This is a genomic window from Flavobacterium fontis (assembly GCF_900129405.1).
Classification (GTDB): domain Bacteria; phylum Bacteroidota; class Bacteroidia; order Flavobacteriales; family Flavobacteriaceae; genus Flavobacterium; species Flavobacterium fontis.
Window position 1 is genome coordinate 57,672 of record NZ_FQVQ01000012.1, and the last position, 52,240, is coordinate 109,911.

Here is a 52,240-nt window from a genome sequence, read left to right on the forward strand (position 1 = left end):
GGAAAAAGTCCTTTCACATACATCGGAATCGCACCTTGAAAGCGTAACGCATTGAATCCGAAATCGAATGCTGCCATTACGGGATTGGTGTACGTAGCATCGAATCCTTGCAGTGTGTCCCAAACCGACTTTCGCACTACGAAGGCATCGGGATTGATGCGCCAACTTACACATTGGTCCAAACCGTCAAAATCATTAACAAACCAAAAAAACACAACGGTTTGGTAGACAATTTCGGGAAAAGCATTTTTAAATCCTTGATCAAAAGACGCATGCCATATATCGCCATAGCCTGCTGCCAATGCCTCCAACATAGCGGTATCGGGTTGCCCCACATAGTAAAGCGTTTCTCCCTTTGAGGTAGTATAGGTTTGAAAATTCATACTGCAAAAATCATTCAAATTCCCGCAAATGTAAGCAATTCTAACGGGTTAGTCTGTACGATTTTACACCAAAAAAACAAGAGGATAGCAACCTAAAACGAGTTATTTTTTAGCTTGAATTTGCGCTTGGTAATACGCCTCATGTTGGGCGGCAATGGCATCCAATTCAAACGTTTTTTGCACCTTCAATTGGGCGGCTTTACCCATGTTTAGAGCCTTTTCTGGATTTTGAAGTAGCGATAAAATACGTTGCGCAAAAGCCGAATGATCGCGCGGATCAGCCAAAAAGCCATCTTCGCCATCGGTAATAATTTCGGGCGCCCAACCAATGTTGGAGGCTACCACGGCTTTCCCCATTGCCATGGCTTCAATCCAAGATACAGGAAGGGCTTCGGCAAAAGAGGGAAATACACACACCGCTGCCTCATCCAAGTAGCCTTGTACGGCTTCGTAAGGGACAGCTCCTACATAGTGCACATTTTGAAACGCATCGGGGTGAAAAAGCGGCTGCATTAAATCCCAAGTAGGTTGCCATTGGGTACTGATGTCTAAGGCATTGGTTCCCACCAACACCAACTTTACCTCGGGGTCATTTTGGAATAGCGTATTAAAAATATGGGGCAATTCCATCATCCCTTTTTTACGAATTAAAGTCCCAATATACACAATGGTTTTGGTGGTTGCCACTTGGGGAACACGGCTAAACTGTTGGGTATCCAAGCCGTTATGAAGCACGGTATACGACCGTTGTAATCCAAATAAAGCATTGGTCGTGCGGCCGGTAAAATCACTTACCGCAAGAATGCCATCGGCTTTTCGTAGGGCGCGACCTTCTAAAAAGCGGTTCTTAAATTTCACCTTACGGTTTTCCAAATGGCAAAAGTAGGTGTCGCTGCCGTGCAACTTGACAATGACGGGACATTTTTTGGGTTGCACAAAAGCCGAAAAACCTGTCCATTCGGGGACTTCTACAATATCCATTTTCCCTTCGGCATGCAACCGGTTGAGAAGGGCTTCTACCTTTTTTTGAGAAAAATAAAGTGAAAAACCGCGCACAACTACATTTTTAACCATGTACACCGTTATGCCTTCGGTTTCAAAAACAGCATCCTCTTTTTGCGCATACAAAATAACAGTAGCCTTATGCCCCCTTGCGATAAGTCCTTTGGCAAGGTTATAAATACTGGTTCCAATGCCGCCAGAAGACCCAACACGGGGGTGCGGAAATTCCATAGAAATAAAACCAATATGCATCATGCGTGGGTTGCCATTTGAAAAGGATTCGCGCCAAATATAACCATTATTTTTGGAAGCATCCTTCGTTAATCGCCTTGACGACCGCATCGGTTGCCGCTTGACGTCCGCGATAATTCACGTGAATAGCATCGTAAAAATACTTCGCCTCAGTAAAGTATTGTGAATGGTTAAGGATACGATAATCTGGATGCTCCATGAGGACTTGGGTGTGGTACTGCGGCGCTTGATAGACGATCAAACGGGTTTGATGTGCTGCGCATAAATCGGCAATACGCTGTATAAACGGATTCTTCCACGAGACGGTAACCGTTTTAAAAGGGACATTTTTGGAAATCCCTTCGCCCGGATAGGCATAATCTCCATGGGCATCAAAACGATTCTTTCGTTGGGGTTGCACCATCCCTAAAAGCGATGGAACAATTAATTCGGTATTGTAATAGGCCACCCCAATAGCTGGAATATACTGCGAAAACGTGAGGGGTTTGAAATATCCAGACTCCATTTCGGCATAATAGTCATGGACATAGGATGCATTGACAAAAGGTAAAAACCGATAATCATTGTTGTTCAACGTGGGCTGCGCATTATCGGCATCCCAATAACTTAGGGCCAAGATACAATTCTTCGCTGTTTTTCCTTGGGCAAAAAAATGCTGCAACATCAAATAGTTGGAACTTAACGAGGTGTCGTCGATGCTTAAATTAAACCCTTGCAGGCCTGTGAGACTGTCGATGCGTTGGGTGTTTAAAGTCGTCAACCCAATACTGGAGCCAATGACCACATAATCTAAATTTTTTGGGGCGTAATGTGAAGCGACATACGAGGGTTTGTAAAACGAGGATTTTCGCAAACCATACAATACGGCAATCGCCAAAACGTTGACCAGCAAAAATGCTCCAAGACCATACAGCGCTATTTTCTTTAAAAACTTTTGCATCAGAATTGAAAATAGATGAAACTCATTTGATTGCGATACGTACCCATAGCAAACAACATGACAATAACCCAAAGGGTCCATCGCGGTGAAAATACAGGTTGACTTTGTTTGGTAAACACCCAATACCCTTCTTGAACTAGCAGGTAAAGTAGCGCCAAAACAGTGATTCCGGTGAGTAAGGTATACTTGGCATTTTTATAGAAAAAGTCAAAATCAAAAGGATACAAATGGGTCATTCGCGTGAGATAATGCAAGGCATCGGTAAGGGAATCGGCCCGAAAGAAAACCCAAGCGATACTCACCAACACAAAAGTGGTTAGCATTCGAAATCCATCCGACCAGCGATAGCCCGTTTGGTGTACCGAATTTCGGTTTCGTTTTAGAAGCAAAAGCGGAATAAACAACAAAGCATGGAGCAAGCCCCAAACGATAAACGTCCAATTGGCGCCATGCCAAAAACCGCTTAGCAAAAAAATCACCATCACATTACGCAGCTGACGCATTCGGGAACCTTGACTACCGCCCAACGGAATGTAGACATAATCCCGAAACCAAGACGAAAGTGAAATATGCCATTTGCGCCAAAAATCGGCAATATCGGTCGCGAAATAAGGAAAGTTAAAATTTTTAAGCAATTGAATTCCAAACAATTTAGAGGTTCCCAACGCAATATCCGAGTAGCCGCTGAAGTCCCCATAAATCTGAAAGGAGAACAAAAACATGCCCCCAAGGAGCTCCCCTCCGGAAAGTGAACCGCTATTTTTAAAAATTTCATCCACAAAAAAAGCGCAGTTATCGGCCACCACCACTTTTTTAAACAAACCCCAAACGATTTGTTGTATCCCTTCAACTGCCAGGGGATAGGAGAATTGGCGTTTGACCTTGATTTGAGGCAGCAAATGGGTTGCACGTTCTATTGGACCTGCCACTAAAAGCGGGAAATAAGTCACAAAAAGGGCGTACGTAATAGGATTTCGTTCGGGTTCGATACGATTTTTATAAATATCAATCACATACGAGAGTCCGTGAAAAGTATAAAAGGAAATCCCCACTGGAAGCACCAGCGAAAGGGTTACCACATCGACCTTAAGTCCCATTTGGCCCATCAACGATTGAAACGATGTAGCAAAAAAATCGTAGTACTTAAAGGCGCCTAAAAAACTGAGGTTGACGCCGATACTCAACCAAAACCAAAAGGTCTTTGCCTTTGGTGTTCGGGCTTGGTGCATGCGCAATCCGGTATAGTAATCGAGTACGGTAGAAAATAGAAGTAAGAACAAAAACCGCCAATCCCAACACGCATAAAAAAAGTAGCTGGCCGCCAATAAAAAGGCGTTTTGTATCCACAATGCCTTTCGAGACAAGCTCCAATACACCCCAAACACGAGGGGTAAAAAAAGTAAAAAGCCTATGGAGTTGAAGAGCATTCGCGCACGATATTTAAATAATTTTCAACCATTTGACCCAACGTATACTGGCGTACTTCGGGACAACGATGCCAACCATTTTGGAGCATTGTCGGATTCAAAAGTAGCGTTTTTAGATGATGCGACAATTCATCAACACCCCCTTCTTCAAATAAAAGTCCGTTGACTCCATGCTGCACCAATCCCAATACATTGCCTTGGTGACGCGTAGTGATTACGGGCAGGTTGGCCATCAAAGCCTCAACCACCGCATAGCAAAAGGTTTCGCCGTGAGAGGGATGCAGGAGCGCGTCAAACTCGTGGTACCGCTGATGTAACGTAGGCACACTTCCTTCAAAATGAATGATGGATTCCAACTGATGGGCGGCGACTTGCTGCTGTAAGGCTCCTGCGGCAGGTCCTTCTCCAAAAATTGAGATTTGAAAATGGGGCAAAGCGGTTCGATCCAACTGTGCTACAGCCGCAACAAGATCGTGTAGCCCTTTTTCGGGGCGCAAATGCGAAGCGGTTAAAAAATGATAGCGCGGTGTAAAATCGGTTTTTTGAATTAAGCGGGTATCGTCAATTCCGTTGGGAATGACGCGAATTTTTGAAGGAGGAATCGAACCGAAATCGGCAATGAGGTCGCGCTTCATCGCCTCGGATACCGCAATAAATAAATCGATTGATGCTTGGTAACGCCATCCTTTGATTCGTTTTTCAAGGCGCTTTTTCCACGAATACCCTCCGGCAGGACGTGGATTATGATCTACGGCAACGATACGGGCTTGCGACAATTGACGAACTTGTGCATAAAAAGGCGTGCAGAGTTCGAGAAAATGGGTAAAAATAACCCGATAGTTTTTTTGGGGCAATTGTGCTAAAAAAACGGTTTCCAAAGCCTCGGGTTCGGCCGCTATCAATGAAAAAGAGGCATAGTCTAAATGGGTTGCCGTGTTGGGAAAATACCAATCGACAGTGATGCCCGCAGCCAAACATTGTTGGTTGAATTGCACAAAAAAATGGTCCATCCCTCCTACCCGTTCGGGCATCAAACGGTAGTTACACACGACAGCAATATGCATGGGCGTTACGACCATTGGTAAAGGGTTTCAGCAATTCGAGCACTGGTTCCGTGTAAGGGCAATCCGATTTCGAGGTCGATGAGTTTTTGCCGTTGGGTAGTGTGTAGTTCAGGCTGTGCCAGATATTGTGCTATGGCAGTTATCAGAGAGGCTTCATCCAAAGCAACTTGAGTAGCACCGGATTGGATAACATGTTCGATATGGGCATACTTTAAAAACCGTTGGTCATCATACAATCCATTATTTTTATTCCCAAAAACTGGATTCACAACGGGTTTATTGAATTGCATAAAATCAAGACTCATGGTTGACAACATATTCACATTAAGTGTTGAATACATCAAAATAGCTCTCAAATCCTTTACATCTTCAATGGAAGGAATTCGTTGTGACCACGATTCTTGGTGTGAGCTTCTCGACAATTCCCATTTCGGAAAGTTCCACTGAATCCAAGGGAATTGGGCAACTAAATTTTTGAATCGAACGGGGTCTTCGGCGGGCGAAGTTCGAACCAAAAGATTGGCATTTGGTAATTTTTGTGCTTCAATTGCTTTGGCAATACATTGAATGTAAAGCTCGTCATTTTTACTGGTAGAGCTATCACCACAGCTAAAACAAATGGTAGGAAGTTCTCTTTTTAATTGAAATTTTGCATAAAACGCATCCTCTGAAGTTTCATAACGCGGGAGAACGTAGGATTCAAATTGGGGCGTTCCAACAACAGCGATTTGATGCGCTTGAACTTTCTCATAAAATGTCATCAAATCTTCTTTCATGAGTTTACTCCACACCAAGTAATAATCGAAGTTGGCCGCCATTCGTCCTTTGGAAGCCAAGTTATCCCAACTAAAAATAAACGTAGAGGTAATTATTTTTTGTTTTTGGGCTAGATATGCTAAAGGCGCGATAAAAGGAGGCCGCTGGTGTGTAAAAAACAAATGGCTAAATCTTTCATGTTTTAGAATGGTTTCGTAATTTTTGGTAATTCGATGATTTTTAAAACATAATTGTTGCCAGCGAGTATATCGTTGAATCCATCTTTCAGAATGAAAAAAATGGGTAAATCGAAAAATCCAACGTGTTGCAATGCCGCGAGTGGTCATCGCTTTGGTTGTATTGGTTTGTAAATTATCTTGAATACCGAAGTTTCCCTTTTGATGTTTTTTCAAATGAGCTACCTCTTTCGCTTTCCTAAAAAACCATTGAAAGAAATTTTCCTCAAGCGCTTCCAATTCGATAACCCTTACTGGGATTTTCAAATCAATATAGGCCGTTTGAGGAATGTAGGAAAGAATGACCACTTCATCAAATTGTTGTACAGCCTCTTGCATAAAATCACTCAACAAGTAATTTCGGAAACCAACCCCATCTGTGATGACCACACCTAATTTTTTCATGGGTCAAATTTAGAGATAAAAAAACGCTGAACCAAAGCCCAGCGTTTTAATGTTAGTTTCTTTTTGTATTAGTTAAAAATAATCTTTTGGGTATCGGCTTTTTTTCCATTGATCCATAAACTCACGCCATACACCCCTGCACCAAAATTGTCCTTTAGTAAGGATTTTTGGATAGAGTTACCTCTTTCATCGATGGTAAAAAAGGCGCGAAGACGACCGTTGGCATCGAATATTTGTAAAGAAGCTTGTTCTACATTGCTTGGGATCGTTAAATATACCTGAATATCACGATTGGATGGATTGGGTGAAACCGAAACAATTTTTGAGGTTGATAACTGATCTACAGCTCTAAACTCCTCTTTTAAGTCAGTCGTGATTTTGTTGGTAAGTTCCTCTATCATTAACTTTTGCTCGCGAATTTGAGCTTGCTGTTCTTTGATAGCTTCTACTAAGTATGGAATTACTTCAATGTAATTTACCGCTTTTTCACCATTGGGTTGCGTAGCTACTACATGAGGAAGTACTTTTTCTAACTCTTGAGCGATAAAACCACTATGCCCTCCACCATCAAAATTTCTGTCTTTAAATGCTTCTTGGTTCCACAAATAGGTTTTTCCTTCAATTTTCTCCACCAAACTTAACGCATTTTCTATTGGTTTTATATCCTTTTTGAACTTTTGGTCAGAGGTAGTAAAAACACCTGTTGCACGAGCATTTCCATTCACGTGAAATACAACTTTACCTTGATTATGTACAATAGCTCCTTCGTAATTTGTGTAAAAACTTGAATTAAAGTTATAATTAAAAAAATTGGGGTCTGTGGGGATGGAACTAAAACCAACTCCAACTCCAACACCATTATCAAAAACTTGACTACAAGCCAATTGATTCGCTGTATTTGAGTTTACAGTTAAGAAACCTGCCGTGGCACAACTTTGATTTACACCACCTCCAATATCATCAACTAAAATAACATCACCATCATTATTCACAGACAACACTCTTCGATTGGAAGTTGCCGGTAAGGGGTTAAAATTTGTATTGATTATGCCGCTAAAACGTAGCCCCATAGTATTGGCTACAGAGCCATTTCCAGTAGCATTAATAACCAAACGATTGGCAGGAATTACATTATTACCTAGACTCAAACCGACATTTCCATTAGGACTTGAATAAAACCTTTGGTCACCTCCACCATTTGCTATTACTACAGTATTACTTAGGTTGGGGGTTGTGGTAGGAATTTGAACTCTTCCTAAAAATGTATTAAATGAACCCGCTGTCAAATTTTCTCCACTATTTAAACCAATTATGGTATTACCCGCTCCATTGTTCAAATTTTGTGCTGCTGTCGTTCCAATAAAAATATTATTCGTACCCAATATAGCCATTTGATTAGCTCCATTGCCAATACAGATGTTATTTGTGGTTGATTGTGCACCTGATCCTGCAAGAGTTCCAAGAAAAACATTATCGTTTCCAGATTGTAGATTTCTTCCAGCACCCTGTCCAAATAAAGAATTATTAGAACCACTAGTCAATCGGTCTCCAGTGAGAAATCCAACCATAGTGTTATTGTTTCCCGTCATTACATTTGGACTTGAATTGAGATCTCGAACACTTTTTATAGACACATTATTACTACCTGTCGTATTCAAATACCCAGCTCTATTTCCTAAAAATACATTATCACTACCTGTTGTATTATTAAATCCAGAAAATGCACCTAGAAATGTATTCCTTGAATTTTCAGTATTAGAACCTAAAGTTGCATTAGCATTAAAACCAGATTGAAATCCAACAAAAACATTTAATCCATTGATTGTAGAGGCAACGTTACTTACATTATTTCCAGAACCAAAGCCAACAAAAACATTACCAAAACTTGGTGCAGGATCGCTAGTTCTTAAAACAGTGTTGTTTTGCGCAAAAGATGTACCACCTAACAAGAGTACACCCAACATTGAGTAGAGGGTTGATTTCATAAAAAAAAAGAATTATGGTTAATAAAAAAAATTAATTTACATGGCCTAAACGCACAAAAAATGGGGCTTATAAATTCTAGGCGTTTAATGATGCATAAATTTAACCATAATTTTTTTCAAAACCTACCCCGCAAACGTTAAAATTTCTTGGCGGGTAAACGACAGGGTTTGGTGCGGGTACGATAGCTTTGTAAAATAGGTTTCTACCCATGCATACGTGGGCGCTCCGTTGACGATATGGTACGTGGCTATCGCCATTTTGGGCCGTAACGTTTGCAATGTGGTCGTGGCGCCTTCCAAGGCTTCAATCTCTGCCCCTTCAATGTCCATTTTTATAAAATCCAAACGCGTCAATCCCAACGATTGCACCCAAGCATCTATGGTAAGGGCCTGCTTTTTGACAATCGATTCGGTACCCGAAAACCAAACGGCCGAAGAACCCACCGTTCCCGATTCTTGAAAATCAACCCACGTATTGGCGTTCCACAACAACTCAGACTGCACCACAATTCGGTCATGTAACTCGGGATTAATTGCTACATTCCGCTGTATATCGCGAAGGTTGTGCGTATCGGGTTCAAAACAATACACCTTTCCCATAGGTCCTACGAGTTGGGCAAAATACAAGGCCATCATGCCTACATTGCCGCCTGCATCCATGACCACATCGCCGGGTTGGGGTTTGTAAAATTTTTGATAGTAAAAAAAATCATTAGCCACCGTATACACCGGATCGACCGTGCGAATAGAAACCCCCTCAATCGTAGTGCAGTAAATCCAACCGGAAGCGGTGGGCTCCAAAGCAAACCGAATACCGCGTGGCGCACGCCATTGGTAATACCGTAACTTTATTTGCTCCCGAAACCTACCTTGAGGCAATAAGCGACTGAGGATTGATTTGATTCTTTTTTTCACAACAACTCAAAAAATTAACGGTCTTTAAACTGCTTTTGATGGTTGATGTCCCATAACCCTGGACGTTGCAAAGCCGCTAGAAAAAGGGCTGCACTATTACCCGCCCCAAAATCAGATGCCGAAGGTTGTACCGCATGGGCATCGATTCCTTTTAAGGCCTCGCGAATGGCTTCAAAAGAATAATCGGTATTGATGATATCGGCATGCAAGGCGCGATTTTGCTGACGGGTGCCAATATTAACAATAGGCACTCCATAATAGGGCGCTTCGCGGATGCCCGCACTACTATTCCCGATGATGAACTGGGCATTTTTTAATAGCGTTAAAAAGTACTCAAACCGCAAGGAAGGAAACACCCGAAAGCGCGAGTGTCCTTGAAAAGCAGCGTAAGCATCTAGTATTTTTTGACTGCCTAAATCGTTATTCGGATAAATCACGACATAGTTATGCGTATCGTCGAGTAAGGCCTGAACCAATTGCTGGGCATAGCCTTGCATGGCTGCCGCTTCGGTAGTCACGGGATGGAACATCAGAATTCCATAGGCGTCAAACGGGATTTCATAATAGGTTTTGGCAGTATCAAGGGAAGGCAACTGATCGGAAAACATGATATCGACGTCGGGCGACCCGATGGTTACAATAGAGGGTTCCATTTCACCCATTTGGATCAACCGGTTGGCCGCCTCTTCATGGGAAACAAAATGCACATGACTTAATTTGGAAACACTGTGGCGAATTAGTTCATCAACCGTTCCCGACAATTCGCCCCCTTCAATATGCGCAACCAAAATATTGTTGAGCGAACCTACAATGGCGCCCGCAAGGGTTTCGACCCGATCGCCATGCACCACAATCATATCCGGCTGTATTGTTTTGACATAGGCCGAAAATCCTTCAATCGTTTTGGCCAACGTCAAGTCCATTGTTGTTTCATGGGTATGATTCTCAAACGTATGTACCTGTGAAAACTGACACCGTTGAATTTCTATGAGTGTATAGCCATAGGTTTGTTGCAAATGCATGCCCGTCACAAAAACATAGGGTTCAAAATCGGGATGTTCCTCTAGTATTTGTATCAAGGATTTGATTTTACCGAAATCGGCACGGGTACCGGTTAAAAAAACAATTTTTTTCATGGGTTGGGATAACGTAAAAAGAATAGTTTTTTGAACACCTCTTTTTGAATTTTGTACCAAAACGTTTTGTAGTCGATCATTTTCCCTTGTTGAAAAACGGGGGGCGTGTACGGGGTTTGAGGGGCGGCTAGATTGTCTTTTTGAATGTCATGCATCCAGGCATCAGGAGCATTCCCCATGTGGTATGCCCAATTGGCATAGGTAGAAACCCGCATTTTTCCAGCCAAATCTACAGGCAAATCGATGTAATTATACACCGAATGTTTTCCGATCAAAATCAACGTGGGATCTTTGGGTACAAAATCCCGTACAATTGAACGGCGAATCGTCACAACACTATGCCCGGATCCCATCAAAACTTTATGAGCGCCCAAATCAATGACAGGCCATTTTACCTGAACATCTTCAATGGGTTTCCAATTGATACTGAGAAGAAAACGATTGTAATCTTCCATATTTTGGGGTAATGATTCGTAATAAAAACGGTATTTCCCACGAAGTAATTTACGCATCGTAGCCACGGTGACATAACTGTGTGTGTTGCGTACCGATATAGGGGAAACCGAACCGATATCGGGATACGAATCTAAAAGCAGTTCCACCGCATCTTGCCAGCCGTTTTTGAATAAAATATCGGTATCCGAGAAGGTAATGTATTCCTCTCGAACCCCACGAGCGGCGTGCATCATGGCATCTATTTTACCCATATTTTCTTGATGGTGAATTACACTATCGATCTGTCCTGACTCAAACAATGTATTGAAATAAGCTCGCACTGCGGCGCAACTTCCGTTGTTGACCAAGGTAATTTTTCCATGCGCATTAAAAGTCTTTATCGCCGATTCGACACAGAGTTGTAACACCTCAAAGGAGGCTTGGTAATAATCACTAAAATCAGGAATATAACAAACCATGATCATCCGGTGTTTGGATGTCAACGAAATAAAGCCTTCGCTTTTTTGGGGGTTCATTCCTACGCGCATAGTATTTATTTAAAATCAGAAAAATCCAATTGTTCATCGGCCGCAATGGCACGGGTTGCTTTTTTTCCGAGCAATGAATCAAAATGTTCGGCTAAAATCTTTCCCGTTCCGGGTCGTTTCACCCAAATATTATCCTTGGTTAGCGTTTCCCCTTCAGCAATCGGAGCAATAGAACAAACGGTGGCAAACGCAAAATCGATGGTCACTTGTTCTTCGGCCGCGGGACGTTTTTCACCGCCACGCATTTGCCAAATTTCATGTGCACCCACAATCAATTCACGGCAGGCTTGTTCATCCATACTGCACACAATATCGGGTCCCGTACGCTGCATGTGGTCGGTAAAATGGCGTTCCAAGATACTGGCCCCTAGTGCGACTGCTCCAAGGCATGCATGGTTGTTTAACGTATGATCGGACAATCCAAAAACCTTATCGGGGAATGCTTCATGCAACTGCGTCATAGCTCCCAATCGAACGAGCGGTATAGGGGTTGGATACAAATTGGTGGTGTGTAAAAGGGCGACAGGAACCTGATAGCGGTCAAAAATAGCTACCGCTTTTTGTACACTTTCGATGGTATTCATTCCGGTACTCAAAATCACCGGTTTTCCGAAAGCAGCAATATGTTCGAGTAAAGGATAGTTATTGCATTCGCCCGAACCGATTTTATAGGCAGGAATATCAAATTTCTTCAAACGTTCGGCGGCGGCACGGGAAAAAGGGGTGGAAATAAAAATCATTCCTTTGCTTTCCACATAGGTTTTTAAGGCCCATTCGTCGGCTTCATTTAAAGCACATCGCTCCATAATTTCATAGATTGAAACCGTGGCATTTCCGGGAATAACCTTTTTGGCCGCACCACTCATTTCGTCGGCAACAATATGGGTTTGGTGTTTCACGACCTCAGCGCCCGCTCGCTGTGCGGCATCAACCATCGCCTTGGCCACTTCCAAGTCGCCTTCATGATTAATTCCAATTTCGGCGATTACCAAGGGAGGATAATCCGGTCCTATTTTTCGACCAGCGATTTCAAAGTATGGATTCATGGGTGGTTTGATTTATGTTTAGTTTGATAATAATTAAGACAAAAAGTGGCATAGGCAAAGTCGGCTTCAGTATCGATATCGACTGCAGCATAAGGATGCGTAACGACCAACGGATAGCAGGTTTCATCCATGACAGCACCCTGGGTAATGAGCGAGGGTTTACAAACATAGAGCAACCCATTTTCGTAAAACAACGGCTCCATATCTTGACTGCGTTGGCCAAAATGGTAATTAAAGGGCACAAAACGTTGCGCTTGGATACGTCCTAATTTGTGGGGATTGGGCGAAACGGTAAACAATCCCGACACGTTATGTTGCTCAAAATAATCTAAAGCCTCGTCCAAAAGTCCCACAGGCCGCAAGGGATTGGTGGGTTGTAGTACGACCACAGCCTCAGGCCATTCGGTGAGTTGCGCTAACACATGTTGCAATGCCGAAACGGTAGGGGCTTCATCACCCGATAATTCATGGGGACGTTGAATGACTTCGGCGCCATAGTCCGAGGCTATTGCTGCAATCGCTGGATCATCGGTAGTAACGATTACCCGTTGTATACGCGAAGAAGCTTGAGCATACCGAATGCTGTGTGCGAGTAACGGCAAGTCCCCCAGTATACGAATGTTTTTACCGGGTAAGCGTTTTGACCCGCCACGGGCTGGAATAATGGCGATATTCGGGTTTGTCATGGGTTAGGTTTCCAGAATATAGGGTTCAAAGGTAACTTTTTCATCCGAATATACTGCATTTTGGTCAAACGGTATCGGCTTTGAAACAAGACCCCTAAGGTGCCCAATATACTAAAAATTGCACGAAATGTAGCCCAAAAAGCGACATAATCCCGTGCTTTTAGTTTATTTAAAAACTGTACGACCGTGCAATAGGCCAGGGTATACGGAAGGCGAAAATAGGGGTAAAAGGTCATGTAATTTCGTATACCATTGGCAAACGCTTTTCGCTGACGAAAAGCATAATCGGCATCATTTTTTCGCTGGCGAACTTCTACCCTGTGGTGAACGAGTAGATCGGGAACATAATGCATTTCCCAACGTTTTTGGAGGAGCGCCATCGACGCAAATTCTTCTTCGCCATAAAATCCGTAATGCTCTGGATAATCAGGAATAGACTCCCACGCAGTTTTGCGCCACACATGTCCACACCCTACAAATCCAAATCCATTGTGGGGTAAAGCATCTGTTTGGAGTGAAGCAGGCAACGTTTTTCCCCAAAAAACACGGCAAGCTATGAGTCCGCAACGGGCATACTTTTCAAAGTGATGCTGAATGATTTCAAGGGGTTGCGGCAACACAAAATGTGCATCGTCATCCAAACTAATCAAATAGGGCGCTTTGGCAGTATGCAACAAAAAGTTACGGTTATAGATATACCCCTGGGGCTCAGGGTTGGTAAAAATTTGAACCTGAGGAAATTGCGCCTTGACAAAAGCAGTGGTTCCATCGGTAGAGCCGTCGTCAACAACCAAACATTCTACATCCTCTCGCTGGAGTAACGGTAAAAGCTGTTGCAAAGTAAATTGCAAGTCCGACCAACGGTTGCGTGTAGTGATTAAAAAACTAAATACGGGATTGGTTACCATGAGTCTATCACCGATTTTGGAAGCCCTTTACGAAGGATACACCAGCGGAAAAGCAGTGGCGTGTTCATCATAATTCTACGCCAAAACCGATACCGCCAATAGTAGGCGACACGATTAATCTTGGGCGCTGAGGGAGACAATGCAATATGCGTTCGCGTCGAGGTTTTGGGCATCGTAGACGGAACTTCCATCCATGATTCGCTCACATTACCCATGTGAAAGGCAAAATTTGACGCTGTCGTTACTTTATGGTAATGAAACTGATAGGGTTTTTCCTCGAGGTACCATTCCGAATCTCCGCCTAGTTGATGCGGAACGGACTGTTGTATTTCGCGAAAAACATCGCGTCTAAACGTAGTCACTACATGTCCTGAACCTACCCACATGGATTTGCCATTTTCAGTATATTGCAAATTGTACAACAAATGGTTTGGATTATAGTTGCGATTCCAACCAATACTGTCATAAAAACGTTCGGCAGCAGCAACATCGGGTATTTTGGCAAAACGCAGGCGGGATGAAAACAAATATTCCCATACCAACGAAAATCCATCGATCCGAAACAAATTCATTTGCGGAATGAGTCCGACTGCCCCAATACGCTCTACTTTTTCAAACAAATCAATCGTTTCCTCTTGCCAACCCGGCTTAAACAGCACATCGGCATCGGTAAGCGTTACCAAAGGGGTTTGATGCCCCACCAATCCTTTCAGTAAAGCATTGACTTTACCTATTGCAGTCGTATGGATGATTTCATGAATTGTACCTTCATGATGACGGCGGTTTAATTCTTGGACCACCGCCTCGCAAGATCCGTTATTGACTACGGTAATCAAGGTAAACGGCTGCACTGTAGCGGTTAGGGAATCTAAACAAAACTGTAAAATGGAAAGACTTTCCTTAAAGTAGTCGGTTTGATGAGGGATATGCACCGGTACTACCACTTGATGGAGGTACTTGGAAGGAGGAACCAACTGATCTTTGTTGGGATTAAAACCAGAGCGCATATTACAAACGGTTGTCGATATAGAAGGTATTGCCGAGGTTTCCTTTGGTGACCACTTTACCGATGATGGTGTATCCTACCGAAACGAGATAATCGTGCATTTCCGAAACCAAGTCTTCTTTTAGGGGTAAATCAGATTCTACCACCAAAAACCGTGGACGAAATCGCTCCCAATCATTGGTTTTCAACACTTCCAAATCATAGCCTTCCACATCTACATCAAAGAAATCCAACCGATCGCCTGGCTGCAAATGGCGTTCCAAAATAGTGGCCAAAGGAATGGTCGGAACGTCGAGTACTTGCTGAATTTGCGATTGCAATTCCCGTTTTTCGATAAACCCATAATCCAAGGTGTTCATCGAACTATCGGGAAGCATATAATATTTTAAATTGAGGTCTTGGGAACCTAAGGCACAATTTTCAAAAATATCGGTGGGACGAAACTTTTGGTACAAAGGACGCAGTTCGGGATTGGGATCGATGCAAATGCCTTTCCATCCGTGAATATAAAACAAATACGTATTGGAGGCTTTAACAGGATGCCAACAACCGATGTCGACATAAACGCCGGGCGTACGATGAATGATTAATTTCATCAATTGCATGTCCTCGCCTGCCTTAGAAAAGCTTATGTTATAACGGCGATAGATGAATTCTCGAATTTTGTTCGCTATCATTTCAACGTCCAATTTTGATTTAACAAAAAGGCACCGTGCTTGCGCGCAATGGGCATTTGACCGGTATGGTAAAAGTTGGAAGCCAACACGTCTACTTCAAACGCATCGGTAATTTCGTCACAAAACCCACCTTTGAAAGCCATCCAGGTTTTGGCCGTATATTTTCCTTCCGCCAAGGCCATAGCGGGCACAAGGCATTCTATAGATTGCACCTGACCCGAATCGGAGACTTGGGCGTGGGCATCGTACCGATTGGAAACGGTAAATACGGGATAATTGAGTTCGTTACGAAAGACCACATAAAATGCTAAAGACGAAGCTTCTTGTGCGGTAATGGGTTTGTTCAAAAAAAACTGCATGCGCAGCGGGTCGCCAGAAGGGATTTGCGTATAATTGACCTCATCGCTATTGATCAAAAAGCGTTCGACGTATAAATCGCCATCCGATTTACGAATAAGCTTGCCACTACTTTGCGACAAATTAGACGCCAAATACTGTTGAATTCCTTCGTCGGTGGGCATCCGATCGGAGCATTCGCCATTTTTCAAAATGATAACCGAATCCGTTAAGGCATGAATGGCGGTCATATCGTGACTGACAAACAAAACGGTGCGGCCTTCGCCTTTGGAAATGTCTTGCATTTTACCAATGGCTTTTTTTTGAAATTCGGCATCTCCGACAGCCAAAACTTCATCTACCACCAAAATTTCAGGTTCGAGATGCGCTGCTACGGCAAAAGCCAAGCGAACGGTCATACCGCTACTGTAGCGCTTTACGGGAGTATCGATATAACGTTCACAACCCGAGAAAGCAATAATTTCATCGATTTTACGGTCGATTTCTTTTTTGCGCATCCCCAAAATCGCGCCGTTTAAATAAATATTTTCGCGGCCCGTCAATTCGGGATGAAATCCGGTACCCACTTCGAGTAAACTAGCGATTCGGCCTTTGATTCGAATTTCGCCTGTGGTAGGTGCGGTAACACGGGACAAGAGTTTGAGCAAGGTACTTTTTCCAGCGCCATTTTTACCTATAATCCCCACGGCATTGCCTTCTTGTACATCAAAATTGATATCGCGCAAAGACCAAACGATATCTGAATCGGACTTTACCGTTCGATCATTTACCTCACCCACTTTCAAAAAGGGGTCGTCACGACGTAAAATTTTTGTCACCACAAATCGCTCCAGGTCACGGGAAATGGTACCAGTACCGATTTGTCCGATTTGATAAGCTTTGGAAAGCTGGTGAACTTCTATAACAGTGCGTGGCATCAGATGGTATCGACGAACGTGCGTTCGGTTTTGTTAAAAATCAAAATTCCCAAAAACAACACGACAAAAGTGACGCCCGTGGTATACAATAAACTGTAGGTGGTAAATTCTCCTTTTCCTAAAAAGGCATAGCGAAACGCCTCGATGATGGTCGTCATCGGATTCCACGCAATCCACTTTTTATATTCGGGTTGGATATAACTCAACGGATAAATCACCGAAGTAGCATACATCATAAGTTGCACCCCAAACGTCACCAAAAAAGTAAGATCCTTGTATTTGGTGGTAATTGCGGTGATAATTAGCCCTAATCCGAGTCCCAAAAGCGCCATCAATACCACCAAAAAAGGAAATAGAAAGATACCTTCCGTGAGTTGAAACGAAGTGTTGGGCATGGGATATAACGAAAAATAACCCATCATGGCAATGAGCAATAATAATTGCACTCCAAACCGTACCAGATTACTCACAACGATACTCAAGGGCATAATCAACCGCGGGAAGTAGACTTTGCCAAAAATATTGGTATTGTCTTTAAACACGGTACTGGTTTTGGTCAAGCAATCGGCAAAATAATTCCAAGCTGTGATCCCGCACAAGTAAAAGAGCTGATGCGGTAACCCGTCGGCACTGATTCCCGCCAGATTCCCAAATACGAAAGTAAAAACAAGGGTCGTAAAAAGAGGTTGGATAAAAAACCACAACGGCCCCAAGATGGTTTGTTTGTAAAAACTTACGAAATCGCGTTTTACAAACATGAAAAGCAAATCACGGTACCGCCATAAATCCTTGAGGTGGAGCGCAAAGATGCCTTGTTTCCCTTTGATGATGAGATCCCAGGCTTCGTTATCGTTATGTGGACGTGTATTTTGACTCACAAGGGTTGGGTTATTTGTCGGGCAAATATAAAACTAAATCACGAATTAGTTACCTTTACCCCGCTTTTAAAACGGATAATTTCATGTGGTTCTTTACGAAACAAAAACCTATACTAAGCCGCTTAATTCCTGAAGGTTATGTCGACATCCATTCGCATTTACTTCCCGGAATTGACGACGGGTGTGCTTCGTGGGAAGAGACGCAAATGCGATGTGCCGAATTGAAAGCACTGGGAATTCATCATTTTACGGCCACCCCCCATATCATGGCAGGAGTTTGGCATAATAATCGCGCTACCATCGAACCCTTAGCGCAGTCGTTTTCAGACCATATCGCATTGGAATCGAGTTCGTTACATTGGGCAGCCGAGTACATGCTTGATGCCGAATTTACCCAAAAATTACAGGAAGGTCCTCTTTGTACCCTGAAAGAAAATTTGGTATTGGTGGAAATGTCCTACCAACAACCCCCACTGGCGTTATACGATTGGCTGTTTGAACTTCAAGTCGAAGGCTATCGTCCGGTTTTAGCACATCCCGAACGCTATAATTTTTATCATGGAAAAATGGAGGAGTACCGACGTCTTAAAAAAGCAGGATGTTTGTTTCAATTGAATCTTCCCGCACTTACGGGATATTACGGCTGGCCTGTGCTCAAAACGGCAGCATTGTTATTGAACGAAGGACTTTACGACTACTCAGGAACTGATGTACACCATGAAAAGCATGTGCAAGCCTTAAGCCAACCTTTGGCCGTAAAAAACGAAAAAGCAGTCGTGGAATTACTCCAAAAAAACGTGGATTTTTATACGAAATAAGCTAAAATTACTTCTTAAAAAAACGAAGAATCCTATCGGTAAGGGTGAGTTTCTTTTCTTCTACCCCATAGCCATAACCGTAACCATAACCGTAGCCGTAACCATAGCCGTAACCGTAGCCATAACCATAGCCGTAGGAACGTTGAATATCGGTATCATTCAACACTAGAGCCATATTGGGCAATTTGCGGTCTTTGTATATAGTTTCCACAAAACGCAACATGCGTTTGTCTAAGTAATTGGCACGCATTACATAGATAAAGGCATCGGCATTGTGTGAAATCAAGAAGGTATCGGTAACCACACTCACTGGAGCGGTATCGACAATGATATAATCAAACTCCGTTTTCAACTCATCAAAAAGGCGATTGATTTTGTCATTCATCAAAAGCTCCACAGGATTGGGCGGAATAACCCCAGAAGGAAGGGCATAGAAATTTTCGTAGCCTTTGACTTTGATAATATAATCGTGAATGGATTCACCCGTTTTGGACAAGAAATTGGTAAGTCCTTTAGCGGGAAGATTGATATACACATCCAATTTTGGATTTCGAATATCCAATCCAATCACCAATACTTTTTTCCCAGAGAGGGCAATGGTTGTAGCCAAGTTTATCGCTATAAACGTCTTCCCTTCTTTGGGTATCGAGGAAGTCACAAAAATCGTTTTACAACGTCCAGGCTGCACTTCGGAGAGCACAAACTCCAAATTGGTCCGAATCATTCGAACTGCTTCTGCCGAACTAGAGCGGCTGTTGGAGTCGATAAGTTCTTCACTATTATCCGAACGTGGTATATCGCCCAAGTAGGGCACAGATACTTTTCCTTCCACGTCCATACGGCTTTTGATTTTGGTGTCTAAAGCAAAAAGTAAGGTCAAAAATCCGATGGGCAGTGCCAAACCTAATACAAAAGCGATGAAATAAACTAAGGAAGATTTGATAGAAATCGGCCCAGTTAGATAGGCGGCATCAATAATTTTGGCTTTGGGAGAGGTAACCGCTAAAGAGATTTCAGTTTCCTCACGTTTTTGGAGTAAATATAAATAGAGTGTTTCCTTAATTTTTTGCTGACGGGCTATTTCATTGTAAAAACGCTCATTAGTGGGAACATTGTATACCTTTCCTTCGTAAAGCGCGCGTTGATTTAATAAATCGTTCTTTTTTATGCGTAAATCGCGTTGGTGGCTGATAATACTACTGATTACACTTTGCTTAATATCCTCTAATTCGCGCTCAATTTGCTTAACACGTGGGTTATTTTCAGTCCCACTGATCAAAAACGTTTTACGGTTGAGCTCCGATTCATTGTACTTGGTAATAAACGAAACAATCGAGGGGGAAGCAGTCACCACATTGGTTGGAATTAACATCCCCTTTTTAATTTTTCGAACTTCTTCCAGCAAGAAGTCACTGACTTTTAGTTCCGTTTCAATCGCTAATACAGATTTATTATATTCTGTTTTTGAGGTTAAACTCAATCCGGCATCAGCTTCTAAGGTAGTTAGTCCCCGTTGTTTTTTAAAGACCTCTGCATCGCCCTCAACGCCCCCCAATTCTTTAGTAATGATTTCTAATCGTCTATTGATGAATTCTTTTGTAAATTCGGCCACTTGATTTCGGTCACGAACGGCATCTTCATTGTATTGCTCAATGAGTCCATTGAGATAGTCCAACCCACGCTCTTGGGTTAGATCGGTGAAACTCAAATTTACGATATTCGTTTTCTCCTGACTCATGACACCAAGACTAGCGCGTAATGCATTGGCTTTGGCCTCTACCGAACTTTTAACAATAAGAATATCAGACATCGGCTTGTTGACAGGAAACGATTTAATTTGAATGAAAAAAGTGCCAATTGGAGAAGGAATCAACTGTCCGAAGCGGTACCGTTGGGACTGGGATAAGTCGGGTTGCGATAGTTCAAAAGTCTTGGAATCCAAAACGCGAACACGCCACGATTGTGAACGAGCATCATAGGATTCATTCTTCTTGACAAAAACCATTTTAATGGGGGAATCCCGGTACAATTCTTTAGCGACCACCCGGCCTTCGCTGAAATAACTGATATCCAGATCAAGTTTTTTGACAACATTTTGAGAAATTCCACGCGACTTTAAAATTGCAATCTCATTTTCAATATTGTTTTTACCCGCAAAAATGTTTAAATCGCTAAACGCTGAAAATTCGCTAGTTCCCCCTTTCTTCTCATCCTTTATCAAAATGGCAGCATTAACACCATAGTAAACCTCTTTATACCTCAAAAAAAGATATGCCAAAGCAGAACATATAATCACCGATAATACAAACCATTTCCAATAAATGAGGTAACGAAAGAGTAAGTCTTTGATATTAAAATCGTCTGATTTAGTGTCGCTTGGAGTTGTCGTATTTTGTAAAAGGGGTTGTTGCATAGTTTAATTATCGGGTAAGTAACAAAATCATCGTAGTTAAAAAACTAATGGAGGAAACAATGATAGGTAAATTCGGCAAGGCTGTGGCGTCAATTTTGGCCTTCCGCTCTCGCACATAAACCACATCGTTTTGATCCATATAGAAAAAAGGAGAGTTCACCAAGTCTGCTTTGGTCAAATCAATGGTATTAAATGATTTTACCCCTTGATAGTCACGAATGATTAGCACCTCTTGACGGCGTCCAAAAGGAGATACATCCCCGGATTCGGCCAAGACATCTAATATCGTCACTCGATTGGTATTAAATGATTTCACTCCAGGATTTAGGACGGCTCCCAAAACGGTAACTTTAAAGTTGAGAATACGAATGTTGATGATGGGATCGACCAAATAGGCTTTCAACTTATCGGTCAACATTAACCGCAATTGCTCAATTGTATACCCCGCTACGGATAATTTACCTAATGTAGGAAAATCGATGGTCCCTTCACTATCTACCAAATACCCAGCATTGGGATTGTTCATGATATTTCCTCCGCCTACATTACCATTTCCTCCCATACTTAAATTGAAAGGTTCAGAAAGTTCGCGCTGATAGGTCATCACCACGATGGAAATCCGATCATCTTTTTGAATGATAGGCTCATAGTTTGCTGCTGCATTACCCATATTGTAATCGCCTTGCAGATAATAATACTTTTTCTTGGAGACACAAGACACTTGAGTAAGGGCCAAAAGCAACAAAAAAAGTAAGGAAATTTTCTTCATAGTATTCGTAATGAGTTGCAAATATAGTGTTTATTCCCAAAGCTACTTAGTGAGAGGTACTATCCAATTTTTCGTAAACCGAATTTAAGCTTTTAAAATCTGGTACCAACGCTTTCATTTGAGAAACGGTAGCTTCATAGGCTCCTGTTCGGGCAGTGGTAATTAAAACATCCACTTGGTGACTTACTTCTTCAAAATCGGCGCTATTCTCCACAGCAATCATAATTTTTTCATGGTGGGTAGGTAAATTTTTGGCCGAATCATTCAGTAACTCTTCATACAATTTCTCTCCAGGACGAAGGCCTACGATCTTGATGGCAATATCTTTTTCGGGCACAAATCCTGCCAAACGAATCATTTTTCGGGCCAAATCAATAATCTTGACCGGTTTGCCCATATCAAAGATGAAAATCTCCCCTCCTTTCCCCATGGAACCCGCCTCCAAGACCAACTGACACGCTTCGGGTATGGTCATAAAATAGCGAATAATTTCCGGATGGGTTATGGTAATAGGACCTCCCTCTTGGATTTGTTTTGTAAAAAGAGGTACTACCGAGCCGTTGGATCCCAATACATTTCCAAAGCGAGTGGTAATAAATCGGGTAAATCGTGTACTGTTTTGCCGTTGGTGTTTAAAATGCTTGGCTTGAACATACATTTCGGCTATGCGCTTACTGGCTCCCATTACACTACTGGGATTTACCGCTTTGTCGGTTGAAACCATCACAAAACGATCCACATGATACTGGTTGGATAAATCGGCTACATTTCGCGTGCCCAACACATTGGTAAAGACCGCTTGGGCGGGATTGATTTCCATTAAGGGCACATGTTTATAGGCAGCTGCGTGATACACCACATCGGGGAGATACGATTTGAAAACCGTTTCCATAAAGGCATAATCCCGCACATCACCCACTACATCAATCAATTCAACATCCGAATCTCTTCCCGATATTTCCAAGGAAAGGGAATGCAACGGAGTCTCGGCTTGATCCAACAAAATAATGCGTTTGGGCTGGAATAAAAGGACTTGACGAACGATCTCGCTTCCAATTGAACCGGCAGCGCCCGTTACCAATATCGTTTTTTCCTGCAAATATTCCGAAATCAGTTGGGTATCCAACGTAATTGGCTTACGCTCCAATAAATCGTGAATTTCAAAATTCTTAATCTTCTTTGAAATTTCTTTTTGATCGTCCCAATCCGCAACAACGGGCAACGTATACACTTTAAATCCGTACTCAATACATTCGTCCACAATAATCGAACGCTCCTCTTTGGTCAGCGATCGATCGGCAATGATCAACGCTTCTACCCCTTTGGAACGGAGCAATACAGGAACACTTTTACGGATTTGAAAAATAGGAAGATTTAAAATTCGTTTTGTAAAATTTTGATTGTCTTTGTCGATAAATCCATACAACTTAAAGCGACCCGGGCGTTCCGAAAGTAAGGCATTAGCTACAGCAATAGCATTGGCATCCGACCCGTAAATGATAGCAGAGATGCGATGCTCATCGTTTGTAGACGTAAACATTCGATCAAAAATTTGCTTCACGACCAAACGGTAAAAAAACAAAAAACTAAAGGATAACACCGCGTTGATAAAGGCGCCGGTCGTTAGATACACTTTGGCGTTAGAGAATACAATCACAATAAAATTGAAAACCAAAATCGCAATAAAGGTTGACAACTGTGAAAAGAATAATTTTAACGCATCAATTAACGAAGAATGGCGAATAATCCCTGAATAGGTGCGGTATAACCAAAAGAAAAATACATTGATCAGTACATAAAATACGAAGGCAAAGGAAAGGGAATTGTCGGGAACATACGACAAACGAAGCCCTTTGAATAAAAAATAGGTAATGATACTGGAGAGTGAAACAATACACACATCCAACAATAAAATGAGCCAACGTGGCAAATACCCTAGGTTCCGAAAAGAAAACGACGTATTAATATCCGTAAACGTTCTTCGAAATAGGGCAAAATAATTATGTCTATCCTTATCCTCCAATTCAACCTAATTATTGAGGTAAAGTTAGGGAAATTTAATTCTTAAAAAAAACTAAAAAGAATTTATTACTCGAGTAATGCGTTCGCAATCGTTGTCGGTGAGATTAGACCCTGAAGGCAAACACAGTCCATCGTCAAACAATTGTTCCGCAACTTTCCCCCCATAATACGGAGCCGAAGCAAATACGGGTTGCAAATGCATGGGTTTCCACAAAGGACGACTTTCTATATTCGCCGCCTCAAGGGCCAAACGCAAATCTTCGCGGTTTTTTCCTTGACATTGCGCAGAATCAACCACTATAGCCGTTAACCAAAAGTTACAAAAATAATCCGCACTCGGCTCTTGAAAAACGCGAACACCCGCTTTGGACTCAAACAAATTCGTATAAAATTCATTCATCTTACGGCGTAAGGCAATATGGCTATTCAAAACCTCCATTTGTCCCCGACCAATTCCCGCACAAATGTTACTCAAACGGTAATTATACCCAATATGACTGTGCTGATAATGCGGTGCGGCGTCGCGGGCCTGTGTCGCCAAAAAAACGGCATGGTCTTTTTGGGCTGTGGTGCGGCAAACCAACGCCCCGCCACCAGAAGTAGTGATGATTTTGTTCCCATTAAAAGATAATACACCAAAATCACCAAACGTTCCACAAAACTGCCCCTTGTAGTGACTGCCCAACGCCTCAGCACTATCCTCAATCAATGGGATATCGTAGGCGCGCGCCAAGGCTACAACCGCTTCTACTTGAAAGGGCATTCCGTATAAGTGTACCGCGATGATGGCTTTGGGTTTTTTCCCTTTCGCCATTCGATCTTTAATCGCCTCTTCCAAAGCTTGGGGACAAATATTCCATGTTACTGGTTCTGAATCCACAAAAATCGGAGTAGCACCTAAATACACAATAGGATTGGCTGAAGCCGAAAACGTCATCGATTGGCAAATCACCTCATCACCTGTAGTAACCCCAGCCATAATCAATGCCAAATGTAACGCCGCTGTACCCGAACTCAGTGCCGCCACGGGATAGTGACCACCCAAATACTGCTCTAAATCCGATTCAAAACCGCTTACATTCGGACCTAAGGGGGCGACCCAATTGGTATCAAAAGCTTCTTGGACATATTTTTGCTCGTTGCCACCCATGTGGGGCGAGGACAACCATATTTTTGTATTATTCATGTGCCTTAGTGTATTTTATTATTTTACCTGGATTCCCTACGACCACAGCACCATCAGGTACATCGCGAATGATGACCGCACCAGCACCAATGGTACATCCTTTACCAATAGTCACTCCTTGAATTACACAAGCCCCTATTCCGACATGTGTGCCCGAACCAATAGTCACGTTACCCGCCAAAGCTACCCCCGGCGAAATATGTACAAAGTCGCCCACCACACAATCATGGTCTAAGGTCGCCCCCGTATTGATAATGCTATGTACTCCCACACGCGCATCGGTATTGATCACCACGCCAGCCATGACCACCGTCCCCTCTCCTAGAGTAGCACGTGGGGAAATAACCGCTTGGGGATGAACAGCCGTTATGTAGGGTCCCGCAAACCGTTGGGCCAAAGCAGCTCGAATAGCATTGTTCCCGATCGAAAAAAGCATCACATAGTTTTGTTTCCAATCAACTTCCTCCGTAGACACCACGGAAACACCATGAATGTGTGGAAATTTAGGACGATCATCACAAATACAATTGACCACGATGCCTTGGGCTTGGAGAATATCCAACACCACTTTGCCATGCCCGCTGGCCCCATATAAAAGTACTTTAGTTTCCATGAAACGGTTCTATTGAAGCGGAATCTGCCGCATTGATTCCCTCACGAATGAGGACTTTTTTGACGGTTTTCATTAAAATTTTTAGATCCAAAAAAAAGGAAATATGATCAACATACCAAACATCGTAAGCAAACTTCTGGTCCCATGAGATGGCGTTTCGTCCGTTGACTTGAGCCCAACCCGTGATCCCCGGCTTTACTTCATGCCGACGATTTTGAAAAGCATCATACAAATGGAGGTAATGGGTGAGCAAAGGCCGTGGTCCTACAAAACTCATGTCGCCTTTCAACACATTCCACAGTTGGGGCAACTCATCCAAAGAAGTTTTTCGAACCATGGCACCCACGCGAGTTAACCGATCGGCATCGGGCAAGAGCTTCCCCTCTGCATCTTTACGGTCGTTCATGGTTTTGAATTTGTAAATACGAAAAATCTTTCCGTTTTTCCCAGGACGCGCCTGTATAAAAAAAGGTTTACCCTGATTTACCCAAGCCAAACAAAAGGTCACCAAAAGCAAAATAGGAAGGGCTATCAACAGTCCAAATGCAGCAAACAGTCGATCGAAAAAAGGTTTTATGAGATGTTGGTATGCCTTATTCATCACGGTCAAAGGTACGATATTCTTCCAAAATGGCTTCCCAAATTACTTGCTGTTCATAGCGTTGAGTGATCGAGCTGCGGGCATTCGCTTGCATTTGATTTCGTAAATCCAAATCTGTGACCAAAGTATACATAGCCTCAAACAACGGTTGTACGGATTTTACAGGAACGATCAAACCGTTGACGCCGTGTTCAATAATCTCGTTACAGCCGTTGATATCACTCACAATCGATGGCAACTCCATCGCTCCCGCTTGTAATACCACATTCGGAAAACCCTCGCGATAACTGGGAAATACTAGAGCATCGGCTATAGCAAAATAAGGACGGACATCGTTTTGATACCCGGTAGTAAAAATATGGGGATGTTCTGCAATCACTTCCAAAGTGGTTGCTTGCAACGGATCCAGTTCAGATTCTAAGGGTCCAACCAACAACAATTGGCAAGCAACACCTTTTTCATGCAAGGCTTGAAACGCAGCAACCAACTCATGAATCCCTTTGTCGGCTACAAGGCGCCCCACAAAAACAAACACAAAAGCCGAGGATAACCCAAGGGTTTCTCGTAATTCAGTTAATGTTTCTGCTGAAAAATGAGCTCTTGAAAAATAGGCTGTGGCAATTCCGTTGGAACTCCCAGCCCCAATCACACTCAATTTTTGGGCAGGGGCCAAACGCTCTTGGATCATAATTTGACACAAAGCCTTGGAATTAGGATAGACTTTGGTGGCACAAAATGCTGTCAATCGTTCTACTGCATTCAAAATCAGTCGCTTTATCCCGTTAGCCTCCAACAAAGGCAATCCGGCCACCGTATGTAACCGATGAGGAACACCGGCCAGCCGAGCGGCCAACATGCCTACCAATCCCGCTTTGGGTGTATGGGTATGAACGATAAAGGGTTTTTCTTTTCGAAAAAAACGATACAATTGATACACCGCTTTCAAATCTTGAAAAGGGGTTATTTTTCGTGTCATCGAAACGGGATGGCAGCGTACCCCTTCGCGTTTGGCAACACGCTCCAAATAGGAAGCCTCCGAAGACACTCCCACAACCTCATAATGCGCGGACATATAACGGAGTTGTCCCTCCAAGAGCTTGTCCAACGAAAGCGGCACTGTGGTAATACGAATGAGCTTTTTCATAACAAACTTTGGTATAAAGCAAGGTAACGATCGACCATTTGGGCACTGTCATACTGTGCGGCACGTGCTAAACACTGGGCAACAATGGTTTCCCGATAGGCAACATCATCTAGCAATCGCTGGAGTTTTTGCCCCAAATCATTGGCATCACCATAGGTAAAAAGGACACCCGCACCCGCTACAGAATCGCGAATTCCAGGCACATCCGACGCAACAAAAGGTTTCCCAGAGGCCATTCCTTCGATTGCAGCCAAAGAGAGTCCTTCATATTGGGAACTCAATACAACGATATCCGCCGACTGCAACAATTGGGGAATGTCGGTTCGAATCCCCAGAAAATGAACACGAGAAGCAACTCCGCATTGAACCGCATGAGCGGAAGCGGCTGCACGATCAGGCCCCTCCCCCACCAACAGTAAATGCACCGAAGCATCCAAAGCCATCATCGATGAAATGAGGGTTATGGGATCTTTTGGGGGATAAAAACGAGCTACATGAAGCAATACACGGGCGTCTTCGGGAAGTCCCAAATCGGCTTTGGAGTAGGGCTTGGCTTGACGCAATGTTTTCCCGTCAATACCATTGGGAATGACTTGAATCTGTTCGGCATTCCACTGCAAATGCGCTTGTAAATTGGTTTTCACCAATGGAGTTATGGCTACAACACTTCGATAGCGCGCATAGAGCCAGCGGTCAATGAGTTTAAACAACCAACGGTCGCGTCGCTTGTTGTGTGTGCTGTGTTCGGTATATACCAAAGGTGGAAATGTCCCGGGCAATAGCGTTGCCAAAGCCGCCCAGTACAACGCAGGAAACAAATGCACATGGACAACATCGTAGGCTTTGAGATGGGGCCGAAGCGCAAACAACAACTTCGGATGGTATACGGATGACCGCCCCAAATCAATTAGCTTGCCTTTACTCATCGATTGTAAATGGGTAAGAAAAGGCGTTTCTGAGCCGTTCAACAACAAAAGGTCTACGGTTATCCCGCGTTGTTGAAGTGCCATGATCATATCGACGACTAACTTCTCCGCGCCTCCCGTACCCAATCCATTGATGACTTGAAGAATGCGCATAGTTAACGGGTTTTAAAACGAATATAAGCATGTAAAGCACAACCCGGAAGGAAGGCCAAAAATGTCAGTATTGGCCTAGAACTCTTGGTCAGAAGAGAAAAATCACGAGAAAATAAAGCCGAGGAAACCAAATGCATGGCTTGTTTAAAATGGTTGGCCAACGAATCGGGATAGCGTAAACGGAGTAATCGGGCGTGGCCAAAGCCTCGGGGACTCACTTTATATTGTCTCAGAATCGTATTGGAAGATCCATCGGGTTGGTATTCGACCACACATAAAATGGCATTCGTGTACAACCAAGTATAGTGCTGATCGATTTGTAGGTAAAGTGTTCCGAGTGGGACCAACTTTTCACCTGGATAGATAGGATATGGGGGAAACTGTCGTGCCACTTGTGTTTTTAAGACCACTTTTTTATCGCCAGTAACCCCTTTTCGATACAAATCATTTAAGGTGCCGCGCTCCCAATGCTCCGGAATAGCCGTTCCGATGAGCTTCCCTTGGGGATCACAATCCAAACCAATCATCCCAGCACAATCCGACGCTTCGAGTTGGGGAAGGTGGGCTAAAATTTGAGCTATAGCATCATCGGGCATATAATCATCCGAATCAATACAAACATTATAGGGTGTTTCGATGTGAGCATAAGCGGTATTATGCGCTCCATGCATCCCTTGGTTGGTTTGATAAAGATAGGTAATCGGTATTTTTTGCTCGGCAATCCATCCCGCTACTAAATCCTTCGTAGTATCTGACGAACCATCATCTACGATGAGCCAACAAAAATCGGAGGCTGTTTGCCGCAACAAACTTTGATAAAGCTGTCCCAAACAGTAGGCCCTATTGAAAGTGGGCGTAAATACCGTAATTGTTTTTTTCATACCAAAACGACATTTAAGAAATACCCAAATAGAAAATAAAAAAGGATAATGGCGCCTAAAACGCTATTTTGATTTTTATAAAATTGGTATTTCAACAACGGATAAACCAACAACAACCCCATCATAAACCAAGATAAATAGGCAAATCGATTGGAGTAGTTGGCACGAATGATCAAAATCCAGAATCCGTTTGCCAACAAGTAGACCGATGTGAGTTGCTGAAATACGGCATCTTGCATTTTTTCTTTAAAAATAAAATAAGCGCTCGAAAGAACTGCCATGGCACTAAATAGAATAAAATCCCAGCGAAAACCTATTTTCAATTCCACCCCTTCATTGGCTTGATTAAATTCTCCTAAATACACATTCAAACGTTGGTCTTCACTCAAACCTAATCCCAGGAAAAATCCTTCTAATACACTTCCCAACGCCAAGGACACGGGAATCGAAAGCACCCAAAAGGCATAATACATTTTAATGTTTCGGTAATAGGACGTTACAACAAATGCGATAAGAGGTAAAATTAAGGACTTATGAAAAAATAAGGCAATAATAAACCAGATGTACTTTCGATAGGTTTTGGGTTCAGACAACCCCAGTAAAAAAAGAGAAGCTGCGATGCCATTGCGAATCCCATTCACCCCATAGGGCCAAAACGTAAATGAAAATACCAACATCAAAAAGGCATAGCCCCAATACTCTTGAAAAAAACGTTTACACGCGATGTATAAAGGGATAATATATAGGGCAGCGCAGGTAAAAAAGAATAGATTGGGCGCCCGAAAACCAGCGAAAAAAACCATCATGGATTCAAACAAATACTCCACTTTTCCCTTTGGGGGATTACCATTCATAATGTTTACAAACTCGGCGTAGTAGAGAATCATATCCCCAAACCGGTAGTTGACTGGACGTAAGCCCATGTGCAACAACACCAATCCAAACACGAGGAAAGCCATCCCTGAAATAAATTTTCGGTTGGAAGTTAAGGCTATATCCCGGGTAAAACAGTTGAAAATCACAAGAATACAAATCACCAATGTAAAATGGTAAAACAGGTCGGTGTATATCGGTAACGGGACGAGTGTATTCAAGAATTTATCCTTTTTTTTCGATTAGAGTTTGCCAAGATGCCATAACAACAGGCAATTCAAAACGACTACTATGCTGGTAGGCGCGAGCCCCCATAGCTTGCCGTTCATGGCTATTGTGAATCACAAAAGTAATATTTTTAAGCATAGTAGCACTATCGCCGTCGGGAGCCAAAAATCCATCCTCCTTGTGTGTAACAATATGCCTCGGACCTGTGGGACTATCGTAAGCCAAAATGGGCAATCCGACACTTAATGCTTCCAGCAAAACCATAGGAAAACACTCGGTCCAAGAAGTCATTAGATAAAAAGAATAGTCCAATAAAACCGGCTGTAAACTTGGAACAGGGGTTTTAAAAAAAACATGTTGATCCAGCTGATAGTGTTGAATCAACTGCTGCAACTGAGCGATATACTCGGGTTCTCCTTCGCCATAAATATCCAATTGCCAATCCGGATGCTGCACCACTACGTCACGCCACAGGGCAATCATACGTTCAAAACCTTTCACGGGAGCTATACGTCCCGCGGCTATGGCCTTTGTAGCCTTGAGAGACGCTTGTTGAGGGAAACGTGCCATGGGATTCGGAATCACTACGGTCTTAGCTTGGGGATAAAACGCCACTTCATCGGGATTCAACACCACAACTTTTGTGTATTTTGATTCAAAATAGCCATAAAACCGATCCCATAAGCGACGAAAAATTGAAGCCTTTTGGCGACTTTGATGGTAGTAAAAGCGGGAAGAGTGGTATTCTTTAATGGTTTTTACCTGAGATCCAACGCGAAACGGGGTCCAAAAAAAATCAAAAGCATAGTTACAAACCACCACTACATCGGGAGAACAAGTTTGCAGGGCTTTGTGCCACCGCCGATAATGTGTAAACACCCGAAAAAAATTGACAGGATGAAAATACGATTTATGGCGCACATAATTGAGCTCTAAATCAATAAGAGATATCGATGGATCTAAGGGATAACAGGGCGCTTTACCCATTTGCTCAGTAGTTAATATAGTAACCGAATATCCTAAGGTACGGGCAAAATAATTGGCCTTGAGCGCCATCACTTTTTCAATACCGCCGTGTTTATATATCTGATCTGTGGTAAAAAGCACTTTCATTTTATTCCTTATTGTCTAAATTTTTAGCGCCAACTACTGATTCAAATAAGGCAATCCATTGCTGCCCAACGGTATCCATAGCATATTTTGTGACGTAAGTTCGTGCGTTGGTTCCCCAGGTCTCACGTAAAGAAACGTCGCCCATCAAGCGGGCCATTCCTTGCGCCAAAGCAGTAACATCGCCCGGAGGAATGACCAGGCCTGTTGTTTCGTGTTGCACCAAATCGCCAGGACCATAGGGACAATCAAAAGTAACACAGGGTAACCCATGCGCCATTGCCTCAATCAATACCATGCCAAATCCTTCGTAACGGGAAGACATGACATAAAGGGATGCCTTTTCGTATTGCGCAGCGATAGCTTTTTGGGGGGGATAAAAATGTACCGATGAACCTATTTGCAAGGCATCAGCGAGGCCTTCCAATCCTTGACTTGCATCCAATTTACCATACACCTCCAAACGCCAATCGGGATAATCAGCGGCAATTTGAGCCCAAGCATGAAGTAACATATCGTAACCTTTTTGATACGATTGCTTCCCCACCGCCAGCACAACCTTCTCCCGTTGACACGATACGGAATCAGGATAAAAAGGCAAGGGATTGGGTATGACGGTCAAATTTGAAATCGGCCATTCCTCGCGATTACTATCCGTCAACACCACAAAACGGTCAAACCGTGCCGCCAAAAACGTAATAAGTTGTGCTTGAATGCGCTTAAAAAGGCGTGATAACAACCCCTTTTGTGTTCCTGTAAATACCGCACGTGAAACATGACGTTCATACAACAAAGGCGCTCGTTTTTTTAAAAAAAGAGGGGTCAAAAATGCTTTAAATCCATCATCGCACACCAAAATTAATTGGGGCTGAATCGCCTCCACTTGAGCCATCAAGCCTTTGGAATAGGCACGCCAATACGCTATAGGATTTCCACCCACTCGAATGGAATGAAAAATAATCTTGGAACTAAAGGGAAAAAAAGGGTGTTGATAGGCTTCATTCAGCACCAAAATATGCACCTCATAGCCTTGGGTATCGGCCAACCAAGAGGCTTTCAATGAAAGTACCCGCTCGAGTCCTCCCGAACCATCGATGCCGTTGGTGATATAAAGTAAGCGCGGCTTTACTTCCATTGGATATTTTCTTGAATTACTTTGGCTGGAACTCCCCCAGCCAAACAATAAGGAGGAATTGAACGAGTAACTACCGATCCCGCAGCAATTACAGCCCCTTCACCAATGGTTACTCCTTTTAAAATGGTAACATTAGCCCCAATCCAAACATGATCTCCAATGCGAATCGGTTGCGTCATCGTAGATTCCTTACCTACAATGGCATGAGCATCAGTATCCCACAGGGTAACATGCTCAGAAATAGCCACTCCTTTTCCGATAACAATTTCTTGAAAACAATGAATTCGTGCATTGCGATTAATATAGCCACTACCTAAACGAAGGGTGGCATTTTCCATAACCACAATATGATGTCCTGGATAAATAATAAAATCATCTTCTACCTTGAGAGTAGCGGCGTCGCCCATTTTTAAAACTCCCACATAAGGCTCGGGTTTACGCATAAACTTACTTAAAAAGAACACCCCTTTTTCAACATGTAGCTGTGCATTGGGATGAATCCCTAGATAACATTTCCCCTGAGGAATAAACAATCCCTGGCTGCGATTTCCACGCAAACGCAACAACAGCAATACGTTTACAATACGAATGCTCAACAAGTGTCGAAGGAGTATTTTAAATCGTAACATCATACCTAAAATCGCAACGCAAAACCTTGAGTAAACGGCAATACCTCAAACGTTTGGGCATAGACGCCTATCCCTTTGGTATCCCCCTGTGAAAAATCAATTGCCCCATCGCGACGGGTCACTTTTTGTAAATAGCGGCGTGCCAATAGCGCCGCTTTCACGGTGGCTTCCGTTTGTAAGGAAAGAGGCAAATGCGAGAGCGTCCACCCCATAACTGCGGTGATAGACGAATCCTTTCGCGCTTTCGCGTCAAAAATCAACCAACTCCAACTCCCATCGGCATGCTGAAAAGGTAAGGCCGCGTCAACGAAAGCTCGCAACGCCTTTTCCAATTCCTGCTGACGGGCATGTCCCTCCGGAAGGGCATGGTACAATTCCAACAATCCATAGCTATACCAGCCCAATCCACGGCCCCAACCAAACAATCCCACTGGAATTTTGGTCGCCACATGATAGGTATGGCAAGGAATGCCTCCGCTGGTCATCATCCCATATTGGTAAAACAACCCCCATTGGTCGAGTGCCAAAGTCAGGGCAGCTTCATCGTTAAACTTTTGTGCATAAACCGCCAAAAACGGACATATAAATCCTATCGTATCTACAAAACGATACCCACGCATGTGTGCTTTGTAGGCGACAGTACCATCTTCTCCTTTTAGCGAATGCAATAACGCCAACGACTCCTCAAAGGCAGGTTGATAGCGCGTCACGTCGATCCACGGGATACGAATCACCGCATGCGAGAGCATTATCCAATCCGATTCTTTCGGAGGAGTCTTCCAAGTCCCTTGAGGGGTAAACAATCCGGCTACAAAACGACTAAGCTCGGCTTGCAAGGCCTTGTCTTGGGTACGCACCGCCACATCGGTCAACCCGATTAACAAGGACGCTTTTTGCCAAACTTGTATGGTCGAACGCGAATAATTCCCGCGAAGCATATCCCACAAAATCAAACGACTCTGATCGGTCAACTTGGCGGTAGGCGTATGATACAACCACCGCAAGGCGCGCTTTTGAACAGCTTCTTGCCAAGAATCATCCTGTAAGCGTCCAATTTTGATACGACTTTGCCATACATACAGATGGTGTAACGCATCGACTGCAAGAAAAACCAACGCAATAGCGAGTAATATAGAGAGCAATAGCATCATAGAGTGGTAGTTTCTATCCAGTGGTACAATTTAGTAAGTTCTTCTTTTCCCACCGCAGCTTCCTGCCGAAGGTTTTCCGTAAGTTGTGAACGTAGCGCCGCATCGTCCAACAATTGCGCAATAGTTTCTGCCACCGCCTCTGGAGACATCTCCGCAATGAGTCCGTTGACCCCATGTGTAATTTGATCGGTCGCCGAGGGATAATGGGTTACAACGATAGGTTTGCCTAAAACTTTAGCCTCATCAATAGCAATCGATTTACCTTCATAACGCGAAGGTTGGGCATAAAGAGTAGCCTTTTGTAAGTATGGATAGGGATTGGCGCGTAACCCCAAAAGGATAAAAATCTGTTCCAAACCATAGGCTTTGATCTTTTCTTCCAGCAGCGGACGATCGGGACCTTCCCCGATAATATACCAACGAAAGCGATAGCCTTTGGCCACCAACAAAGCACAACTCTCAATAGCCTGATCAAAGGCTTTTTGCGACTGTAAGCGTCCAATACTCAATACCGTATGTCCGTCGAATTCCTCGGTTATGGGGGCTTCCGCCAAACGTTGAATCATCGATTTTGAAATCATATTATATTTCAAATGAATACGCGAACTGAGGTCGGGAAAGGTTTCTTTTAAAATGTGAACACAGGATTCCGAAATCGAAGCCAATACCTGCAATTGCTCAAAATAAGGCCGATCGAAAGCCGCTCGGAGTTGCAAATGCTGGTAATCGTTATGAATAAATCCAATTTTCACCGGCGCATGTACCTTTTCGACGATGTAGTATATGGGTGTTTTTTGCAAATAGGCAATAGCGGCATCGTAGGGTTCGTCCAAGGGCGGAATGACCGGAGCAATACACGGCCAAGTCAATTGCTCGCGCACCGTGGCAGGATACGATCCGCGTAAGGCTTTTTTCATGCGCATGCGCGCCCACAAAGGGCCAAAATCAAAATGAGTCAACGCATGGCGTACTACTTGGGCGATGGGCATGTCAAAAAATCGAAACCCATAGGGTTCGGGGAGCAAGCGCACCGTATTGGGGACTTGATCCAAAAACAAACCCGAATGCGAAAACAACAATAAATCTACGTCATAGCGCGAATAATCCCATTCGTGCAGTAGAGAAACTAAGGCTTTTTCAGCGCCACCCGCCGATAGATTATTGATCACAAACAAAACCTTCTTTTTTCGCATACCCAACCGTATATCTTTATATTACATTCGTTAAAACTTACGGAGCTAATAAAGCCGTAAACTGTTCTATTTCTTTGCCATACCGCTGACTTTCTTGCGCCAATTGGTCGGTCAGTTTTTGCTGTAATTCGGGCGACTGCAGCACTTCAATAAGGGCATCTGCAATCGCTTCGGGTTGTTTGGCAACAATAATTCCGTTGACGCCCGAAGTAATTTGCTCAAAAACCACATCAAAATCGGTAACCACAATCGGCTTTCTCAAAATCTTGGCTTCATTAACCGTATTGCTTTTGCCCTCATATAAAGAAGTCTGTACATAGACCGAACATTGTTGCATGTAGGGATACGGGTTTTCTAATCGTCCTACTAAAATAAAATGATGGGTAAGTTGATACGCGGCTATTTGAGGTTCCAACTTCTGACGTTCACTTCCCTCGCCGATGATGTACCAACGCACGGGAATACCACGTTCTACCAAGATTTTACAGGCTTCCAAGGCTAAGAAATACCCTTTTTGAGCCTCCAATCGTCCCACGGTAACCAAGCTGACTTCCTTCGGATCGATGACTTGTTCGGCTCGGGAACGCTCCCAAATGGTTTCGGGAAACGTGACATTTTCAACGCAACGAATACGCGAGGACAAGGCCGGAAATTCGCGATGCAAAACGCCCTCCGATAGGGTACCGTTGGCACACAAATAATCCAATTGTTTAAAATAAGCCTCGTCAAAGGTTTTATCCAAATTCAAAAAGGTGTAATCGACCCGAATGAATCCAATCTTTTTAGGCGCCGAAATGCAATCGACACAGGCGTAAATGGAGGTTTTTTCCAAAAATCCGATGGCCACATCAAAAGTAGTGGTAGGCGGAGCAAGAAATTTCCGTAGGGCTTTCCAACTGTACTGCTCGGCTTGGTTGACGGGATAGCGTTTGGATAGCCAAGTAAACCATAGACGGTAAATCACCGAAAGCCACTGAAAGCGCAACAACCAATACAGCGTGGATCGAACCAATCCCTTGGAAAATTGGGTAAATTGGGGACCCGCATGCCAAATTGTAACGTTTTGGGGTACCTCAGGCATCAAAACCCCCGAAGGATCAAAAACCCACAAATGAAGGTCATACTGTTCTTCATCCAGCTTTTTCAATAGATTAATTAGCGCCTTTTCAGCACCGCCCATGTGTAAGCCCGGAATGATAAACAGCAACTTCTTTTTCATATTACAGACGTTTCAAAGCATCACCCGCCGACCACGACAGCGCTTGAATCTCGGGAATACGTTGCATCAACGCTTGACGGAGTTCATTTTCTTCACGAAGTAAAGCATCAAATTGCGCAATTAGCAAGTCGGTATCGGCTATTTGATCAATCGACAAAACCATGCGTTCGTAGCCAAACAAATCCTTGGCAATCCCTTTCGATTTAATACTGTAACCTAAGACTAAGGTAGGTACATAATTGGAATAGGCCGCAATCGTTGCATGGGTTCGAGCACCAATAAAAAAGCGCATACGAGCAATATAGCCCTTGTATTGAATCGCATTGAGCGTATTGGGCAACAAAATAACCCGCGGTTCGGATGAAAAATGAGATTTGAATTCCTCCAAAACCGCATAATCATCATTTCCAGGAATAATAACGTGGGGCGTCAAACAAACAGCCATATCGGTAGTCGCTAAAATGTGTTGTACCAAGGCCAAGGCCGCTGCTTTCGATTGTGGATTGCGTTGCCATACGAGGGGACTGTAATTGAATCCCAGCGTATTTCCCTCCAACCAACCTTCGGGCAGAGGCAATAACTCTTTCTCCATGGTAAAAGCACCATCGGCACACAACTGTACATTGGGAATCCCCGCTTCTTGAAGTGCGGCTTGGGTGAGCGTCTCCCGAACCAATAGCAAATCAAACTGTTTTAGGTCGGACACCTTCGCAGGAGACAAATCCTCCGGACCTATCGATGCGCCCCAAAGAATTAATTTTTTTCCCGCTTTTTTGATTTCTCGATCTACCACATACAACCACGGTTGCTCACCGTAGCAATAGTTATCCCCACCAATCGACAAAAACAAATCGTACTGTGGAATTAAAGCCAGCAAGGCTTCATTTTGATAGCGGTGCATCGGAGAATCATCGCGAAACAACTTGACCGACAGCGCACTCTTCAACCAGGGAAGCGAATATTTGGCTATGGTTGTTCGTCGTACATCATGAATCGTTAGCGTCCCCTCAAAAAGGCGATCGGTATCGGGAGCCATAGAGGCCAATCCAAGGTGCGCTTCGGGCATACTTTTTTGAATAATACCAACGGCAGAGCGCACTATAGCCTCACAACCGCGATTTAAACTTCCACCGTGATAAAATAAGAGTACTTTCAATTTATTTCGTTTTATTTTTATAATGACTATACCGTAAGGCCAAAAATAGCAGCCCTACTTGTTTCTTTTTCAATAAGGATAAAACCATTTGATAAAAACGCGACTGGCGCGCTACAAACGAGTCAGGCACTTCGTTCAAAGCTTGTTTTACCGCTGCATGATGTGCCAATTTTCGTAAGGTACGCCATTGCGCCCAAAACGACAATCCATTCTCTTTTTTGGTATACAAGCCCAAACACATCAACACTTGTCGAAGGAACTTTTCGGACTGTAAGGCCTTGTAATTCGGGAGCGATTCCCAACCCGTTGGCGACTCGTAATCGTGCAAAGCCGCTTGAAAATAGTCGTGCTTCAAAAGATTACGGGTAGCACTTCCGGCTACTTCACGGTAAAAATACCCACAATAGTCCAAAACCACTAGCGATTGGGCTTGCGAAACTACTTGCCGACCAAACACACCATCTTCTCCCAACGCCTGCCCTACGGGAAAACGTATCGATTGTACCAGCGCACGGGCAAACAATTTGTTGCACACCGAATTCAACTGATTGCTTCGTAAATAGGCGGGCCAAACCTCTTGGCGAATTTGTGCTGTATCGAACTTTTTATGCAAGGGCAAAGGCGGAACTTCTGCATACCATTGGCCCTGTAATTCGCGCTGAAAACCTGAAAAAACCACTTCACAATCGTAATTTTTGGCGGCCGATAACAATTGTTCCAAAAAATCGGGGGCCAAAGTATCGTCGACATCCATAAAAGCAATGTAGTCGCCTTGAGCTAACGCAATTCCGGTATTTCGGGCGGCACTCACGCCTTGATTGGACTGCGAAATTACACGAAAACGGGGCTCGCGTGTTACCTTTTCCTGAAGCATTTGTTCGGTAGCATCGGTTGAACCGTCATTCACAAATACGGCTTCAAAATCGGTATGGGTTTGTGCCTCCAAGGTAGCCCAACAAGAGGCCAAGTGGGAAGCCGCATTATATACCGGTATGAGAATACTAACGAGCACGTATACTATTTTTTGACCGTCGGGTAAAGATACAAATTACCGTGGGTCGGATTCAACTTCATTTTTTATTTCGAGGCAAAAGGTATTGCTTTAGGCGCCACAACAACGTACGTAGGCGTTGCTTCCATCGTAAACCGTGTTGAATGAGCCAAAAAACGACATACGGACGGTGAATCGCTGGATAGGTTGCCGACAATTGCACCAAAAGGGATTCCTTCTGATGTTCCCGCACCCAACGGGTAATATCGTTAAAATAACTAGCCTTTAGCGAATACACCAAATGATGCATAGCGATTCGATCGAGGAACAGAAAAAGTTGGGCGTCAAAATAGTGTGAGGCCTCTTTATGCTCCAAAAAATGGGCTTTTTGAAAGTCTACAATTTCATCCAACGCCTTCCGAAAACCGCGATAGGCTTTATCTGTTTTAACTGCTTTGGTGGCCGAATTGCCCCGAAGCAAATACCGATAATACGGAAGCGAACAGTAACTGACGCGTTGCGCAAACGCTTGAACTTTTAGATTAAAAACCGTATCCTCTCCAATGGGAATTCCATGGGGAAAGCGAATAGTCCCTACACACGATGCACGATAAAACGTAGCTGGAAAAGAACGTCTTGGATGAGAAAAACCATCGCAAACAACATTATCTTCTCCGGTTGTCCAATCCAAACCGCGGGGTTGTTGTGTTTCATCGACGGCTTGAATATGGGTATACAAAACATCCAAATCGGCTGCTTCAAAGCGTTCCAAAACAGCATGCAAACTGTTGGGTTCAAGAGCATCATCCGAATCGACAAAGGTAATCACACGACCACGGGCCCGATCCAATCCGGCATTCCGAGCGGCTGACACTCCTTGATTTTCTTGATGTAGGGCAATGATTTGTGGATACCTTTGGGCATAGCGATCTAGAATGGCCGCACAGCCGTCGGGGGAACCGTCGTTAATGACCAGCACTTCATAATCAGAAGGAGAAAGCGATTGCGTCACTATCGATTGAAGACAGGACTCCAAATAGGGCTCCACATTATAAACAGGGACAATAATACTCAATCGTAAACTCATCGCCAAGACACCAGGGTTACATATCCCTTGGAGGAATAATTATACATAAGTTTCAACAACCATTTCCATTTGGAATGGCGAAAGGCATCCCCTGTCAGCTTGCGCTTTGGGAGTACTGCCTTGATTTCTTGCACTAAAGCCAGCTGTCGTTCTGGGGTATCGGATGTTTTTAAATACTTTTCCAACAAACCGAAAAGATTACGTTCGTAGGCTTCGCATTTTTGTTGCAAAAACGAGGCATCCAAATCGGTAATCCCACGCAGAAGCTGAATTAAATTCAGATACGACCGAATTCGCTTGGCAACATTTTCATATTGTGTCGAGGTAATAATACTCCCCGGGCGACGTCGGTAATAATACAAGGCTTGTGGCAATTTGTAGATTTCCGTCACTTTTCCAAACAACGAAAAGTTCAAATAATCATCTTCATGCAATTGTCCTTCTTTGAAGCGAAATCCTTGCGCTGTAAACAACGAACGTTGGTACAAAAAACTCCAAGCTCCCGTAAAAAAGAAATGGGACTGTAGTATAAACTCCCGTCCCGAACAAAGGGGAATGGACTGTAGGTATTGGGCCTCCGAATAGGTATCGGTAGCTTCCCAATAATCGATATGGGAAAAAGCAATCATTTGAGCAGGTTGCCGTTCTATGGCCTCCATCAAAATCGAAAGCGCTTGCGGTGCGATCCAATCGTCGCTATCGACAAACCAAATATAGTCGCCGGTGGCCGCTTCCAAACCGGTGTTTCGGGCGGCACTCAACCCGCCATTTTCACGCGTAAGGATTCGTATGCGGTGGTCTTGGGCAGCCCATCGCGACAAAATCGCTGGCGAATCATCGGTAGCGCCATCGTTGACTGCAATGATTTCGAGCGGCCCTTTGTACTGGGTGACACTGGTCAAGCATGCCTCCAAATAGGACGCTACGTTATAGACCGGGATGACGATAGACAACTGCATTTTACACTCCTATTTTCATTAGTATACTTTGCTCATACGATTCGCGGTAAGCCGCAGGGATAGCATAATCTGCTTGCTCGGAGGTTTCACTCACAAAGCGGCCCTCCAGCGGGATTTTATGCGTTGCTTTTTGCAACATCCACATATATTCAACATCGACATGCCCGATATCAACGGCCCAACAACCCCGACACGCCAAATCATAACTCATTGCCGTGGCAGTAGGTCCTAAGGCCAATAAAATCAATTTATCTTTCCCATGCTGTACGGCAGCTTCAAGAATAGCATCGTAGTGTACAAAAGCATTGGTTGAGGGTCCCAAAATACGGTGTAAGGAAGCGGCATTGGCAAACAAATCATTGCCAACCCCCAAGCGTGAAAATTCGCCTTCTACCACCAGCACTTCGCGTTTTTCCCAAATCGTTTTGAGTTGTTGTGCCAAATGAAACGCGCGTTTTTTATCTTCGAGGCCTAAATAAAATCGGGAAATCCCTGCATTGCCATACAACCGTTGAGGATGTAATAACGATTTTAATTTAGCCCCATGGGTATTTAAATACCGTACCCAAAAATACTTGGACGACAGCTGTTCGCCTCCCAAAGAATGTAAGGGTCCGGGAATAGCGACAATAAGGTCATCGCGTTCGGCCGTCAAGGCCTCTTGCAAAATACGTCCCAAACGATCGTCATTGGCTTGATAATGCGGTTTGGAGACTTTTAGAATATTATTGAATTCGCCATCGCCATAACGGGTAATACTTTTTTGTTCTTGGGCAATGAGGCGAATCGTTTCTTCTAAAGAAAGGACGCGATAACGAGGTAGACCCGCACGTTGCGCTCGGGTACGCCAAGCCCAATAGGCAAATTCTACCTGAGGGAAACGACGGAAAAACGACTGCATCAAACCTCGTATCATCGTGAAAATCGTTTGAAATTTATATTTTTTATCCACTGCCGCATGGGTTTCTCTACGGCTATAAAGCACACGCTACAAATTCCAATGTGGAGGATAACTTTTACCCAAAAAGTAAGTACCGGGGAACCCAAATCAAGCGGCTTGAGGTAATAAAAAACGGGCAATTGTAGAATGTACATACTGTAACTGATTTCCCCAAAAAATACGGGCAAACGGTGCGAAAACCAGCGGGTAATCTTTCCGGTATTGGCGGCAAGCAATACAATGAGGGGTAAAAACAGTGGGGCTAATAATCCGTTATGGAAATTCAAAAACGGTAAAAAATGGATCGCAAGCACAAGGGCAAGAAGGAGCACGAGTATCCAAATGTCGTAATTGCCTTGAAGTTTTTTACCCTGCGCCAGAAAATAGAACCCTGCGATATTGCCCAACACAAATTCATTCAAATGCATGTAAGGCCCGTAAAATAAAATATCGTGGCTAGGTGTTCGATCGCCTTGGTAAAAGGGCGACTGAAGCGCATAATGAAAAACGACTTGAGAAACAATAAACAAAAGCAACCCGCCTATCAACAACGTCTTAAACCGATAGCGATGGTAGCCATAGTTGAGTAAAAAAGGAAAAACGGCATAGAAGAAAAACTCCACCGAAACCGACCACCCTGGAAAATTATAGGTCATGGCATAACCGGGCACCCACGATTGGGTAAGGGTAAGACCAAAGAACACCCTAAAAATATTGACATCCCACTTTAGTAAGGGCAATAAAAGCATCGCAAAAAATCCGAGGAGATACACCGGATACACCCGGGCCACCCGATTTTGCATATAGTTCAACCAATTCAAATGGCGCACATGACCATACGAAATCACCATTATAAACCCCGAGAGCAAGTAAAAATAACTCACCGAAGCACTCATTTGCAACACCCAAGGCGCCACGGTTGGATGATCAAACGGGGGCACTTGACGCGCAAAATGAAAGATGATGATGAGTAATGCCGCGATAAAACGCGTAAAGGTGAGTTGTTCGATGCGCATGTTAGGGACGAATTGCGATTTTACAATAAACAACGATATAATACCAACGGGTTTTCCAATTGGGCGCATAGGCGATACAGGTTTTTAAATTCCGTAAAGCATACTTTTTGGCCACTTTCAAAGCCGCGAGGTAATTTTTCAATGCATAATCAAAAATGATTCGGTTGAGAGAGTGTTCCACTTTTTCCCGCAAATCCTCGGTATCACAATGGCCTTTGAGCACGACTTTGATACGTTTCAAATCGTTGATATTTTCGCCTTGAATCGACTTCATAGACGTACTGGAATGGGTGTGTACCCGGTAACAAGCCAAGGGTTGCGCAATATACCCTATGGGATAATGCTTGGCAATACGCGCCCACATTTCCCAATCTTCGGTCCAACTTAAGGAAGGATTAAAGGTACCTAGCGTTGCATACACCTCTTTTTTGACGGTAATAGAAGGCGTTTGAATGTATTGATCGGCGACTTGCATTTCAAAAAAATTCGGAATAATACCGTTGTGTTCTTGAATTTTTTTGGCTGTATGAATAATGCGATGGTCGCTATCAACTACGTGATTTTGAGTAAAACAAGCTTTGATTTCGGGGAACTGCGCATACATCTCCAACATTTGGGTATAAAATCCGGGCAGCACAAAATCATCGCCGTGCAGCAAGTGAATGATTTCCCCTTGGGCGCGGGACAAAGCTGTTTGAAAATTTTTCACATGCTTCACATTGTGCGGTTGCTGAAAAAACGTCACCCGCCCCTTCCCTAGTTCGGCGACCACCTGCTCCGGATGATCGGTGGAGCAGTCGTCGATCACTTCAATCTGCATAAGCTCGGGTCCCAAATCCTGCTCCAACACCGAGGCTAAGGTTTTACGCAACAAACCCGCACAGTTGTACGTGGGAATCATGACCGATATTTTGGGAGTTGACATAGGAATGTTTGTCATTTGCGGTGTTACGCTCATTTCAAAAATTTATTAAGACCCAACTTCAAAGCACTCTTCCATCCAAAAAAATGGTATACATCAAAAAGTAAGTTCCAAACTATTTTTTCACGTAAACTCGGAGCTAACTCAATAGCTTTCATGAGGAAAAAATTTCGTTTGTAACTAAAATTTTGATTTTGACAACCGGGTATTTCATTAATAATTTCTTTAAAGTTTAAATAGTTACTTAAAGCTTGTTTAAACTGTGATACTTGTGAATAAATCCCACCCTCATGCATTCGATATACCGCTGTGGTAATAGGCAATAACATCCCTTTTCCTGAGGAAAGGCATAATGCATATAAAGTATTGTCCTTAAAGTATTTGAGTTTTTCAATCAATGAAAAATCTAAACATTTTGTACGAAAAAGAGCCGTAACCGTGTATGTACAATATGGTGTAAAAATTGTATTTAAATCAAAACTAATAGGTTGATTGGGGTCAATTTGATGCCTCCAATCAGGATAGAAAAGTGGAGCTGATGAATTTTCTTTTTCTTCCATATAATGCGTCCAACATATACTATACTCAGGGTGACTCTCTAAAAAATCAACCTGTTTTTGCAATTTATATGGGTCGGTCCAATAATCATCGCCTTCACAAAATGCAATATATTCGCCTTTACATCTTGGGAAATTGAATCGAATTGTTGGTGAAATTCCCTTTTTAAATTGATTTTCTGTTTGATAAATGGGCTTAATTATATTAGGATATTGCGCTTCATATTTTTTAAGTATTGAAGCTGTTTCATCGGTTGAAGCGTCCTCATGAATAAGTACTTCAAAGGTAAAATTACATTGTTGCATTAAAAATCCCTGCAAACATTTTTCAAGATAAGCAGCATGATTAAAGGTTAAGCAACATATTGAAACTTTGCAATCCATTACTTTTTTTTTTAACTAACGTAATCGTTTAGGAGTGTCCACTGGTTTTGCAGGATTACCAAAACACTTTGTACCTGAGGGGACATCTTTTACGACATTGGAAGCCATACCGATCATACAATCATCCCCAATGGTAATTTTATTATTGGTAGTTGCATTTATACCAATGAAATTTCGATCACCCATAATTACATTTGCTACAATAGCTTGAGTTGCTACTAAATTATAATTACCTACAACTGCATCGTGACCAATCGTTACTCCACTCATAAAGGAATTGAATTGACCTACTTTAGCTTTTGGATTTACGACTGAATGAGCTAAGATTATTGTTCCAACTCCTATCGTTGCACTTCGAGCAATCATACAACTTGGATGAATAAATGTACAGTAACGATCTAGAGGTATTCCTAAACTATCCTTATAGTCTATCGTTTCTTGCATGGATTGAATGTTATAGGATTGAAAGATAAATTTAACTTGAGGATCATCTTTGTAATTATCGTAAACATCTTCTACTCTCGAAAGGACTGGAAATCCATTAATATCTGTACCCACAGGTAAATCATTATAAGCAAAACCAATACATTCTATTGGCATACCATATTTGTGTTGTGCATCATAAATATAATCTGCAATGAGTGTAGCTGAACTTTTACCTCCAATAATTATAACTTTTTCCATAATCTAGTCGTTGAACATTTGACGTCTTTTTTCGATTAGCTCCACACGAGCGATAATATCTTTAGATTTGGTAATCAAAGGAGGTCCTACGAATTTCCCTTCAATAATAGCTACCCCTTTATTTATTTTCTGAGCTTCTGCATAAAGTCGCAAAAAGTTTTTGGAGTCTTCGTATTCTTGTGCAGTAGGAGAAAATACTTCATTTACCAAGTCATTTTGTTTCGGATGCAAAACCCACATTCCGCTATATCCAAGTATCTTACCCGTTTCAAGATGCCTAGCTAAACCCTCTAAATCATGAACTTTGATATATGCTGCGTCAATTGCTTCCATTTTATGAGCACGAGCTACAATAGGCACTAAACTTCTTGGAAAAGCAATACTTGTATTGGTATCAAAATCACGAACACCTTGAATATCGGACACATAATCTTCAGAACCAAATCCTAACGCAATAATCCGTGACGAAGCGGTTGCAATTTCATTGATATTTACAATTGACATTGCACTTTCAAGTATAGGTATGATAGAAAATTTTCCTTTTTCAAGATTTCGTTCTCGCTCAATTGAAGTTAATAAATTATCGAGATATAGAATATCTTCTTTTGTATTCGTTTTAGACAAAAGAAATCCATCAATATTGGCTTCAGTAACTTGAATTACATCTTGAAGAAAGAAGGAAGTTTCAATTTCATTTAATCGAACAAATTTTTGAAACCGATCAAATTGGGGGTTTTTAGTATGTTTAACAATATTTTGACGTGCCAACAATTTGTTATTTTCAGGCTGTACGCTATCTTCAAGATCAAAAATTAAAGCATCCGCAGTACTTTTTGCGGCCGATTCAATTAATTTATCATTATGTCCAGGGACGAACATCATGCTCCGTAACAAAAGTAATTTATGCTCCATGATTTCTCTTTTTGATTAAAATTTTACGACGAAAACGAATCACATCTATTCCATTTTGATTAGAGCCGACTGTTTCAACATAAATAACTCCCCGATCATTTTTTGACTTTGATTCGGTTTTATCCAAAACGGTAGTACGACTATATAGGGTATCATTGATAAATGTTGGATGTAAATGGTCTATATTTTCGTAGGCTAAATTGGCTATAGCTTTTCCGCTGACATCCATTACTGTTAAATGAACCGCAAGGCAAAACACCAAGGTCCCAGGCACTAAAATTTGTCCATGTTGATTACTTTGACAATAATCTAAATTCGTATGCACAGGGTGATGATTCATTGTAAGCATAGAAAATAAATTATTATCAGATTCAAATATTGTCTTGGATTGGCAATGTTGAATGACCTCGCCAATTACGAAGTCTTCAAAATAATGGCCCATTTTATTGGCTTCCATAAGCGTTTGTATTTAGGTTAGTATTGCTGTGTTGAATTTTTTCCATAAGTTTTTTTATACGAAGGATATGAGGTTTTTCGTAAACCGTCCCGTCGATAGTATACACTTCTATTGCATCTTTCGGTATGTCCTTAACATGAGTGTAAACTTTTTGCAATAGCTGAATTTCAGCAGGTGTTAAATAATCAATTTGATGAAAAGCCTCCAGCTGTTTGGGATGAATTAAAAATTTCCCTGTCGCCCCGGCTTGAAAAGCAAATAGACATTCCGTTTTGAATGTACTCAAATCCTGTAAATTTAAATCCACTCCATCCAAATAGTCCACTTGGTATGCTTTGCATAAAACAATTAATTCACGTTTATAATGTGCCAAATAATCCAAAGAATGTTTTATCCCTGTTAGTGAACAAAAATCATGAGTTCCAAAACCAATCGCATGAATTTGTGTACTGTATTTTTTAAGAATCTTTTTGGTTGCAATAAAACTGCTCGGATTTTCAATCAAAACAATCATATGTAGAGGTTTTCCTTCTGCCCATTCTACCACTTGACGAACGTCTTTCGAGGAATTTATTTTAGGCAATACTATTTGCCCTTCAAATTGAGTGATGAGCTCCTGAATTTGAACCTTTGAGTAGCAAGAGTCAAAAAAGGGAATTCTTAGAAAAAAATTCTTTTTAAAAGTAAGAGAACGTACCATTTCAAAACCTACTTGTTTATTGTTTTGGGCAACTGAATCCTCCAAATCAATGACAATATAATCTGCAGTAAGCGAATCTATCTTTTCTAGATATTTGGTCTTATCGCCAGGAATAAAAAAATAGCTATCTAACATATCCAGATTATTTAGAGGTCGAAATTAAATTTGAAATACGATACACTTCATCATCACTCAATTCAGCATATAATGGCAAACACAAAATCCGACTTGCTATGCTTTCCGAAATAGGCATTGAGGTGCCTTTGGTATATTCGATTGTATTTAGAGAGGGGTAAAAATACCTTCTCGGATAAATTTGTACTGCATTTAGAGCCGCTTGTACATTGAGAAGTTGTGCCTCTGTTTCAAAAATCACAGGATAATAACTGTAATTCCAATTAGTATTTTCTCGCACCTTTAACGTTTGTAAATTTGAAAAATCCAAATACTTTTCATATCCCTCTACTACTCGTTTTCGTCCTTCAAGTATGGTTCGCATATAGGGTAAAACGGATAATCCCATGGCACCTTGCAACTCCGATATTTTTCCATTAATCCCTAATCCATGAAAATCAAGAGGACCATTATGTCCGAAATTATGACTGTAGGTTAGGGTATGCCGTAATGTGTCATCCTCACAAAACAATGCGCCACCTTCACCTGTATGAAATAACTTAGTAGCATGAAAGCTACAGGTACTTACATTACCGTAAGTAAAAATTGATTTTCCTTTATATGTAACTCCAAAAGCATGGGCTGCATCGTAAATAACATGGAGATTATGTTTTTGAGCGATTGCTTCAATAGCTTCCACATGACAAGGATTGCCAAAAACATGAGTGGCTAAAATACAGGTAGTTCGAGGTGTAATTGCGGCTTCGATTTTTGTCTCATCTATTGTCAAATGTTCAGGGTCAATATCAACAAAAACGGGGGTACATTGTTCCCAAACAATAGCAGCTGTTGTAGCTACGTAACTAAACGGTGTGGTAATTATTTCGCCTCCCTGCCCCAAAATTTTTAAAGCAATTTGAATAGGAATAGTCCCATTATTCATGATTAATATCTGGGAAATATCCAAGTATGATTTTAGTTTTTCTTCCAATTCTTTAACTAAAGCACCGCGATTGGTAAGCCATTCATTAGCCCAAATTCGTGCAACTTGTTGTTGGTATTCCTTGATGGGAGGAAAGAAAGTCTTTGTAACATTTATCATACCGTATAATTTTCTATAGTAAAATTGGCATCCAACTCAATAGGCACCCACATCTGTGTAGTACTTTCGACTTGAAATGAACAGAAATTATTGATTCTCAGTATTGGTTCTTTAGTTTCAAAATTACCAACCGTTAAGTCAATTGAATATAAGCCCAACGAAAAAGGTATATTTTTGATAGTAATGGTGTAACGCAAAGCATTGTTGATAATTTCTACTTTTTTATCTTTTATAATGGCTCCAGCGATTGGGCGTTGCTCTTTGTCTCTAAATTCCAAATAAACCGAAGGTACGAGTTGTACATTAGAGCTTTTAATAGTAAAATTTAGTACGACCACCAAATCTTCACCTCTTTTCAATGTATTATTTTCATCAACATTTAAGGTAAACGAAGTGACTTCTAATGAACCATCATCAAACAAAACACTATTCTCACTCGTTGAAAATTTATTGTAATACAATCCAATACCTGTGGGAATATCAAAACCTTGGTACTCTGTTTTTCCATGATCCATCAAAACAATCTGGTTACAAATACGCGCTACCATAGGCATAGAATGGGAAACAAATATTAAAGCCGTTTGGGGTAATAGCTGATCAATTTTTTTAAAACATTTGAGTACAAAACCTAAATCACCAACAGCAAGAACTTCATCAATCAATAAAATATCTGGCTTCAATTGAGCAGCAATAGCAAATCCTAAACGAACTTTCATCCCAGAACTATAGTTTTTGACAGGCATATCAATGAATTCTTCTAATTCTGAAAACGCAATGATATCTTTCAAATTGGCATCAATTTCTTCTCTACTAAACCCAATAACAGCTGCATTGTTATAGATATTTTCACGACCTGTCAATACCGTATTGAACCCTGCACCTAATTCAATCAGCGCACCAATACGTCCTTTCATAGTGATTGTTCCTTCATCGGGAGATATAAGACCGTTCAACATTTTAAGCAACGTACTTTTACCCGCACCATTGTGCCCTATTAATCCTAGACATTCACCACGACGTACTTCAAAATTTAAATCTCTCACTGCCCAAAACTCATCTTTTCGTAAATTTCGAGTTTTTGATTTCCCCATTACACCATTGGCCATATCAACAAGTCCGTAATACAAACTACGTTTTAAGTCCTTGGCAAACTTTTTAGAAACTCCTTCCGCTTTAATCAATACTTCTCCCATAATTTAAGCACTCATTCGTTCAGTAATTATTGGCATGGAAACTCGATAAACTAACATTGCCAACAAGGCCATTATCCCTGTAACAACAAAAGCTCCCAACCAAAAAAACCAATGTTCAACATCAAAACCAGTTAATGTATTTCTAACATCAATTATAAAATAACTAAGTGGGTTGTACATCATAATCTGACGTAAAAAACCTTCTTTAGGAAGAACATACAATACGGGACATGTATACATAAGAAGTTGCATTGCAATAGGGATCATACGACTTATGTCGGCATATAAAACCCCTATAGGCGCTAATAAAGTACCAATCGCCACAAAAAACAACATTGTCAATAAAAGTAGCGGAATAAAGAAGAAAATAGAACTCGAAGGTAATATTTGATACACCGAAAGTACAAGTATAATCAGCCCCAGCTTAATCAAAAGATTGAAAAGCAACTTTATAAATCCTAGTGAGATTAGAGCTTCTTTTTCAAAATTAATTTTTGTAATGATACCGATATTGGCATTGACAGTCGTTATCGGCATAGCCAAACATTCTCCAAAAATTGACCAAATCGTTGTACCTATTAATACATAAACAGGATATGGAATAGGTGTATCGGTGAGTTTTACAGCCCCAGAACGTTGTAATAATATCCAAACCAAAGCATTAATAAATACAGGGATAAGTGCCCATAAAATACCCAACAATGATTGTCGATATTGTGCTTTTATGTCCCGCTTAGCCAATTGCTTAGCCAAATAGAAAGAACTTTTATATCCTTTTATACTAGAAAGTAAAATGTGTAGGATACTATATGTATTGCTATTTGAATAAATTCTTGTCTCTAACATTTTATTTTAATTATTATCTATTTCATAAATAATTAACCCCTCTTTGAGCGGTTCATCCCGCAATTCAAAAAAGACTTTTCGTTTGATTTGTGCTTCGATTTTGGGTTGCAATTGTTCAATGTACGCTGCATTCAAATCGGCCCCATAAACCTGTACCTGAATATATCCCGAATCGATCCCATTGGCATAATCCCCCACCAAAGCAATCTGGTAGACGGTACCCATTCGCGATAAAATCATCTCAATGATGGCATCCAATCCTAAATGTTGGCGGACAATCTTTTGTAAGGTACTAAATAAGGGGTGTCGGGTATTGGCTTTGTACAAAATGGTATTGCGTACCGCCTCTTTTTCGAGATACCCGGCTTCGGTAAGATTATTGAGCTCTTTGCGAATGGAATTGGTCGACTCGTTGAGTTCATCTGCCAACCCGCGAAGGTATCCGTTATTGGCGGCATTGATAAATAACTTTACCAAAATCCGCAACCGTGTTTTGGATGTAATGAGTGTTTCTAACATCGGCGCATCAAATCGAGTAACAAAAGTACTCGTTTTACCTGAATCGCACAAGACTTTGTGAATTATTTGTTAAAAAAACAATTTCATAAACTATAACGACTTGGTTAATCGCCACATTTACAGTATTATGATGTAACACTCCCTATTTCTTAGACCAATTGGTTTGATTTTTAAACATTAAGGAATTAAGAATATTTCTCATTTCCGCTTAAAAGAAGACAATTAAGCCGACCTACGGCGGCGATTCTTTGCAAACTTAATCCATTGCGAACTTCGCGCAACCTTAGCGCCTTTGCGGTTTAAAAACTCGGCCACAGTCCGCTAACTTAATGCCTTCGTGCCTTAGTGGCAAAGAAAAAGAAGCAAGAAGAAAGAAATTGTGATACTGGTGCTTCTAAGCTCCTGAAAAACTGAGTCTCTAAGTACTCCCTACAACTGAGACTGCGACTGAGACTGAAAACTGCGACTACGACTGCGAACTTCGCGCAACCTTTGCGCCTTTGCGGTTAAAAAAGGCCGCAGACTGCAAATATAAAAACCTTACAGCCTTTGTGCCTTCGTGGCCTCTTAACAAAAAAAAAGACCGCTCAATGAGCGGCCTAATTTATGAATGTAATCTCTAGAATTAACGTTTCACCACACGAAGGGTTTTCACGTTAGTTCCTTGTGTTAAAATCA

50 protein-coding genes (1 of these 50 running past the window's edge) are annotated in these 52,240 nt (G+C 42.2%); 1 reads left to right on the top strand and 49 read right to left on the bottom strand.

Annotation, left to right across the window (positions count from 1 at the left end):
* The 17 genes from BUC17_RS10235 to BUC17_RS10315 form a co-directional block, all read right to left on the bottom strand.
* Window positions 1-383 carry the beginning of a glycosyltransferase family 2 protein gene (locus tag BUC17_RS10235; RefSeq protein WP_073363992.1) on the bottom strand. Its footprint begins 1,156 nt before the window's first position, so 383 of the gene's 1,539 nt are visible here — the first part of the coding sequence; its start codon is at window positions 381-383; its stop codon lies off the left edge, out of view.
* Window positions 384-485: 102 nt separating this feature from the next.
* Window positions 486-1,727, bottom strand: a complete 1,242-nt coding sequence (locus BUC17_RS10240) for a glycosyltransferase family 4 protein (RefSeq protein ID WP_234977704.1) — start codon at window positions 1,725-1,727, stop codon at window positions 486-488.
* The gene (locus BUC17_RS10245) at window positions 1,684-2,577 is read right to left on the bottom strand and encodes a hypothetical protein (protein ID WP_073363994.1); all 894 of its coding nucleotides are present in this window, start codon (window positions 2,575-2,577) and stop codon (window positions 1,684-1,686) included. The genes BUC17_RS10240 and BUC17_RS10245 overlap by 44 nt, the downstream gene beginning before the upstream one ends.
* The gene (locus BUC17_RS10250; protein WP_073363996.1) at window positions 2,577-4,004 is read right to left on the bottom strand and encodes an MBOAT family O-acyltransferase; all 1,428 of its coding nucleotides are present in this window, start codon (window positions 4,002-4,004) and stop codon (window positions 2,577-2,579) included. The genes BUC17_RS10245 and BUC17_RS10250 overlap by 1 nt, the downstream gene beginning before the upstream one ends.
* Complete coding sequence (locus BUC17_RS10255; RefSeq protein ID WP_073363998.1) at window positions 3,986-5,083, bottom strand: glycosyltransferase family 4 protein; 1,098 nt, start codon at window positions 5,081-5,083, stop codon at window positions 3,986-3,988. Before BUC17_RS10255 ends, BUC17_RS10250 begins: the two co-directional genes overlap by 19 nt.
* Window positions 5,074-6,465: a hypothetical protein gene (locus BUC17_RS10260; protein WP_073364000.1), complete on the bottom strand. Its 1,392-nt coding sequence runs from the start codon at window positions 6,463-6,465 to the stop codon at window positions 5,074-5,076. Before BUC17_RS10260 ends, BUC17_RS10255 begins: the two co-directional genes overlap by 10 nt.
* A 68-nt stretch (window positions 6,466-6,533) precedes the next feature.
* Window positions 6,534-8,450 carry a tail fiber domain-containing protein gene (locus BUC17_RS10265; protein WP_083544893.1) on the bottom strand — a complete coding sequence of 639 codons (1,917 nt, stop codon included), beginning with the start codon at window positions 8,448-8,450 and terminating at the stop codon, window positions 6,534-6,536.
* Between the two features lie 123 nt (window positions 8,451-8,573).
* Complete coding sequence (locus BUC17_RS10270; RefSeq protein ID WP_083544896.1) at window positions 8,574-9,365, bottom strand: FkbM family methyltransferase; 792 nt, start codon at window positions 9,363-9,365, stop codon at window positions 8,574-8,576.
* A gap of 14 nt (window positions 9,366-9,379) precedes the next feature.
* Complete coding sequence (gene neuC, locus BUC17_RS10275; RefSeq protein ID WP_073364004.1) at window positions 9,380-10,501, bottom strand: UDP-N-acetylglucosamine 2-epimerase; 1,122 nt, start codon at window positions 10,499-10,501, stop codon at window positions 9,380-9,382.
* A complete protein-coding gene (locus tag BUC17_RS10280; protein ID WP_159433947.1) occupies window positions 10,498-11,472 on the bottom strand; it encodes a glycosyltransferase family A protein in 975 nt (324 codons plus the stop codon). The genes neuC and BUC17_RS10280 overlap by 4 nt, the downstream gene beginning before the upstream one ends.
* A 17-nt stretch (window positions 11,473-11,489) precedes the next feature.
* On the bottom strand, window positions 11,490-12,530 hold the full coding sequence (locus tag BUC17_RS10285) for an N-acetylneuraminate synthase family protein (RefSeq protein WP_073364008.1): 1,041 nt from the start codon (window positions 12,528-12,530) through the stop codon (window positions 11,490-11,492).
* Window positions 12,527-13,216 carry an acylneuraminate cytidylyltransferase family protein gene (locus BUC17_RS10290; protein ID WP_073364010.1) on the bottom strand — a complete coding sequence of 230 codons (690 nt, stop codon included), beginning with the start codon at window positions 13,214-13,216 and terminating at the stop codon, window positions 12,527-12,529. The genes BUC17_RS10285 and BUC17_RS10290 overlap by 4 nt, the downstream gene beginning before the upstream one ends.
* A complete protein-coding gene (locus BUC17_RS10295; RefSeq protein WP_073364012.1) occupies window positions 13,213-14,124 on the bottom strand; it encodes a glycosyltransferase family 2 protein in 912 nt (303 codons plus the stop codon). The genes BUC17_RS10290 and BUC17_RS10295 overlap by 4 nt, the downstream gene beginning before the upstream one ends.
* The gene (locus tag BUC17_RS10300; protein WP_073364014.1) at window positions 14,118-15,131 is read right to left on the bottom strand and encodes a glycosyltransferase family A protein; all 1,014 of its coding nucleotides are present in this window, start codon (window positions 15,129-15,131) and stop codon (window positions 14,118-14,120) included. Before BUC17_RS10300 ends, BUC17_RS10295 begins: the two co-directional genes overlap by 7 nt.
* A 1-nt stretch (window position 15,132) precedes the next feature.
* Window positions 15,133-15,807 carry an FkbM family methyltransferase gene (locus BUC17_RS10305; protein WP_073364016.1) on the bottom strand — a complete coding sequence of 225 codons (675 nt, stop codon included), beginning with the start codon at window positions 15,805-15,807 and terminating at the stop codon, window positions 15,133-15,135.
* On the bottom strand, window positions 15,804-17,081 hold the full coding sequence (locus BUC17_RS10310; protein WP_073364017.1) for an ABC transporter ATP-binding protein: 1,278 nt from the start codon (window positions 17,079-17,081) through the stop codon (window positions 15,804-15,806). The genes BUC17_RS10305 and BUC17_RS10310 overlap by 4 nt, the downstream gene beginning before the upstream one ends.
* Window positions 17,081-17,959: an ABC transporter permease gene (locus tag BUC17_RS10315; RefSeq protein ID WP_073364019.1), complete on the bottom strand. Its 879-nt coding sequence runs from the start codon at window positions 17,957-17,959 to the stop codon at window positions 17,081-17,083. Before BUC17_RS10315 ends, BUC17_RS10310 begins: the two co-directional genes overlap by 1 nt.
* An 83-nt stretch (window positions 17,960-18,042) precedes the next feature.
* Between BUC17_RS10315 and BUC17_RS10320 the strand changes: the two genes are divergently transcribed.
* On the top strand, window positions 18,043-18,777 hold the full coding sequence (locus BUC17_RS10320; RefSeq protein WP_073364093.1) for a tyrosine-protein phosphatase: 735 nt from the start codon (window positions 18,043-18,045) through the stop codon (window positions 18,775-18,777).
* Window positions 18,778-18,784: 7 nt separating this feature from the next.
* Here BUC17_RS10320 and BUC17_RS10325 read toward each other — a convergent pair whose 3' ends face one another.
* From BUC17_RS10325 to BUC17_RS10480, 32 genes are all read right to left on the bottom strand, one after another.
* Entirely contained in the window at window positions 18,785-21,190 is a 2,406-nt protein-coding gene (locus tag BUC17_RS10325; protein WP_073364021.1) for a GumC family protein, read from the bottom strand.
* A 7-nt stretch (window positions 21,191-21,197) separates the two neighbouring features.
* Entirely contained in the window at window positions 21,198-21,959 is a 762-nt protein-coding gene (locus tag BUC17_RS10330; RefSeq protein WP_073364023.1) for a polysaccharide biosynthesis/export family protein, read from the bottom strand.
* A 46-nt stretch (window positions 21,960-22,005) separates the two neighbouring features.
* On the bottom strand, window positions 22,006-23,889 hold the full coding sequence (locus BUC17_RS10335; RefSeq protein ID WP_234977705.1) for a polysaccharide biosynthesis protein: 1,884 nt from the start codon (window positions 23,887-23,889) through the stop codon (window positions 22,006-22,008).
* A 144-nt stretch (window positions 23,890-24,033) separates the two neighbouring features.
* On the bottom strand, window positions 24,034-25,167 hold the full coding sequence (locus BUC17_RS10340; protein ID WP_073364024.1) for a DegT/DnrJ/EryC1/StrS family aminotransferase: 1,134 nt from the start codon (window positions 25,165-25,167) through the stop codon (window positions 24,034-24,036).
* A complete protein-coding gene (locus BUC17_RS10345; RefSeq protein WP_073364026.1) occupies window positions 25,160-25,780 on the bottom strand; it encodes an acetyltransferase in 621 nt (206 codons plus the stop codon). The genes BUC17_RS10340 and BUC17_RS10345 overlap by 8 nt, the downstream gene beginning before the upstream one ends.
* Entirely contained in the window at window positions 25,770-26,381 is a 612-nt protein-coding gene (locus tag BUC17_RS10350) for a sugar transferase (RefSeq protein WP_073364028.1), read from the bottom strand. The genes BUC17_RS10345 and BUC17_RS10350 overlap by 11 nt, the downstream gene beginning before the upstream one ends.
* Window positions 26,374-27,525 carry a glycosyltransferase family 4 protein gene (locus tag BUC17_RS10355; protein WP_073364030.1) on the bottom strand — a complete coding sequence of 384 codons (1,152 nt, stop codon included), beginning with the start codon at window positions 27,523-27,525 and terminating at the stop codon, window positions 26,374-26,376. Before BUC17_RS10355 ends, BUC17_RS10350 begins: the two co-directional genes overlap by 8 nt.
* Window positions 27,522-28,604 (bottom strand): glycosyltransferase, encoded by a 1,083-nt coding sequence (locus tag BUC17_RS10360; RefSeq protein ID WP_073364032.1) that lies wholly within the window; start codon window positions 28,602-28,604, stop codon window positions 27,522-27,524. Before BUC17_RS10360 ends, BUC17_RS10355 begins: the two co-directional genes overlap by 4 nt.
* A 2-nt stretch (window positions 28,605-28,606) precedes the next feature.
* Window positions 28,607-29,485: a glycosyltransferase family 2 protein gene (locus BUC17_RS10365; protein ID WP_073364036.1), complete on the bottom strand. Its 879-nt coding sequence runs from the start codon at window positions 29,483-29,485 to the stop codon at window positions 28,607-28,609.
* On the bottom strand, window positions 29,482-30,579 hold the full coding sequence (locus BUC17_RS10370; protein WP_073364039.1) for an EpsG family protein: 1,098 nt from the start codon (window positions 30,577-30,579) through the stop codon (window positions 29,482-29,484). The genes BUC17_RS10365 and BUC17_RS10370 overlap by 4 nt, the downstream gene beginning before the upstream one ends.
* Window positions 30,580-30,583: 4 nt before the next feature.
* Window positions 30,584-31,699, bottom strand: coding sequence for a glycosyltransferase family 4 protein (locus BUC17_RS10375; RefSeq protein WP_073364041.1), 1,116 nt, complete (start codon window positions 31,697-31,699; stop codon window positions 30,584-30,586).
* A gap of 1 nt (window position 31,700) precedes the next feature.
* Entirely contained in the window at window positions 31,701-32,831 is a 1,131-nt protein-coding gene (locus BUC17_RS10380) for a glycosyltransferase family 4 protein (protein WP_073364043.1), read from the bottom strand.
* Window positions 32,822-33,463, bottom strand: coding sequence for an acyltransferase (locus BUC17_RS14290; RefSeq protein ID WP_083544902.1), 642 nt, complete (start codon window positions 33,461-33,463; stop codon window positions 32,822-32,824). The genes BUC17_RS10380 and BUC17_RS14290 overlap by 10 nt, the downstream gene beginning before the upstream one ends.
* Before the next feature lie 2 nt (window positions 33,464-33,465).
* The gene (locus BUC17_RS10390) at window positions 33,466-34,611 is read right to left on the bottom strand and encodes a glycoside hydrolase family 88 protein (RefSeq protein ID WP_073364045.1); all 1,146 of its coding nucleotides are present in this window, start codon (window positions 34,609-34,611) and stop codon (window positions 33,466-33,468) included.
* Entirely contained in the window at window positions 34,608-35,804 is a 1,197-nt protein-coding gene (locus tag BUC17_RS10395) for a glycosyltransferase (RefSeq protein WP_073364047.1), read from the bottom strand. The genes BUC17_RS10390 and BUC17_RS10395 overlap by 4 nt, the downstream gene beginning before the upstream one ends.
* Window positions 35,805-35,841: 37 nt before the next feature.
* Window positions 35,842-37,023, bottom strand: coding sequence for a glycosyltransferase (locus tag BUC17_RS10400; RefSeq protein ID WP_073364049.1), 1,182 nt, complete (start codon window positions 37,021-37,023; stop codon window positions 35,842-35,844).
* A 1-nt stretch (window position 37,024) separates the two neighbouring features.
* Window positions 37,025-38,179 carry a polysaccharide pyruvyl transferase family protein gene (locus BUC17_RS10405; protein WP_073364051.1) on the bottom strand — a complete coding sequence of 385 codons (1,155 nt, stop codon included), beginning with the start codon at window positions 38,177-38,179 and terminating at the stop codon, window positions 37,025-37,027.
* A gap of 1 nt (window position 38,180) precedes the next feature.
* Window positions 38,181-39,191 carry a glycosyltransferase family 2 protein gene (locus BUC17_RS10410; RefSeq protein ID WP_073364052.1) on the bottom strand — a complete coding sequence of 337 codons (1,011 nt, stop codon included), beginning with the start codon at window positions 39,189-39,191 and terminating at the stop codon, window positions 38,181-38,183.
* A 58-nt stretch (window positions 39,192-39,249) separates the two neighbouring features.
* A complete protein-coding gene (locus BUC17_RS10415) occupies window positions 39,250-40,257 on the bottom strand; it encodes a glycosyltransferase family 2 protein (protein WP_073364054.1) in 1,008 nt (335 codons plus the stop codon).
* On the bottom strand, window positions 40,254-41,216 hold the full coding sequence (locus BUC17_RS10420; protein ID WP_073364056.1) for a glycosyltransferase family 2 protein: 963 nt from the start codon (window positions 41,214-41,216) through the stop codon (window positions 40,254-40,256). The genes BUC17_RS10415 and BUC17_RS10420 overlap by 4 nt, the downstream gene beginning before the upstream one ends.
* A gap of 1 nt (window position 41,217) precedes the next feature.
* Window positions 41,218-42,132 carry a GT-D fold domain-containing glycosyltransferase gene (locus BUC17_RS10425; protein ID WP_073364058.1) on the bottom strand — a complete coding sequence of 305 codons (915 nt, stop codon included), beginning with the start codon at window positions 42,130-42,132 and terminating at the stop codon, window positions 41,218-41,220.
* Entirely contained in the window at window positions 42,129-43,241 is a 1,113-nt protein-coding gene (locus tag BUC17_RS10430) for an acyltransferase family protein (protein WP_083544907.1), read from the bottom strand. Before BUC17_RS10430 ends, BUC17_RS10425 begins: the two co-directional genes overlap by 4 nt.
* Window positions 43,174-44,112 carry a glycosyltransferase family 2 protein gene (locus BUC17_RS10435; RefSeq protein ID WP_159433948.1) on the bottom strand — a complete coding sequence of 313 codons (939 nt, stop codon included), beginning with the start codon at window positions 44,110-44,112 and terminating at the stop codon, window positions 43,174-43,176. The genes BUC17_RS10430 and BUC17_RS10435 overlap by 68 nt, the downstream gene beginning before the upstream one ends.
* Before the next feature lie 14 nt (window positions 44,113-44,126).
* Window positions 44,127-45,035 carry a glycosyltransferase family 2 protein gene (locus BUC17_RS10440; protein ID WP_073364064.1) on the bottom strand — a complete coding sequence of 303 codons (909 nt, stop codon included), beginning with the start codon at window positions 45,033-45,035 and terminating at the stop codon, window positions 44,127-44,129.
* 15 nt (window positions 45,036-45,050) lie between these two features.
* Window positions 45,051-45,719 carry an LbetaH domain-containing protein gene (locus BUC17_RS10445; RefSeq protein ID WP_083544910.1) on the bottom strand — a complete coding sequence of 223 codons (669 nt, stop codon included), beginning with the start codon at window positions 45,717-45,719 and terminating at the stop codon, window positions 45,051-45,053.
* 3 nt (window positions 45,720-45,722) lie between these two features.
* The gene (locus tag BUC17_RS10450; protein WP_073364067.1) at window positions 45,723-46,631 is read right to left on the bottom strand and encodes an HpcH/HpaI aldolase/citrate lyase family protein; all 909 of its coding nucleotides are present in this window, start codon (window positions 46,629-46,631) and stop codon (window positions 45,723-45,725) included.
* On the bottom strand, window positions 46,621-47,088 hold the full coding sequence (locus tag BUC17_RS10455; protein WP_073364069.1) for a MaoC family dehydratase: 468 nt from the start codon (window positions 47,086-47,088) through the stop codon (window positions 46,621-46,623). The genes BUC17_RS10450 and BUC17_RS10455 overlap by 11 nt, the downstream gene beginning before the upstream one ends.
* Window positions 47,075-47,923 carry an HpcH/HpaI aldolase/citrate lyase family protein gene (locus BUC17_RS10460; RefSeq protein ID WP_073364071.1) on the bottom strand — a complete coding sequence of 283 codons (849 nt, stop codon included), beginning with the start codon at window positions 47,921-47,923 and terminating at the stop codon, window positions 47,075-47,077. The genes BUC17_RS10455 and BUC17_RS10460 overlap by 14 nt, the downstream gene beginning before the upstream one ends.
* Window positions 47,924-47,930: 7 nt before the next feature.
* A complete protein-coding gene (locus BUC17_RS10465; protein ID WP_073364073.1) occupies window positions 47,931-49,004 on the bottom strand; it encodes a DegT/DnrJ/EryC1/StrS family aminotransferase in 1,074 nt (357 codons plus the stop codon).
* Entirely contained in the window at window positions 49,001-50,197 is a 1,197-nt protein-coding gene (locus tag BUC17_RS10470; RefSeq protein WP_073364075.1) for an ABC transporter ATP-binding protein, read from the bottom strand. Before BUC17_RS10470 ends, BUC17_RS10465 begins: the two co-directional genes overlap by 4 nt.
* 3 nt (window positions 50,198-50,200) lie before the next feature.
* Window positions 50,201-51,043 carry an ABC transporter permease gene (locus tag BUC17_RS10475; protein WP_083544912.1) on the bottom strand — a complete coding sequence of 281 codons (843 nt, stop codon included), beginning with the start codon at window positions 51,041-51,043 and terminating at the stop codon, window positions 50,201-50,203.
* A 6-nt stretch (window positions 51,044-51,049) separates the two neighbouring features.
* Complete coding sequence (locus tag BUC17_RS10480) at window positions 51,050-51,562, bottom strand: winged helix-turn-helix domain-containing protein (protein WP_073364077.1); 513 nt, start codon at window positions 51,560-51,562, stop codon at window positions 51,050-51,052.
* Window positions 51,563-52,240 lie beyond the last annotated feature (678 nt).

Bases quoted from the DNA above. Each gene is read 5' to 3' on its own strand.
- BUC17_RS10330 (WP_073364023.1), bottom strand. From the start codon at position 21,959: ATGAAGAAAATTTCCTTACTTTTTTTGTTGCTTTTGGCCCTTACTCAA.
- BUC17_RS10400 (WP_073364049.1), bottom strand. From the start codon at position 37,023: ATGAAAAAGAAGTTGCTGTTTATCATTCCGGGCTTACACATGGGCGGT.
- BUC17_RS10240 (WP_234977704.1), bottom strand. From the start codon at position 1,727: ATGCGGTCGTCAAGGCGATTAACGAAGGATGCTTCCAAAAATAATGGT.
- BUC17_RS10290 (WP_073364010.1), bottom strand. From the start codon at position 13,216: ATGACAAACCCGAATATCGCCATTATTCCAGCCCGTGGCGGGTCAAAA.
- BUC17_RS10300 (WP_073364014.1), bottom strand. From the start codon at position 15,131: ATGCGCTCTGGTTTTAATCCCAACAAAGATCAGTTGGTTCCTCCTTCC.
- BUC17_RS10280 (WP_159433947.1), bottom strand. From the start codon at position 11,472: ATGAACCCCCAAAAAAGCGAAGGCTTTATTTCGTTGACATCCAAACAC.
- BUC17_RS10440 (WP_073364064.1), bottom strand. From the start codon at position 45,035: ATGGATTGCAAAGTTTCAATATGTTGCTTAACCTTTAATCATGCTGCT.
- BUC17_RS10430 (WP_083544907.1), bottom strand. From the start codon at position 43,241: ATGCGCCCAATTGGAAAACCCGTTGGTATTATATCGTTGTTTATTGTA.
- BUC17_RS10375 (WP_073364041.1), bottom strand. From the start codon at position 31,699: ATGAAAGTGCTTTTTACCACAGATCAGATATATAAACACGGCGGTATT.
- BUC17_RS10380 (WP_073364043.1), bottom strand. From the start codon at position 32,831: ATGGAAGTAAAGCCGCGCTTACTTTATATCACCAACGGCATCGATGGT.
- BUC17_RS10455 (WP_073364069.1), bottom strand. From the start codon at position 47,088: ATGGAAGCCAATAAAATGGGCCATTATTTTGAAGACTTCGTAATTGGC.
- BUC17_RS10340 (WP_073364024.1), bottom strand. From the start codon at position 25,167: ATGAATAATACAAAAATATGGTTGTCCTCGCCCCACATGGGTGGCAAC.
- BUC17_RS10415 (WP_073364054.1), bottom strand. From the start codon at position 40,257: ATGAGTTTACGATTGAGTATTATTGTCCCTGTTTATAATGTGGAGCCC.
- BUC17_RS10445 (WP_083544910.1), bottom strand. From the start codon at position 45,719: ATGGAAAAAGTTATAATTATTGGAGGTAAAAGTTCAGCTACACTCATT.
- BUC17_RS10260 (WP_073364000.1), bottom strand. From the start codon at position 6,465: ATGAAAAAATTAGGTGTGGTCATCACAGATGGGGTTGGTTTCCGAAAT.
- BUC17_RS10285 (WP_073364008.1), bottom strand. From the start codon at position 12,530: ATGAATCCATACTTTGAAATCGCTGGTCGAAAAATAGGACCGGATTAT.
- neuC (WP_073364004.1), bottom strand. From the start codon at position 10,501: ATGAAAAAAATTGTTTTTTTAACCGGTACCCGTGCCGATTTCGGTAAA.
- BUC17_RS10425 (WP_073364058.1), bottom strand. From the start codon at position 42,132: ATGATACGAGGTTTGATGCAGTCGTTTTTCCGTCGTTTCCCTCAGGTA.
- BUC17_RS14290 (WP_083544902.1), bottom strand. From the start codon at position 33,463: ATGATGTTACGATTTAAAATACTCCTTCGACACTTGTTGAGCATTCGT.
- BUC17_RS10355 (WP_073364030.1), bottom strand. From the start codon at position 27,525: ATGAAAAAGCTCATTCGTATTACCACAGTGCCGCTTTCGTTGGACAAG.
- BUC17_RS10390 (WP_073364045.1), bottom strand. From the start codon at position 34,611: ATGATGCTATTGCTCTCTATATTACTCGCTATTGCGTTGGTTTTTCTT.
- BUC17_RS10420 (WP_073364056.1), bottom strand. From the start codon at position 41,216: ATGCAGTTGTCTATCGTCATCCCGGTCTATAACGTAGCGTCCTATTTG.
- BUC17_RS10395 (WP_073364047.1), bottom strand. From the start codon at position 35,804: ATGCGAAAAAAGAAGGTTTTGTTTGTGATCAATAATCTATCGGCGGGT.
- BUC17_RS10310 (WP_073364017.1), bottom strand. From the start codon at position 17,081: ATGCCACGCACTGTTATAGAAGTTCACCAGCTTTCCAAAGCTTATCAA.
- BUC17_RS10295 (WP_073364012.1), bottom strand. From the start codon at position 14,124: ATGGTAACCAATCCCGTATTTAGTTTTTTAATCACTACACGCAACCGT.
- BUC17_RS10245 (WP_073363994.1), bottom strand. From the start codon at position 2,577: ATGCAAAAGTTTTTAAAGAAAATAGCGCTGTATGGTCTTGGAGCATTT.
- BUC17_RS10250 (WP_073363996.1), bottom strand. From the start codon at position 4,004: ATGCTCTTCAACTCCATAGGCTTTTTACTTTTTTTACCCCTCGTGTTT.
- BUC17_RS10475 (WP_083544912.1), bottom strand. From the start codon at position 51,043: ATGTTAGAGACAAGAATTTATTCAAATAGCAATACATATAGTATCCTA.
- BUC17_RS10325 (WP_073364021.1), bottom strand. From the start codon at position 21,190: ATGCAACAACCCCTTTTACAAAATACGACAACTCCAAGCGACACTAAA.
- BUC17_RS10480 (WP_073364077.1), bottom strand. From the start codon at position 51,562: ATGTTAGAAACACTCATTACATCCAAAACACGGTTGCGGATTTTGGTA.
- BUC17_RS10255 (WP_073363998.1), bottom strand. From the start codon at position 5,083: ATGGTCGTAACGCCCATGCATATTGCTGTCGTGTGTAACTACCGTTTG.
- BUC17_RS10435 (WP_159433948.1), bottom strand. From the start codon at position 44,112: ATGACAAACATTCCTATGTCAACTCCCAAAATATCGGTCATGATTCCC.
- BUC17_RS10460 (WP_073364071.1), bottom strand. From the start codon at position 47,923: ATGTTAGATAGCTATTTTTTTATTCCTGGCGATAAGACCAAATATCTA.
- BUC17_RS10265 (WP_083544893.1), bottom strand. From the start codon at position 8,450: ATGAAATCAACCCTCTACTCAATGTTGGGTGTACTCTTGTTAGGTGGT.
- BUC17_RS10365 (WP_073364036.1), bottom strand. From the start codon at position 29,485: ATGAAAAAAACAATTACGGTATTTACGCCCACTTTCAATAGGGCCTAC.
- BUC17_RS10305 (WP_073364016.1), bottom strand. From the start codon at position 15,807: ATGATAGCGAACAAAATTCGAGAATTCATCTATCGCCGTTATAACATA.
- BUC17_RS10360 (WP_073364032.1), bottom strand. From the start codon at position 28,604: ATGCGCATTCTTCAAGTCATCAATGGATTGGGTACGGGAGGCGCGGAG.
- BUC17_RS10450 (WP_073364067.1), bottom strand. From the start codon at position 46,631: ATGGAGCATAAATTACTTTTGTTACGGAGCATGATGTTCGTCCCTGGA.
- BUC17_RS10470 (WP_073364075.1), bottom strand. From the start codon at position 50,197: ATGGGAGAAGTATTGATTAAAGCGGAAGGAGTTTCTAAAAAGTTTGCC.
- BUC17_RS10345 (WP_073364026.1), bottom strand. From the start codon at position 25,780: ATGGAAACTAAAGTACTTTTATATGGGGCCAGCGGGCATGGCAAAGTG.
- BUC17_RS10465 (WP_073364073.1), bottom strand. From the start codon at position 49,004: ATGATAAATGTTACAAAGACTTTCTTTCCTCCCATCAAGGAATACCAA.
- BUC17_RS10320 (WP_073364093.1), top strand. From the start codon at position 18,043: ATGTGGTTCTTTACGAAACAAAAACCTATACTAAGCCGCTTAATTCCT.
- BUC17_RS10350 (WP_073364028.1), bottom strand. From the start codon at position 26,381: ATGAATAAGGCATACCAACATCTCATAAAACCTTTTTTCGATCGACTG.